This is a genomic window from Pantoea sp. EABMAA-21 (assembly GCF_030053335.1).
Classification (GTDB): Bacteria; Pseudomonadota; Gammaproteobacteria; order Enterobacterales; family Enterobacteriaceae; genus Pantoea; species Pantoea communis.
Window position 1 is genome coordinate 230,685 of sequence record NZ_JASGBX010000001.1, and the last position, 57,370, is coordinate 288,054.

52 protein-coding genes (2 of these 52 only partly in view) are annotated in these 57,370 nt (G+C 54.1%); 25 read left to right on the forward strand and 27 right to left on the reverse strand.

The window, feature by feature from the left end; genetic code table 11:
• From QMZ65_RS01025 to QMZ65_RS01040, 4 genes are all read right to left on the reverse strand, one after another.
• Positions 1-1,303, reverse strand: the 5' portion of a protein-coding gene (locus tag QMZ65_RS01025; protein ID WP_283215225.1) for a nucleobase:cation symporter-2 family protein. The gene continues 68 nt to the left of window position 1, outside the view; the window shows 1,303 of its 1,371 coding nt (coding positions 1-1,303); the start codon lies at positions 1,301-1,303; its stop codon lies beyond the left edge, outside the window.
• Between the two features lie 179 nt (positions 1,304-1,482).
• The gene (gene bioD, locus QMZ65_RS01030) at positions 1,483-2,184 is read right to left on the reverse strand and encodes a dethiobiotin synthase (protein WP_097117092.1); all 702 of its coding nucleotides are present in this window, start codon (positions 2,182-2,184) and stop codon (positions 1,483-1,485) included.
• A gap of 105 nt (positions 2,185-2,289) precedes the next feature.
• The gene (mlc, locus tag QMZ65_RS01035; RefSeq protein WP_160832956.1) at positions 2,290-3,507 is read right to left on the reverse strand and encodes a sugar metabolism global transcriptional regulator Mlc; all 1,218 of its coding nucleotides are present in this window, start codon (positions 3,505-3,507) and stop codon (positions 2,290-2,292) included.
• 135 nt (positions 3,508-3,642) lie between these two features.
• Entirely contained in the window at positions 3,643-4,539 is an 897-nt protein-coding gene (locus tag QMZ65_RS01040; protein ID WP_097117090.1) for a LysR family transcriptional regulator, read from the reverse strand.
• Positions 4,540-4,633: 94 nt separating this feature from the next.
• Here QMZ65_RS01040 and ynfM point away from each other — a divergent pair, with 94 nt between their 5' ends.
• The 3 genes from ynfM (at position 4,634) to QMZ65_RS01055 (ending at position 7,841) form a co-directional block, all read left to right on the forward strand.
• Complete coding sequence (gene ynfM / locus QMZ65_RS01045; RefSeq protein ID WP_283215226.1) at positions 4,634-5,890, forward strand: multidrug efflux MFS transporter YnfM/SxtP(Kp); 1,257 nt, start codon at positions 4,634-4,636, stop codon at positions 5,888-5,890.
• A gap of 167 nt (positions 5,891-6,057) precedes the next feature.
• Complete coding sequence (locus tag QMZ65_RS01050; protein ID WP_034831174.1) at positions 6,058-6,315, forward strand: hypothetical protein; 258 nt, start codon at positions 6,058-6,060, stop codon at positions 6,313-6,315.
• A 341-nt stretch (positions 6,316-6,656) separates the two neighbouring features.
• Positions 6,657-7,841, forward strand: coding sequence for a sugar transporter (locus QMZ65_RS01055; RefSeq protein WP_211727945.1), 1,185 nt, complete (start codon positions 6,657-6,659; stop codon positions 7,839-7,841).
• Positions 7,842-7,902: 61 nt separating this feature from the next.
• Here the strand turns inward: QMZ65_RS01055 and bhsA are convergent, their stop codons facing one another.
• Positions 7,903-8,160 carry a multiple stress resistance protein BhsA gene (gene bhsA / locus QMZ65_RS01060; protein ID WP_283215227.1) on the reverse strand — a complete coding sequence of 86 codons (258 nt, stop codon included), beginning with the start codon at positions 8,158-8,160 and terminating at the stop codon, positions 7,903-7,905.
• Positions 8,161-8,454: 294 nt separating this feature from the next.
• Between bhsA and QMZ65_RS01065 the strand changes: the two genes are divergently transcribed.
• A complete protein-coding gene (locus tag QMZ65_RS01065; protein ID WP_097117087.1) occupies positions 8,455-9,108 on the forward strand; it encodes a TetR/AcrR family transcriptional regulator in 654 nt (217 codons plus the stop codon).
• 86 nt (positions 9,109-9,194) lie between these two features.
• On the opposite strand, the gene rhaM is transcribed toward QMZ65_RS01065, so the two are convergent.
• The 4 genes from rhaM to rhaB are packed head-to-tail and all read right to left on the reverse strand — an operon-like array spanning position 9,195 to position 13,073.
• Positions 9,195-9,509, reverse strand: coding sequence for an L-rhamnose mutarotase (gene rhaM / locus QMZ65_RS01070; protein WP_097117086.1), 315 nt, complete (start codon positions 9,507-9,509; stop codon positions 9,195-9,197).
• Positions 9,499-10,341, reverse strand: a complete 843-nt coding sequence (rhaD, locus tag QMZ65_RS01075; RefSeq protein WP_283215228.1) for a rhamnulose-1-phosphate aldolase — start codon at positions 10,339-10,341, stop codon at positions 9,499-9,501. The genes rhaM and rhaD overlap by 11 nt, the downstream gene beginning before the upstream one ends.
• A 10-nt stretch (positions 10,342-10,351) precedes the next feature.
• Positions 10,352-11,608 (reverse strand): L-rhamnose isomerase, encoded by a 1,257-nt coding sequence (locus QMZ65_RS01080; RefSeq protein WP_283215229.1) that lies wholly within the window; start codon positions 11,606-11,608, stop codon positions 10,352-10,354.
• On the reverse strand, positions 11,592-13,073 hold the full coding sequence (rhaB, locus tag QMZ65_RS01085) for a rhamnulokinase (protein WP_283215230.1): 1,482 nt from the start codon (positions 13,071-13,073) through the stop codon (positions 11,592-11,594). Before rhaB ends, QMZ65_RS01080 begins: the two co-directional genes overlap by 17 nt.
• A 289-nt stretch (positions 13,074-13,362) precedes the next feature.
• Here rhaB and rhaS point away from each other — a divergent pair, with 289 nt between their 5' ends.
• Positions 13,363-14,184: an HTH-type transcriptional activator RhaS gene (rhaS, locus tag QMZ65_RS01090; RefSeq protein WP_097117082.1), complete on the forward strand. Its 822-nt coding sequence runs from the start codon at positions 13,363-13,365 to the stop codon at positions 14,182-14,184.
• A gap of 14 nt (positions 14,185-14,198) precedes the next feature.
• Positions 14,199-15,065 (forward strand): HTH-type transcriptional activator RhaR, encoded by an 867-nt coding sequence (rhaR, locus tag QMZ65_RS01095; protein ID WP_283215231.1) that lies wholly within the window; start codon positions 14,199-14,201, stop codon positions 15,063-15,065.
• Positions 15,066-15,109: 44 nt separating this feature from the next.
• On the opposite strand, the gene rhaT is transcribed toward rhaR, so the two are convergent.
• Positions 15,110-16,147, reverse strand: coding sequence for an L-rhamnose/proton symporter RhaT (gene rhaT, locus QMZ65_RS01100; protein ID WP_283215232.1), 1,038 nt, complete (start codon positions 16,145-16,147; stop codon positions 15,110-15,112).
• Between the two features lie 366 nt (positions 16,148-16,513).
• Between rhaT and QMZ65_RS01105 the strand changes: the two genes are divergently transcribed.
• From QMZ65_RS01105 to aldA, 3 genes are all read left to right on the forward strand, one after another.
• Complete coding sequence (locus QMZ65_RS01105; RefSeq protein WP_097117080.1) at positions 16,514-16,837, forward strand: hypothetical protein; 324 nt, start codon at positions 16,514-16,516, stop codon at positions 16,835-16,837.
• Between the two features lie 14 nt (positions 16,838-16,851).
• Positions 16,852-16,950, forward strand: coding sequence for a YoaK family small membrane protein (locus QMZ65_RS01110; protein ID WP_141399000.1), 99 nt, complete (start codon positions 16,852-16,854; stop codon positions 16,948-16,950).
• Between the two features lie 198 nt (positions 16,951-17,148).
• On the forward strand, positions 17,149-18,585 hold the full coding sequence (gene aldA / locus QMZ65_RS01115) for an aldehyde dehydrogenase (RefSeq protein ID WP_097117079.1): 1,437 nt from the start codon (positions 17,149-17,151) through the stop codon (positions 18,583-18,585).
• Between the two features lie 163 nt (positions 18,586-18,748).
• Here aldA and QMZ65_RS01120 read toward each other — a convergent pair whose 3' ends face one another.
• Both QMZ65_RS01120 and QMZ65_RS01125 read right to left on the reverse strand, forming a co-directional pair.
• Positions 18,749-20,023: an MFS transporter gene (locus QMZ65_RS01120; RefSeq protein ID WP_166935097.1), complete on the reverse strand. Its 1,275-nt coding sequence runs from the start codon at positions 20,021-20,023 to the stop codon at positions 18,749-18,751.
• Positions 20,020-21,441 carry a M20 family metallopeptidase gene (locus QMZ65_RS01125; RefSeq protein ID WP_283215233.1) on the reverse strand — a complete coding sequence of 474 codons (1,422 nt, stop codon included), beginning with the start codon at positions 21,439-21,441 and terminating at the stop codon, positions 20,020-20,022. Before QMZ65_RS01125 ends, QMZ65_RS01120 begins: the two co-directional genes overlap by 4 nt.
• A gap of 147 nt (positions 21,442-21,588) precedes the next feature.
• Here QMZ65_RS01125 and QMZ65_RS01130 point away from each other — a divergent pair, with 147 nt between their 5' ends.
• Positions 21,589-22,515 carry a LysR family transcriptional regulator gene (locus QMZ65_RS01130; RefSeq protein WP_097117076.1) on the forward strand — a complete coding sequence of 309 codons (927 nt, stop codon included), beginning with the start codon at positions 21,589-21,591 and terminating at the stop codon, positions 22,513-22,515.
• A 54-nt stretch (positions 22,516-22,569) separates the two neighbouring features.
• Here QMZ65_RS01130 and QMZ65_RS01135 read toward each other — a convergent pair whose 3' ends face one another.
• Complete coding sequence (locus QMZ65_RS01135; protein ID WP_097117075.1) at positions 22,570-24,165, reverse strand: ABC transporter substrate-binding protein; 1,596 nt, start codon at positions 24,163-24,165, stop codon at positions 22,570-22,572.
• A gap of 113 nt (positions 24,166-24,278) precedes the next feature.
• Between QMZ65_RS01135 and pepT the strand changes: the two genes are divergently transcribed.
• Positions 24,279-25,505, forward strand: a complete 1,227-nt coding sequence (gene pepT / locus QMZ65_RS01140) for a peptidase T (protein ID WP_283215234.1) — start codon at positions 24,279-24,281, stop codon at positions 25,503-25,505.
• Between the two features lie 176 nt (positions 25,506-25,681).
• Here pepT and QMZ65_RS01145 read toward each other — a convergent pair whose 3' ends face one another.
• Together QMZ65_RS01145 and QMZ65_RS01150 are read right to left on the reverse strand one after the other, a co-directional pair.
• Complete coding sequence (locus tag QMZ65_RS01145) at positions 25,682-26,461, reverse strand: transporter substrate-binding domain-containing protein (protein ID WP_058962084.1); 780 nt, start codon at positions 26,459-26,461, stop codon at positions 25,682-25,684.
• 14 nt (positions 26,462-26,475) lie between these two features.
• Positions 26,476-27,642: a methionine aminotransferase gene (locus tag QMZ65_RS01150; RefSeq protein WP_283215235.1), complete on the reverse strand. Its 1,167-nt coding sequence runs from the start codon at positions 27,640-27,642 to the stop codon at positions 26,476-26,478.
• Positions 27,643-27,768: 126 nt separating this feature from the next.
• Between QMZ65_RS01150 and QMZ65_RS01155 the strand changes: the two genes are divergently transcribed.
• Positions 27,769-28,650: a LysR substrate-binding domain-containing protein gene (locus QMZ65_RS01155; protein WP_097117073.1), complete on the forward strand. Its 882-nt coding sequence runs from the start codon at positions 27,769-27,771 to the stop codon at positions 28,648-28,650.
• Here QMZ65_RS01155 and QMZ65_RS01160 read toward each other — a convergent pair.
• Together QMZ65_RS01160 and QMZ65_RS01165 are read right to left on the reverse strand one after the other, a co-directional pair.
• Positions 28,608-30,284, reverse strand: a complete 1,677-nt coding sequence (locus tag QMZ65_RS01160; RefSeq protein ID WP_283215236.1) for a methyl-accepting chemotaxis protein — start codon at positions 30,282-30,284, stop codon at positions 28,608-28,610. The genes QMZ65_RS01155 and QMZ65_RS01160 overlap by 43 nt on opposite strands.
• 213 nt (positions 30,285-30,497) lie before the next feature.
• A complete protein-coding gene (locus tag QMZ65_RS01165) occupies positions 30,498-32,015 on the reverse strand; it encodes a carboxylesterase/lipase family protein (protein ID WP_283215237.1) in 1,518 nt (505 codons plus the stop codon).
• 192 nt (positions 32,016-32,207) lie between these two features.
• Here QMZ65_RS01165 and QMZ65_RS01170 point away from each other — a divergent pair, with 192 nt between their 5' ends.
• Complete coding sequence (locus tag QMZ65_RS01170) at positions 32,208-32,642, forward strand: DoxX family protein (protein ID WP_034830906.1); 435 nt, start codon at positions 32,208-32,210, stop codon at positions 32,640-32,642.
• Between the two features lie 69 nt (positions 32,643-32,711).
• Here QMZ65_RS01170 and hglS read toward each other — a convergent pair whose 3' ends face one another.
• Positions 32,712-34,049, reverse strand: a complete 1,338-nt coding sequence (gene hglS / locus QMZ65_RS01175; protein WP_160832972.1) for a 2-oxoadipate dioxygenase/decarboxylase HglS — start codon at positions 34,047-34,049, stop codon at positions 32,712-32,714.
• Positions 34,050-34,137: 88 nt separating this feature from the next.
• Positions 34,138-35,472: an MFS transporter gene (locus QMZ65_RS01180; protein WP_097117070.1), complete on the reverse strand. Its 1,335-nt coding sequence runs from the start codon at positions 35,470-35,472 to the stop codon at positions 34,138-34,140.
• A gap of 310 nt (positions 35,473-35,782) precedes the next feature.
• On the opposite strand from QMZ65_RS01180, the gene QMZ65_RS01185 reads away from it, so the two are divergent.
• Positions 35,783-36,703, forward strand: a complete 921-nt coding sequence (locus QMZ65_RS01185) for a LysR substrate-binding domain-containing protein (RefSeq protein WP_034830936.1) — start codon at positions 35,783-35,785, stop codon at positions 36,701-36,703.
• Here QMZ65_RS01185 and smrA read toward each other — a convergent pair whose 3' ends face one another.
• Positions 36,704-37,270: a DNA endonuclease SmrA gene (smrA, locus tag QMZ65_RS01190; protein WP_034830911.1), complete on the reverse strand. Its 567-nt coding sequence runs from the start codon at positions 37,268-37,270 to the stop codon at positions 36,704-36,706. It lies immediately after the preceding gene.
• 296 nt (positions 37,271-37,566) lie between these two features.
• Between smrA and fnr the strand changes: the two genes are divergently transcribed.
• Both fnr and uspE read left to right on the forward strand, forming a co-directional pair.
• Positions 37,567-38,319 (forward strand): fumarate/nitrate reduction transcriptional regulator Fnr, encoded by a 753-nt coding sequence (gene fnr / locus QMZ65_RS01195; protein WP_034830913.1) that lies wholly within the window; start codon positions 37,567-37,569, stop codon positions 38,317-38,319.
• A 118-nt stretch (positions 38,320-38,437) separates the two neighbouring features.
• Positions 38,438-39,394, forward strand: a complete 957-nt coding sequence (gene uspE / locus QMZ65_RS01200; RefSeq protein ID WP_034830915.1) for a universal stress protein UspE — start codon at positions 38,438-38,440, stop codon at positions 39,392-39,394.
• Positions 39,395-39,440: 46 nt separating this feature from the next.
• Here uspE and pntB read toward each other — a convergent pair whose 3' ends face one another.
• Positions 39,441-40,829: a Re/Si-specific NAD(P)(+) transhydrogenase subunit beta gene (pntB, locus tag QMZ65_RS01205; protein ID WP_034830917.1), complete on the reverse strand. Its 1,389-nt coding sequence runs from the start codon at positions 40,827-40,829 to the stop codon at positions 39,441-39,443.
• An 11-nt stretch (positions 40,830-40,840) separates the two neighbouring features.
• On the reverse strand, positions 40,841-42,373 hold the full coding sequence (pntA, locus tag QMZ65_RS01210; protein WP_034830919.1) for a Re/Si-specific NAD(P)(+) transhydrogenase subunit alpha: 1,533 nt from the start codon (positions 42,371-42,373) through the stop codon (positions 40,841-40,843).
• Positions 42,374-42,912: 539 nt separating this feature from the next.
• Between pntA and ydgH the strand changes: the two genes are divergently transcribed.
• Both ydgH and QMZ65_RS01220 read left to right on the forward strand, forming a co-directional pair.
• A complete protein-coding gene (gene ydgH / locus QMZ65_RS01215; RefSeq protein WP_097117067.1) occupies positions 42,913-43,869 on the forward strand; it encodes a DUF1471 family protein YdgH in 957 nt (318 codons plus the stop codon).
• A 211-nt stretch (positions 43,870-44,080) separates the two neighbouring features.
• Positions 44,081-45,472: a basic amino acid/polyamine antiporter gene (locus tag QMZ65_RS01220; RefSeq protein ID WP_283215238.1), complete on the forward strand. Its 1,392-nt coding sequence runs from the start codon at positions 44,081-44,083 to the stop codon at positions 45,470-45,472.
• Here QMZ65_RS01220 and QMZ65_RS01225 read toward each other — a convergent pair whose 3' ends face one another.
• Positions 45,473-45,886, reverse strand: coding sequence for a hypothetical protein (locus tag QMZ65_RS01225; protein ID WP_038646835.1), 414 nt, complete (start codon positions 45,884-45,886; stop codon positions 45,473-45,475). It lies immediately after the preceding gene.
• Between the two features lie 176 nt (positions 45,887-46,062).
• On the opposite strand from QMZ65_RS01225, the gene rstA reads away from it, so the two are divergent.
• The 6 genes from rstA (at position 46,063) to QMZ65_RS01250 (ending at position 51,331) form a co-directional block, all read left to right on the forward strand.
• Positions 46,063-46,788, forward strand: coding sequence for a two-component system response regulator RstA (gene rstA / locus QMZ65_RS01230; RefSeq protein ID WP_097117065.1), 726 nt, complete (start codon positions 46,063-46,065; stop codon positions 46,786-46,788).
• On the forward strand, positions 46,785-48,095 hold the full coding sequence (gene rstB, locus QMZ65_RS01235) for a two-component system sensor histidine kinase RstB (RefSeq protein WP_283215239.1): 1,311 nt from the start codon (positions 46,785-46,787) through the stop codon (positions 48,093-48,095). The genes rstA and rstB overlap by 4 nt, the downstream gene beginning before the upstream one ends.
• Before the next feature lie 12 nt (positions 48,096-48,107).
• Complete coding sequence (locus tag QMZ65_RS01240) at positions 48,108-49,595, forward strand: carboxypeptidase M32 (RefSeq protein WP_283215240.1); 1,488 nt, start codon at positions 48,108-48,110, stop codon at positions 49,593-49,595.
• A gap of 170 nt (positions 49,596-49,765) precedes the next feature.
• Positions 49,766-50,245 (forward strand): acid resistance repetitive basic protein Asr, encoded by a 480-nt coding sequence (gene asr, locus QMZ65_RS01245; RefSeq protein ID WP_283215241.1) that lies wholly within the window; start codon positions 49,766-49,768, stop codon positions 50,243-50,245.
• 82 nt (positions 50,246-50,327) lie between these two features.
• Complete coding sequence (gene ydgU, locus QMZ65_RS25310; RefSeq protein WP_455843913.1) at positions 50,328-50,408, forward strand: small membrane protein YdgU; 81 nt, start codon at positions 50,328-50,330, stop codon at positions 50,406-50,408.
• A 116-nt stretch (positions 50,409-50,524) separates the two neighbouring features.
• A complete protein-coding gene (locus tag QMZ65_RS01250; protein WP_034821307.1) occupies positions 50,525-51,331 on the forward strand; it encodes a trypsin-like serine peptidase in 807 nt (268 codons plus the stop codon).
• 110 nt (positions 51,332-51,441) lie between these two features.
• On the opposite strand, the gene hrpA is transcribed toward QMZ65_RS01250, so the two are convergent.
• A complete protein-coding gene (hrpA, locus tag QMZ65_RS01255; RefSeq protein ID WP_283215242.1) occupies positions 51,442-55,338 on the reverse strand; it encodes an ATP-dependent RNA helicase HrpA in 3,897 nt (1,298 codons plus the stop codon).
• A gap of 255 nt (positions 55,339-55,593) precedes the next feature.
• Here hrpA and azoR point away from each other — a divergent pair, with 255 nt between their 5' ends.
• Positions 55,594-56,193: an FMN-dependent NADH-azoreductase gene (azoR, locus tag QMZ65_RS01260; protein WP_034821315.1), complete on the forward strand. Its 600-nt coding sequence runs from the start codon at positions 55,594-55,596 to the stop codon at positions 56,191-56,193.
• 104 nt (positions 56,194-56,297) lie between these two features.
• On the opposite strand, the gene QMZ65_RS01265 is transcribed toward azoR, so the two are convergent.
• The 3 genes in view from QMZ65_RS01265 to QMZ65_RS01275 are tightly spaced (at most 11 nt apart) and all read right to left on the reverse strand, a layout consistent with a single transcriptional unit that may run on beyond the window.
• Entirely contained in the window at positions 56,298-56,618 is a 321-nt protein-coding gene (locus QMZ65_RS01265) for a YdbL family probable chaperone protein (RefSeq protein ID WP_283215420.1), read from the reverse strand.
• An 11-nt stretch (positions 56,619-56,629) separates the two neighbouring features.
• Positions 56,630-56,818 (reverse strand): YnbE family lipoprotein, encoded by a 189-nt coding sequence (locus QMZ65_RS01270; RefSeq protein WP_013509194.1) that lies wholly within the window; start codon positions 56,816-56,818, stop codon positions 56,630-56,632.
• Positions 56,815-57,370, reverse strand: the 3' end of a protein-coding gene (locus tag QMZ65_RS01275) for a YdbH family protein (protein ID WP_283215243.1). It continues 2,063 nt past the right edge of the window; only the last 556 of its 2,619 coding nucleotides appear in the window; the start codon falls outside the window, past its right edge; the stop codon is at positions 56,815-56,817. The genes QMZ65_RS01270 and QMZ65_RS01275 overlap by 4 nt, the downstream gene beginning before the upstream one ends.

The window sequence follows — 57,370 nt, forward strand, 5'->3', positions numbered from 1 at the left end:
ACAGCATCGCCAGAATGCCCCCCGTGGTCACCGCATGACCAAACAAATTACTCACCAACGGTGGCAACTGCTTCAACACCTCGGGTACCGCTTCCACACCCAAGCCAATACCAAAGGACACCGCGACGATCAACATCTCACGGCGTCCCAACGGGGATTGCGTCATCACCCGAATGCCTGCCGCCACCACACTGCCAAACATCACCAGTGTGGCGCCGCCAAGTACCGGCGCAGGGATTTGCTGCAGCACATTGCCGATCACCGGAAACACCCCTAACAGCATCAGCATCACACCAATCACCATGCCAACATAACGGCTGGCCACGCCGGTCATCTGAATCACACCGTTATTCTGCGCAAAGGTAGTATTAGGGAATGCCGAAAACATCGCGGCGAACAGACAGCTAATCCCATCAGCCAAAATGCCACCCTGCAAACGATGTTGAAAACCGTCGCCCTCAATGGGTTGCTGCGAAATCAGGCAATTCGCCGTCAAATCCCCTACCGCCTCAATCACGCAAATCACCGATACCAGCGCAATCGGCACGAAAATGCTCCAGCTAAAATCGAAACCAAAGCGGAAAAATGAAGGCAAAACCAGCAAGTGGCTGGACATCATCGGTTTGATGGGCAGATGGCCGGTCAGTGCCGCCGCCAGACAGCCCACGGCGATACCTGCTACCACCGCAACAAGGCGCATCCAGCGATTCTGGGAACGGTTAAGCACAATAATCACCAGCAGCGTCAGCGCGCCCAGCGCCAGATTTCCTGGCGCACCAAAGTCAGTGGCGTTATGGCCGCCAGCCCAATCGGTGATGCTCACTTTAATCAGGCTGATGCCGATCAAGGTAATCACCGTGCCGGTCACCACCGGCGTCAGCACTTTCCGCAACGGCGCTACGCAACGGCTGATCAACATGGGGATAAACGCGGCCACAAAGTTACAGCCCATGATCATCGCCATGATTGCTTCCGGTGAACCGCCCTGCGCTTTCACCATCAAACCGCCAGATAAGATGACGCCGAGAAAAGCAAAGCTGGTGCCTTGCAGGCAAATCATGCCCGCCCCAATCCCCATAAAGCGACGCGCCTGCAGAAATGTCCCTAAACCGGAAACCAGCAAAGACATGCTGATCAGATACGGAATGTAAGTCTGCAATCCGAGGATTGAGCCAATAATCAGTGGCGGCGTAATGATCCCCACCACGCTGGCAAGGACGTGCTGCAACGCAGCGAAAAAGGCGGGAACAGGACCAATACGGGCATCAAGCCCATACAATAAACCTTTAGGGGAGTGCGACATGTGTGTGCTCCGGCAGAATATTCATCAGCATGGCTGATGCATGATTCACGCCACTGGCACTCACATTGATTAAAAAATTTATAACCGCATGATTATAAGCTGATTTAAGCAGAGCGATCTCGGATGCTGAACCCGAAACCTTAGATTCAGCCACCGATCATTTGCATCACTTCGTTTCATCAGGCCGCAGGCTGTGCACTATCAACGTGCATTAATGCCTCATCCAGCAGGGAAATGTTCAGATAACCACTCAGCTCACGCTGCTCGGCACGCGGCAGATAAGGCAACTCACCCAGCAGCGGTGCGCCTAGCTTTTCACGCAGAACATCAATGATTTCAGCGTAATGAGCCAATCCTGGATTAATCCGGTTGGCGACCCAGCCCACCAAAGACAGCCCATCACGAGCAACGGCATCAGCGGTCAGTAAAGCATGACTAATGCAACCTTCCTTAATGCCCACCACCATGACGACCGGCAGTTGTTCCTGTTGAACCCAACTGGACAACGGCTGCAGATCATTCATCAGACTGCGCCAGCCGCCAGTTCCCTCCACCACCACCCGCGCGGCGCGGCTTTGTAACTGCTCAAGGCTGCGGCTCAGCAACGGATAATCCATTCGCACGGATGCGCTGGTGCTGATTTCATCTTCTTCCAGGGTGATGGGATTCACCGCCTGGTAAGGCAGTTCAAGCCCCGATGCCTGCTGCAGCAGCAAAGCATCTTTATTACGCAATCCGTCTGGCGTGTGCTGTGCACTTTTAGCAACAGGTTTGTAGCCTGCTGCACAGAGACCCGCTTTGGCGAAACACTGCAGAAGCGCGCGTGACACGACGGTTTTACCCACCGCAGTGTCGGTACCGGTGACAAAGATTGTTTTCACCTTATTCCTCCTTCGTTGAAGCGATGTGTAACCTGCGAAGAAGGCAGTTTAAGGAAATGTCTCGGATGGCAGATTGCGTTAGCGCAAACTTAAGGCGAGCAGTGATTAGCCTTGCAACAGTTTTACCAGCAAATGGCCGCTATAAAGTGAGTCTTTGATCAGCGCGGCGGCACCAAAAGTGCCCGGATCGCTAAAGCTGGTAGGGGCGAGTTGGATCTCATGACTGTATGCGGGTAACGCCTGCTGACGAATGGTGCTGCTAACGGCAGGAAACAGCACCTCAGCGGCTTGATTAAGCGGAGAACCAATCAGGATTTGTTGGGGATTGAAGATATTCACCATCATTGCCAACATGCGACCAATGTGGTGGCCGACACCGGCAATCACATCACGCGCCAGTCGATCGCCCTGCTGCGCGGCTGCGCATAAACTGGCGATGGTTAGCGGTTCCCGATGCAGCAAACTGTCGGGTTGCGAAGATAAACGCTGGGCCGCCAGCTGCAATAAACTGCCTGTGCTGGCCACGGTTTCCAGACAGCCATGATTACCGCAGTAACACTGCTGGCCGTAAGGATCGATCTGCGTATGCCCAATTTCTACCAGCGCACGACCTCGTTTGTGCAAAAGCTGGCCCCCGCTGATCACACCCGCACCAACCGTTTCATCAATCACTATTTGAATAACATCCTGCGCACCGCGCGAAGCACCGAACAGCGCTTCGGCCAGCGTCCAGGCGGAGATGTCATGTTGCACAAATACCGGTAAACCCGTGAGCGAGGAAAGTGTTTCACCTAACGGCATTTCCTGCACGTCATAGCCCGGCATGCGATGCACCACACCCGATGCCGCGTTAATTAAACCGGGTAAGGTGATGGCAATCGCGGTAAGACGCTCAAGTTTGTTCTGATGGCGGACGAAGAAGTCATTAACCATTTGCTGCAGCGTTTGCAGCAGCGGCTGGTCAGCGCTGGCAGGCAGTGGCAGTCGATCTTCCTGCAAAGCACGGCTGCTCAGATCGCGCAGCGTTAACGTGATATGTCCCGGTTGAATACGGATGGCAAGATAGTGCCAGGCGAGGGTATCAAGAATCAAACCAATGGCCGGACGGCCACGGCTGCCTGGATCCTGGAACTCGGTTTCCTGCACCAGATGCGCATCGAGCATTTCACGCACAATTTTGGTGATGCTGGCGGGTGCCAGCTGGGCACGTTTAGAAAGCTCAATACGCGAAATCGGGCCGTAAAGGTCAATCAGTCGGTAAACCACACCTGCGTTGGTCTGTTTTATTTGGTCAATGTGGCCAGGCTGACTGTCCAGATTCACGCCCTGCTCCCGGATATTTTCGCGCTTCTAAATAAACAGCAGCTATGGTGATGCAGATTGGCAGGCAGCGTCAAATATTTGATTAGAAATGTGATTTATCGCACATAAAGATCGGGCCATTGATCATCAGACGATTTAAATTTCGGCATTCTGCATCATCAATTGCATCATATTGTGCATTTGCGCAGTGGGTTGCCGCGTGGCTGACCAGACCAGCCAGACTTCAGAAATGGCATCGTGCTCCTGCAGGGGAATCCACACCACATCAGCCAGTCGCGCACGCCGGAAAGAAGCCGGTAATATGGACACTCCTAATCCGGTAGCAACGAGACCGAGAATCGTCATCGCTTCGCCCACTTCCTGTGTAATAAACGGTTTGATTTGATAACGGTGCAACAGCGCCAGTGTTTCCCCGTACAGCGCGGTCCCCCCCTGTGGATCAAAAAACACGAAGGGCTCGTTGGCCAGTGCCTGAATAGAGATCGTTTCGGCATCCGCTAGCGGATGTGCCCAGTGCACCAGCGCGCACAACGGCTCGCGCAACAGCACCCGATGCTGTAAATCGCTTGGCAACGGTGTGTTGCGCATCACCCCCAAATCCAGCCGACCTTCGTGCAGCGGTGCTAACTGCTGACGCGTGTTATTTTCCTGCATCGAAATATGCACTTCCGGCCAACGCTGACGAAATTGATACAGCGCGTCCGAAACCAGGCCGGTGAAGGGTGCGGAAGAGGTGAAACCAATACGCAGCTCGCCTTCCTGTCCACTGTGCACACGCGCTGCCCTACTGGCGGCTTGTTCAACCTGCAGCAAAATGACGCGCGCATCCTGTAAAAACAACTGACCGGCAGGTGTGATCTGCACGCTGCGATTAGTGCGGGTAAACAGCTGTGCGCCAATCTCCTGCTCCAGCTGCTGAATCTGTTGACTGAGCGGCGGTTGGGAGATATTCAGCCGCTGCGCCGCGCGGCCAAAGTGCAGCTCTTCCGCAACGGCGATGAAATACCGCAGATGGCGCAACTCAATATTCATACTTTAAACGTCTCATTTGAGATTATTAATATATTGTACAACCTATTCCCATTTTCCTACAGTAATCAGACCGTTCCTCATCTAAGGATATTCCGTGAGTCGCTCTTCCCAGGCAGTGACAATTCGTGAAGACGAGTTGTCCGCTAAGCCTGATTCAACCGTAGCCTCCTCCGAATGGATTGAACGTGGATCGCCGCAGTTTATGCGCGTCACGCTGGCATTATTTTCCGCTGGATTGGCCACCTTCGCGCTGCTGTATTGTGTGCAGCCAATTCTGCCCGTGCTGTCACAGCAGTTTGGCGTCTCTCCCGCTGAGAGCAGTATTTCATTGTCACTCTCAACGGGTTTGATGGCGCTGGGCTTACTGGTAACCGGCCCGCTATCCGATGCCATCGGGCGTAAGTCGGTGATGGTCACTGCCTTAATGCTCGCCGCCATTTGCACGTTGATTTCGGCCACCATGACCAGTTGGCAAGGCATTTTGATGATGCGTGCACTGATTGGGTTGTCTCTCAGCGGTGTGGCAGCGGTCGGGATGACTTATTTAAGTGAAGAGATTCATCCCCGCGTTATTGCCTTCTCGATGGGGCTGTACATCAGCGGCAATTCTATTGGCGGCATGAGCGGACGCTTGCTCACCGGGGTGCTGACCGATTTCTTCTCATGGCGTGTAGCCATTGGGGTGATCGGTTGCTTCTCGCTAGCAGGCGCACTGATGTTCTGGAAGATTCTGCCGGCATCACGTCATTTCCGTCCCGCTTCGTTGCGACCGCGCAGTTTACTTATCAATTTCCGCCTGCACTGGCGCGACAAGGGTTTGCCGTTCCTGTTTGCAGAAGGTTTCCTGCTGATGGGCGCGTTTGTGACGCTGTTTAATTACATTGGCTACCGTTTGTTGAGCGCACCCTGGTCGCTAAGCCAGGCGGTGGTGGGTCTGCTGTCGGTGGTTTATCTGACCGGCTCGTGGAGTTCTCCTAAAGCAGGCGCGATGACCAGCCGCTTTGGCCGTGGTCCGGTAATGATTGGCGCCACCGCCATTATGCTGGCTGGGTTGTTGCTCACCGCATTTGATTCACTCTGGCTGATACTGCCCGGCATGATGCTGTTTACAGCGGGCTTTTTTGCCGCGCACTCCGTTGCCAGCGGTTGGATTGGTCCACGCGCACGCCGCGCCAAAGGCCAGGCATCGTCACTTTATTTATTCAGCTACTACGTGGGTTCCAGCGTGGCGGGCACGTTAGGCGGTGTGTTCTGGCACAGCTATGGCTGGACGGGCGTGACGCTGTTCATCAGTGTGTTGCTGTTGCTGGCCTTATTCGTCGGCTGGCGTTTACAGTGCCGAAAACTGTAATACCTTTCATCTAAACGACGGGGCCGCTGCGCCCCGCTTCTCGCTTAAGCCGTCAGAATCGCGCTTTCAAATAGTCCCACTTAAAACAAAACGACAATTCGTCGCTATAATCCATTTTATTCCAACAATAGTTAGATTTTCTTTTTTCACAGCAATGAGGACGTTAGATGCAACTCTATTATTACGTCGATAAGCATGCAGGCTATAACGACAACCATGTGGTACATGCAACAGGCTGCCCGTTCCTCCCTTCCGATGGTGCACGGCGCTTTCTCGGGACTTTCTACACCGCCACGGCCGCCATTCAACAAGCCCGTAAATTCTATTCCAATGCGATGGGATGCGAGCATTGTTGCCCGGTGGCGGTAAAAAAAAGCCTGACCACTCAGCATAGCGTGGCGCTAAAACACATGGTGCAACTCTGATAATGCTGGTCTGACAATCGCGTAGCGCTTAAGGCGTGTTGTTAAGTACGGCTGTCACATCGTTCTCATACAGAAACAGCCGACTTCCTCATCACGGAATCATAAAGCGCTACGCTTTGATTGTTCTTGCCTGCGTTCACCCCTTAGCCAAAAAGCAAGAATTGATAATAACCTCAGGCTATTAACCAGGTCTTCAGCGATAAAAAATATTCAGGAATAAAAACGGTCTATATGGTTTTCATCCGCTCATTAATGCTCCACAATAGCCCCAATTTGTGATGCAGGTCACTTAACCGGGCTCGTTTCGCCCCCTCACTCGCTGTCAGATCGATTTGAACCCCATGCAACCAACTACCGTCTCACGTAAAACAGCCTGGCTACGCGTTGTGCTGCTGGCGATTGCCGCCTTTGTCTTTAATACCACTGAATTTGTACCTGTTGGCCTGTTGTCGGATATAGCGGCGAGCTACGCCATGAAGACCGCTGATGTCGGTATTATGCTGACCATTTATGCATGGGTCGTTGCGCTGTTATCCCTGCCGTTAATGCTACTGACGCGGAATATAGAACGCCGTCTGCTGCTGTCGGTGTTGTTCATTCTGTTTATCGCCAGCCATGTGCTTTCGTCCGTGGCATGGGATTTCACCTCGCTGGTGATTTCGCGCATCGGCATCGCACTGGCGCACGCGGTATTCTGGTCGATTACTGCTTCACTCGCGATTCGTGTTGCTCCGGCTGGCAAAAAAACCCAGGCGTTGAGTATGCTGGCAACCGGTACGGCATTGGCGATGGTGTTGGGCGTGCCCATTGGCCGAATCGTTGGGCAATACCTCGGCTGGCGCACCACTTTCGGCATGATCGGCTTGTCAGCGTTGGTGCTGCTAATTTTGCTGGTGCGGATACTGCCACGTCTGCCGAGCGAGCACACAGGCTCACTGAGTAGCGTACCGATGCTGTTCCGCCGTCCGGCGTTAGTAGCAATGTATATTCTGGTGACGCTGGTGGTCACCGCGCACTACACCGCTTACAGCTACATCGAACCCTTTATGCAGGTGGTCGCGAATGCGGATGAGAACTTCACGACCTTACTGCTGTTGCTGTTCGGTTCAGCCGGGATTATCGGCAGCGTGCTGTTCAGTTCGCTGGGCAACAAATTCCCCTCAGCGATGTTACTCGCCGCGATTGGCATCATCACGTTGAGTATGGGGCTGTTGCTGTTTGCCGCCGTGCGCCCTGCAGCCATTTCGCTGCTGTGCATTTTCTGGGGCATGGCAATGATGATGATCGGCCTGGCGATGCAGGTTCGTGTGCTGTCACTGGCACCGGATGCCACCGATGTGGCGATGTCCTTGTTCTCAGGTATTTATAACATCGGGATTGGTGCGGGTGCCCTGTTGGGGAACCAGGTCAGCCTGCATATGAAAATGTCGGATGTGGGTAACGTGGGGGGGTTAATTGGACTGGTTGCGTTGTTCTGGTGTATCGCCATCTTCCGTCGGTATCCGCAACTCCGTTCAAACGGATAATCCGCTCATAACCAAGGGCCCACATCGGTGCGCCCCTGCGCCATTCTTCGCGCTTTGGTAATTAGTTATAAATTACCGCTGTGCCATTTAGCTTGTTGTTGCCAGAGGTCGAAGTGATGCGGAACGACTTTGCTCCGGCAGCACTCGCCTTCTCCGATAGCTGATTCTCCAGTGAAGCCAGGTTAGTGCTACCTGATGCACTGACCACACCAATTTGCTGCTGGTTCAATGGTGCCTGATTCACTAGTTCAGCAGCCATGCTACCAAACGCGATGGATGACAGTGCGACTGCGGCTAATACCATTTTGATGCTTTTCATGATCGTCTCTCTTATGCAGATGGAAGGGGTCGGCTGAATTAAGTTAACAACCGTTAATTAAATGCTAGCGCCGAACTGGGCATCTCGTCAATCATTTTATTAACGGTCATTATTTTATTAAGAAGAGGCGTGATTATGGGCTTTAGCGCCCTTTTTCACTTATCGATTTGAGTGTTGTGCCGCAGGTAAAGCACAAACGGGCAAAGTGAATGAGAGGGAATGTCGGCTGCGCTTGCATATTTAGTTAGCGATCGGTAATTTAATCACATGTTCTTCATGCAGTGAGGTGTCCCTATGACGCAAATGACCGACACGCTTAATCGCAAAACGCGTGGTCGCCCCAAAGTGTTTGATCGCAACGATGCGCTGGATAAAGCGTTAATGTTGTTTTGGGCACACGGTTATGAAGGCACCTCGCTGTCAGATTTGGTGAACGCGACGGGGGCGAAAGCGCCGACGCTTTACGCGGAGTTTGAGAATAAGGAAGGCTTGTTCCGCGCAGCAATGCAGCGCTACATCGATACCTTCAGCGCGCAGCGTAATCAGGTGCTTAAGGATGAAACACTCGATGTCAAAGCCGCGATTGAGGCCTATTTTCGTGCCACTGCAGCCTGTTTTACCGAGTGTGATAAGCCCGCTGGCTGTTTCTTTATCTGCACCTCCAGTGCGCTCTCTTCAGGCTCAGACGAGATTGCACAGATGCTGGCTAAGCAGCACCATGCACAGGAACGGGCTTTGCAGCAATTTCTGGATGTCCGGCAACAGCGTGGCGAATTGCCGCAGTGTGCCAACAGCGGTACGTTGGCCAGCTATCTGGCCTGCGTGTTGCAGGGCATGTCAGTGCGCGCCCGTGAAGGCGCAAGCCGTGACGATCTCGATGGAATAGTCGATACGCAGATGGCCATCTGGCCCGCTCTGGCAGGCTACTGCGCGTTGAACGCGTCATAGCCTGCTGACGATGTTTTATCACTTTGCAGTCAGGTGCGACCTCCAGGCCGCCCCTGACTTGCACCAAAGTGTAATGTTTGAAATCCTTAAGGCATAAAAAACATCGGTTTTAACACCTGGCTGATCGGGCTATTGTTCGCATTCGATGGCATCAAATCTTTCATCGATGCCCACCAACGCTGGCACACTTCCGTGTTCGCGACCGCCTCCCAACGTGCTTCCGACTCTATCTCCACGCTGGCGAATAACAAATTACGCTCCGCATCCAGCCAAATCGCATAGTTGTGCGCACCGTGAGTTTTCAACGTCTGTTCCAGCTCAGGCCAGATCGGTGAATGGCGACGCAGATATTCATCATGACAGTGCGCATGCACCTGCATCACAAAGGCTTTACGCAACATCACTGCGCTCCACATCCAATGCCGCTTGCCACGGTTGCACACTGAAGCGTTCTCCAAGTGCCACCAGCTGTTCGGTGGTGATGCTCTGGCGAATCCCACCCATCGACAAGGCTTTGACCACCACTTCTGAAGACTTCTCGGCCGTGTCGATCAGTCCAAAAGTTTCATCCAGATTCGGACCGGCACCGAAAATGCCGTGGAACGGCCACATCACCAGGCTGTGTGATGCCATGGCATCGGCAGTGGCTTGACCAATCTGATCGGTTCCCGGCACCATCCACGGCAGAATGCCGACGCCATCCGGGAACACCACCAGACATTCGGTGCTGCCTTCCCACAATAAACGCGTGAAACGGGCGGAATCCAGATTCACCACGTAGCTCAACGCCATAAAGTTGGTGGCATGGCAGTGCATAATCACCCGGTCAGCCCCATTGGAAACCTGCTTACGCACGCTGTGCGACTGGAAATGCGCCGCCAGTTCCGAGGTTGGCAACCCGCCGTTGCTGAGTCCCCAATGGATTTTGTACGACAACCCTTTATCGTCCACCTGTAGCAGCGCCAGACAGTCGGCGGGATCAAGCTGAACATTACGGAAAAACTTGCCTGAACCGGTCACCAGGAACCAGTCGTTAGCCAGCGCGGGCGCCGGTTTGGTTAACTCAATACAGCGCGGTTCGGCATAAAAATCGGCTGACCAGGCCTGAGCTTCCTCCGGCAATAAACGCAGGCTGACGTTGCCGCCGTTACGCTCATCCCAGCCTTTTAACCACATATCGCTGGTGGCTTTCACCATGTCCTGAACAAAGGACGAAGAGAGAATATTTTGCATAGTTGATCCCTTAACGTAGAGGCAATGTTTGTTGTTCATAGTGGCGCACTTCGCTCAGCCAGCTGGCATCGGCGGGCACATCATGGCGCAGGCACCAGGCTTCCCAGACCGCCTGCCATGGCAGAGATTTCTGCTCTTCCAGCAGTGCCAGACGCGCGGTGTAATCCCCTTCCTGCTCACATTTTCGCAGCTGATCGCAGGGTTCCAGCAGTGCGCGCAGCAGCGCTTTTTTGGCGTTGCGGGTGCCAATCACCCAGGCTGCGATGCGGTTAATCGAGGCGTCAAAGAAGTCCAGGCCGATATGCACTTTGTCGAACAGTTTGTGGCGGGCGATCTCAGTGGCGATGGCCTGCGTTTCATCATCGAGCAGCACCACGTGATCGCTATCCCAGCGTACAGGGCGGCTGACATGTAACAGCAGGCGCGGCACGTACAGCATGGCGGTGGAAATCTTGTCGGAGATCACTTCGGTAGGATGGAAATGTCCGGCGTCTAACGTCAGCGCCGTTTGACGGCTGGCGGCGTAGCCGAGGCAAAACTCGTTGGAGCCCACGGTGTAACTCTCCGCGCCGATACCAAACAGTTTGCTTTCCACCGCATCGATATGATGACGCGGGTCGAGCTTCTCGCTGATGACTTCATCCAGCGCGCTGGCCAGACGCTCGCGCGGTGCCAGACGATCGATGGTGAGATCTTTCATGCCATCAGGCACCCAGATGTTCATCACCGATGGGGTTCCCAGCTGTTCACCAAAGTGCGCTGAAATACGGCGGCTGGCTTTGCAGTGGTCGATCCAGAACTGGCGAATCCCTTTATCAGCATGGGAAAGCGTAAAGCCGTCGGCGCTCAGCGGGTGTGAGAAGCAGCTGGGGTTAAAATCCAGTCCTAATTTGTTGGATTTCGCCCACTCTACCCAGCCGCTAAAGTGCTTCGGCTCAATGGCATCGCGTTCAACTGGCGAATCGCTTTCCAGATAAATGGCGTGGAGGTTGAGGCGTTTAGTGCCGGGGATCAGCGACATGGCTTTTTCTATGTCCGCACGCAGCTCATCCGCGTTGCGAGCGCGTCCCGGATAATTGCCGGTGGCCTGAATACCGCCCGTCAGTTCGCCATTCGGGTTTTCAAAGCCACGAACATCATCCCCCTGCCAGCAGTGCATCGACACCGGGATGCCATCCAGTTGGGTCATTACCTGGTCCACATCAATACCCAACGCCGCGTAGCGTTGTTTCGCCAGTTCAAAGGCTTGTTCAATCAGCTTTGTCATATGCAAGTTCCTTAGCAGGTTGGCTCAGTGCCGCAAAGCGTGCCTGGTGGGCAGCAAAGATGCTGGCGTTCTGAGGTGCAAACGTTTCTAACGGGAAATTTTTATCGATGCAGCGACGCAATTCGGCCACATCACGCAGTTCACCCAACGCCATCAGCTGGCAGCCGACATTACCCAGCGTTGAGGCTTCAATGGGGCCGGCCAGTACGGGCATTTCGCAGGCATCGGCACAGAGTTGGTTCAGTAATGGGTTCTGACTGCCGCCGCCGACCACATGTAACTGGCGAATCGCGGTTCCGCGCAGGTTGCCCAGTTCGCCTATCACCTGGCGATACAGCAGCGCCAGGCTGTCGAAAATGGTGCGTGCCAGCTCTGCAGGGCTTTGTGGAATCGGCATATGCTGCTCAGCGCAGGCATCCTGAATCTCCTGCACCATGCTGGCGGGATTAATAAAACGCGTATGATTAGGATTGATCAGGGCACGACAGGCGGATTCATTTTTTGCTTCGTCAATCAATGCGCAGAGATCTGAGATGTGCAATTCGCTGCATACGCGCTGTAATAGCCACAGTCCCATGATGTTCTTCAACACCCGATAGCCTTCCGCGCCACCTTCGTTGGTGATATTGGCGTCGAGCGACGTGCGGTTGACGCAGGGTTGCAGACTTTCTATGCCCATTAACGACCAGGTGCCAGAACTGAGATAAGCGGCATCATCCTGCATCAGCGGCGTGGCCAATACCGCGCTGGCGGTATCGTGGGTGGCGACGGCCACCACCGGGATCTTTTTACCACTGGCGTTAACCCAGTTGCCCACGGTGTTGCCCGGCGCAGTCGGTTTGCCAAACCAGTCGGCATCAATCCCCGCCCACGCCAGCAACTCGCGATCCCACTCGCCGGTGTCAATGTTGAGCAGCTGCGTGGTGGTGGCGTTGGTGTACTCCCAGTTCATATTGCCGGTCAGACGGTAATGCAGATAATCCGGGATCATCAGCGCATGTTTGACCTGTGCCTGCCAGCCCGGTTGTTGCTGGTGCAACGCACGCAGCTGATAAAGGGTATTGAAGGGCAGAAACTGGATGCCCGTGCGCTGGTAAATCGCGGCTTTACCCAGCTCATTGATCGCTTGTGCCATCACGCCATCGGTGCGCGAATCACGATAACTGACCGTTTCGCCCACCCGATCGCCGTTGGCATCCAGCAGCACCAGATCCACGCCCCAGGTATCAATGCCGATGCTGTCCGGCACGATGCCCTCATCATCTAACTGCGCCAGCCCTGCGCGAATCGCCTGCTCCAGACTGTCGAGATCCCAGCAGTCATAACCGGTGCGACGAACACGCTGGTTGGCAAAACGGCACACTTCACGCAGGGTGATGCGCTGGTTAGCAGAGGTCCATTGTGCGAGCATCACGCGCCCGCTGGATGCGCCTAAATCAATGGCAACAATGTTACGCATACTCATGGCGTTTCTTCCTGTGATGAGATGGCTTTAGCGTATGAATACTGGCGCTTGGCCACCTTCCCCTTACTGCCAGCGCGTGATAGTCGATGGCAGGCTGGCAAAGATGATCGTGAGAAAGCTCACAGAACCGGGGAACAACAGAGTTGTGAGCTTTACCGCAATTCCATCAATCACTTGGCCGATCTTGAATAATTGGCCATTTTCCTGCGCTGTGCGGTTTAAATTTCAAGGTAAGGTGCGCAGCGCCTGCGTAGACTCGGTTACAAAATTGTTAATCGAGAGGCGCATCATGACCGTTCTGCACAGTGCTGATTTCTTTCCGGAAGGAAACTACGCGATTGCTATTGAGCCGCGCGTACCGCAGCAGGCCTTTCCCGAACATCATCATGATTTCCATGAAATCGTGCTGGTTGAGCAAGGTTCCGGTATTCACGTGTTTAACGGCCAGCCGCAGACCCTGTGCGCCGGTTGCGTGTGCTTTGTGCGCGATCACGATCGCCATTTGTATGAGCAGACCGAGAATTTGTGCCTGACTAATGTGCTGTACCGCAGCCCGGCAGCGTTTCGTTTTCTCTCTGGTTTACAGTCATTGCTGCCCGGCGATGAAAACGGTAACTATCTGTCGCACTGGCGTATCAATCACAAGGTGATGGCGCAGGCGCTGCAGATTGTGACGCAGATGAAACAGCAGGAGGTCTGGTCGCTGGAGCGACAGGCGCATCAGGAGCAGCTGTTTTTGCAACTGCTGGTGCTGCTGCGCGAGGCGGGTCACAACGATCAGGCGCAGGATCAGGAAGCGCGTCTGCATCGGTTGCTTGACTGGCTCAATGAGCACTACAGTGAAGATATTGAATGGGATGCGCTGGCCGATCGCTTCTCGCTTTCGCTGCGCACCCTGCATCGCCAGATGAAGCAGCAAACCGGCAATACGCCGCAGCGCTACCTGAATCGTCTGCGCTTATTGCAGGCCCGGCATTTACTGCGCCATAGCGATATGCGCATAACGGACATCGCCTATCAGTGTGGATTTGGTGACAGCAACCACTTCTCCACGCTGTTTCGGCGGGAATTTGGCTGCGCGCCCCGAGCGGAGCGCCAGCAGATGATGTAACTGGAGTGGTTCCCATGTCGCTGATTTTGACGCGCGAAGACTATTTCCCGGCCACCAATCTGCCGATTGCGGTGGCCGAACGCATGCCTCAACCCTCCTTCCCCCCGCATCGTCATGAATTCAGTGAAATTGTGATCGTCTGGCGCGGCAACGGCTTGCACGTGCTCAACGATCGCCCGTGGTTGATCACCTGCGGCGATGTGTTCTATATCCGCGACAATGATTGCCACAGTTATGACAGCGTCAACGATTTGGCGCTGGATAACATTCTTTACTGCCGCGATCGCTTTCGTCTGAGTCTGGACTGGAGCCAGCTGCTGCCCCCACAGGACGATGATGCACCCAGCTGCTGGCGCTTAACCACGCGCGGCATGGCGCTGGCGCGTGGCGTGATCAGCCAGCTCGAGCGGGAGAGCCGTAAAAGTGATTCATTATCGATTCAGCTCTCTGAGGCCCTGTTTCTGCAGCTGGCGCTGATCTTGCGTCGCCATGGTTATGCAGCTGACCGTCCATGGGCGCTGCCGGAAGGTGAACAACTGGATTTGCTGATGTCAGCTTTACAGGGTGCGCTGCACCGCCCGTTCGACTTATCCCATTTTTGCCAGCAAAACCAATTGAATGAACGTGCGCTGAAGCAGCTGTTTCGTCAGCAAACCGGCATGACGGTGGGCCATTATTTACGGCAGCTGCAACTGTGCCAGGCAAAATATTTGTTGCGCACCCAGGATTGTTTAATCAGTGAAGTGGCCGCGCGCTGCGGCTTTGATGACAGCAATTACTTCTCGGTGGTGTTTACGCGGGATACCGGTTTGACACCCAGCGCCTGGCGCCAGCGTTTTCTTCCTCAGCACGCCTCACTGAGCGACAAAATAAAAGCCTGACGCACCTTGCCGCGCGTCAGGATTTTTATAGGAAGCCGAGTTAATTAACCGTTGGCCATGCCCAATCCCACGATGTTGGCCGCGATGATGATCACCACACAACCCAACGACAGCACGCGCACCGGGCGCTGCCCCACCGCTTTCCACTCTTTCAGCACCAGACCCACTAATCCACCGCACAGTACATACAGGCTCATGTGCAGCATCCAGCTGACAAAGTCATATTGCGCAGGAATTTTCGCGTGGCCCCAGGCGTAGAAGAAGAACTGCAGATACCACATGGTGCCACCGAGCACGGCAAAGGCCACGTTGGCCATCAGCATCGGTTTTGCCACTGAGAAATCGCGACGTACTGACAGTTCCGGTTTGATCGCCAGACGCACAAAGCAGTAAGCCAGATTAACCAGCGCACCGCCGCCCATGATCACCACATAGCTGGGTAAGGCCACGTACAGCGGATTGATACCCAGATTGGCTGCCGCTACATGCATCGGTTTCGCCGCATCCATCGCGAAAGACATCCCGGCGGAGAAGATGCCGCACAACACCGCCAGCACCAGTCCTTTCTTGAGATTAAACTCTTCCGCATTGATGCCAAGCGCACGCTCTTTCAACAAACCGGCACGTGAAACGATCGCCACACCCACCAACGCCACCAGTACGCCTAACAACGTCATACGTCCGCCTGGCGAGCTGAACAGCTCAACAAAGCGTCCCTGCAACAGCGGCGTCATCAAGGTGCCCACCACGAGGGTGATACCAATGGCAATACCAATGCCCATCGACATGCCGAGATAACGCATGGTCAGGCCATAGTTAATATTTCCGACGCCCCACATGGCACCAAACAGAAACACCGGCAGCAGTTGCGAGAAGCTAAAACTGCCGTAATAGGCCCAGAAGTTGGGCAGCAGCACGGCACTGACCGCCCATGGCAGAATCAGCCATGACATCACGCCGCCCACTGACCACATTGTTTCCCATGACCACTTTTTTACCTGCTTAAACGGAGCATAAAAACATGCGGCACTGGCGGCACCCACCAGATGCCATAAAATACCGGCAAGAATGGCACTGTTCATTGTTATTCCTTCGTAAGGTTGAGGCCCACAGGAAACCGATAGTTTCCCGATTAGCAGCAGTCTACGGTGCGCAGCTTTTCTTCAGCCTTTGGATGGCTGCCGGAAAGCGCGCACTGCTGGCAAAATTCGGCGGGTCTTCAACATAAGGATCACAAAATCGCATTTGCAGGCAACATTCTGACTGATTTTTATAAGTGACTTATTATTGGGGATATTTTTTATTTTTGTTGTGTTGATCGACACAGTTTTTGACTGACTGCCAGCCTGCTGTTTAACATGGCAGTCACGCAAAGCCGCCCGATGAGCTTTCCCCGACGTGGCGAACTCCGTATAACGTTGGAAAAATCATCGCAACGAAGGAATGAGATGAATAGCAAAAGGTTGACGCTGCTGTTGTCGCAGCAGGTGAGCCGCGTGATGCTGGATGATATCCGCGCCATTGTGCCGCCCCAGGCGTTAAACGTGTTCATTAATGGATTGGATGAAGAACGTTACGCCACACTTGACTGCATCCAGAGCGAAGAGAACTGCGCCCTGCTGGCTTCGGCCATCGTGGTGTGGCGTCAACTCGGGCATGTTCACCGCATTCGGTATCAGAAAGGCGAACATCTGCGCGAGGTGGATGACGCCAGCCAATTCCAGCTGTTCAGTATGATGAAAACCCATCGCGCCATTGTTCAACTCGCTTAACGATCAGGATAATTATGAAAATCGGACTGCTCTTCCCTATTGCCATCATCATTGCTGGCGTCAGTTTCCTCGCCTGGTTTATCGCCAGCGGCGCGGCGGTGCCAGGCTCCTGATATTTTTGCTGAAAAGGATGATTAGCTAACACGCTGAATACGCGGCATTTCAACAGGAATGCTGCGTCTGTCGTACCGTTCTTCCCTTCTCTGCCATCTCGTCATCCGCTCTGGCACTGACAAAAAGGTGCTACACCTTGATCTGTTTCACTCTCGATTCACACCCTGATAACGAAACCGATCGCGGAGACCCTACAGATGACAACACACCATCAACATTACATTAATGGCGCGTTTGTAAACGATCAGAACGATAAATGGATTGAGGTCATCAATCCGGCGACTGAAGCGCTGCTGTCACGCGTGCCGCAAGGCACTCAGCAAGATGCAGCACAGGCAATTGCGGCCGCAGAAACTGCACAACCCGGCTGGGAAGCGTTGCCCGCAGTAGAACGCGGCAACTGGTTGCATAAAATTGCCGCCGGTATCCGCCAGCGTGAACCCGAATTGACGGCCACGATAGTGGCGGAAGGCGGTAAAACGCAGGGGCTGGCGCAAACTGAAGTGCTTTTCACCGCCGATTATCTGGATTACATGGCCGAATGGGCGCGTCGTTATGAAGGTGAAATCGTCAATAGCGATCGTCCAAATGAAAATATCTTTGTATTTAAGAAAGCCATCGGTGTCACCACCGGTATCCTGCCGTGGAATTTCCCCTTCTTCCTGATTGCGCGTAAAGCCGCTCCGGCGCTGATTACCGGCAACACTATTGCCATCAAACCCAGTGAGCTCACCCCTAACAACGCGGCGATTTTCGCGCAGATTGTGCATGAGATTGGCCTGCCGAAGGGCGTGATCAACTTTGTGTTTGGCTATGGTCCTGAAGTCGGTCAGGAGCTGGCGGCGAACCCGAAAGTCGGTTTGGTGAGCCTGACCGGCAGCGTCGGCGCGGGCATTGCCACCATGCAATCCGCAGCGAAAAATGTCACCAAGGTGTCGCTGGAACTCGGCGGCAAAGCCCCCGCGATTGTCATGGATGATGCAGACCTGGATCTCGCTGTGAAGGCGATTGTCAGCTCACGCGTGATCAACACCGGACAGGTGTGCAACTGTGCGGAACGCGTGTATGTCCAGGAAGGCATTTATGATCGCTTTATCACCGCTCTGACTGCCGCAATGAAGCAGGTGAAGTTTGGCAATCCGGCCGAACAAACCGATATCGACATGGGCCCGCTGATCACCGCCGCCGCGCTGGAACGCGTGGAGCAGAAAGTCGCCAAAGCAGTGTCTGAAGGCGGAAAAGTAGTGCTGGGCGGCAAACGCGCCGGTGATAAAGGGTTCTACTTCGAACCGACGATTATTACCGGTGTGCGTCAGGAGATGGAGATCATGCGTGAAGAGATCTTTGGTCCGGTATTACCAGTGATGACCTTTAAAACCCTTGATGAAGCCGTCGCGCTGGCTAACGATTGTGAATATGGCCTGACCTCTTCGATTTACACGCAAAATCTGAACACGGCGATGATTGCGCTGCGTCAGTTGAAGTTTGGTGAGACCTACATCAACCGCGAGAACTTCGAGGCGATGCAAGGGTTCCATGCAGGCTGGCGCAAATCGGGTATTGGTGGTGCGGATGGACGTCACGGACTGGAAGAGTATCTGCAGACCCACGTGGCGTATTTGCAGTTCTCCTGAGTGAAATACCTGGCTGAATAGGTTACCAGCCAGGTATCGTCATGAGGTGAAGTCGCGCCATAACTGGCGCATTTCTTCAGGCTGCGCAATGGAATGCGCAGCTCCGGTATGCCTAAGCTCTTCGCCTTTAGATAGGGGGCAAAGCTAATCCGCTCAACCGCCTTTAAGCGATGCGCTTCTGGCTGCGTAGCAAGGCTAATCCACTCAGTACCGACATCGCCATCAGGTAATAACCGGGTGCCAGGCTGGTGCCGGTGGCAGTGATCAGCAGCGTACAAATCAGCGGTGCAAAACCACCAAACACCGTCACCGCGACGTTATAGCTGATCGCCATCCCACTGGCGCGAGTACCAATTGGGAACAAGTCGGCCATCACCGACGGTACCGTCGAGAAATAGATCGATTTCAGCAACGCCATCCAGCACACCAAAATAATCAAGGTGGTCGGCGTGGTGTGATTCACCACCAGCTTAAACGCCGGATAGATAGTGATGATCAACAGGATCAGCGAGCCCCACATCAACGGCACGCGACCAACACGCTCCGCCAGTAAGCCCATCAGCGGCGTCACCACTGTCAGGATCACTCCTGCCAGCAAGGTCGCAGTGAACGCGGCGGAACCTGGCAGATGCAGGTTTTTGGTGGCGTAAGTTGGCACGTAGTTGAGCATGTAGTTTACTGCGGTGGAGATCACCATCAGGCCAATCGCCAGCAGCATCAGCTCCTTCTGACGCCCGAACAGACGTTTCAGCGGTGCGGCCTCCGGCGCTTGCGCTTCAAAACTGGCAGGCTCATGCACATGGCGGCGGATGTAGATCCCCAACGGACCAATCAGCAGACCGAAGGCAAACGGGATACGCCATCCCCAATCCTGAATCTGGCTCTCCGTGAGGATCTGCGTCAACCCCAATCCAAACGCCGAGGCCAGCAGCGTACTCGCGCCTTGCGTGGCAAACTGCCAGCTGGCGATAAACGCCCTGCGCTCCGGGAAATGCTCGACCAGAAACGCCGTTGAGCTACCGAATTCGCCACCCGCTGAGAAGCCCTGTACCAAACGCGCCAGCAGAATCAGCAACGGCGCAATCAAACCAATAGTGCCGTAGCTCGGCATAAAGGTGATCACCGCGCCGCCCAGCATCATCAGGTTAATGGATAGCAGCAGCGCCTTTTTACGCCCGTGGCGGTCGGCATAGTTACCCAGCACAATCGCGCCTAACGGACGAATCAGGAAGGAGACGCCGAAGCTACCAAAGGTCAGCAGCAAAGAGACCGAGGGATCGCTGGTGGGGAAGAACGCATGGGCAATGTAGCTGGCAAAGAAGCCGTACACCGCAATATCAAACCACTCCAGTGCATTACCGATACAGGTGGCAAACAGCGTTTTGTGCAGATTTGGTTTGGTGCTGCTCAATGGGGCAGCCGTGTTAATCGTACTCATGCAGCACCTCCTGCGTGCAGACGGTGTTTAGCCACCAGTTCGCTGCCCTGCTCGCCCAAATCCCACAGCAGTCGGGTCATAATTTGCAGACCTTCACGCGCAATCGACTTCAGCATATGTTCGTTGACGCCATGCTGACCGCAGGCCGGGTAGGAGTGCGGCACCCACAAGGTTGGCAGGCCGAGAATGTCTGAGAACACTTCGTTGGGCAGTGAACCGCCCAGATTCGGCAGCAGCGCCGGTTTTTTGCCGCTGGTCTCTGCCATGCTCGCCAGCACCCAATCCACCAGCGGATCGGTAGGATCGAGTCGCGTCGCCGGTGAGCCGCGCATAAACTCCACTTTTACGTAGCCAAAACCGTGCTGCGCCAGGTGCTCGCTAACATGCTGAGCCAGGTTTTCCCAATCGGTACCGACCACAAAGCGCAACTGGCACACCGCCGTGGCTTCACCGGGAATGGCATTCATCGGACGCGCAGGATTGCCGGTCAGGAACGCGAGGACTTCCAGTGTATTCCAGCCGTAGAGTCTTTCTGTCGGAGAAAGCGTCGGCTCGCCCCAGGTGGGATCAATCTCTGGATCGCCTGGCATCCCGCCCACTTCGATGTCGCTGAGGATGTCGCGCACTTGCTGAGTGAGAGAGTCAGGTTTCAGCGCATCAACCTGCAGCACGCCCCTTTCGTTCACCAGACAAGCAATGGCGTTGGCGAGTTGAGTACCCGGATTGGTCAATAAGCCGCCCCAGTTACCTGAGTGATAGGCGTTGTCACGCGCGGTGACGGTGAGACGGAAGTTGACCGCACCCCGGGAGCCAAGGAACAGGGTTGGGCGCACCGCATTGAGACGCGGGCCGTCAGAAGCGATAAACAGATCGGCTTTAAGCAGTTCAGCATGATGCTGGCACAGCTGAGCCAGACCCGGAGAGCTGATCTCCTCACCCATCTCAAACAGCATTTTGCAGTTGAATCCGAGTCGTCCACCACGTGCTTTAAATACCTGCTCCAGCGCAGCAAGGTTAACGCAGTGCTGGCCTTTGTTATCCGCGCTGCCGCGTGCGTACCAACGATCGCCTTCTTCCACCAACTGCCACGGCGATAGGCCTTCGCGCCAGTTTTCGTCATCGCCGAACACCACATCGCCATGGCCGTAGCTCAGCAAGGTCGGCAGTGACGGATCTTCGATGCGCACCGCCACCAGGAAGGGGCGATGAGCGGCTTCAGGGTTATCGATAAAGTGCAGCGTAAACCCCAGTGCGATCAGCTGAGGGCCAATTTCATCCTGCAGGTAACGCTGTAATTCATTGTCACGATCCTGGCGCTGGCTTTCAGTACGTTGCGCCACGCGTCGGGCCAATGTTTCCTGAAATTCCCCGCTGTCGAACCAGGCGGTGGCTTGTTGTACCGCTTCTTTAGCTGTCATGTTTGCATGTCTTTATTGGTATTTTGGTTTTGTCATCTTTGCGGAAACCTTGCTTTGCCACAATTATCAATTTATCGAGTATGATTTGCTTTTTTGGCAAAGCTCCGCTGCCCGATTTCGAGGCATGCACCAGCATGAGGCATTCGCATGATAAGCAACGAGATCCGCTATTTTCTGGCTGTCGCCAATACCGGTTCGCTCAGCGCGGCCAGTGAACAGCTGTTTGTGGCGGTGTCGGCCATCAGCAGGCAGATCCAGCGACTGGAAAATCAGGTCGGCGTACCGCTGTTCGATCGCCATGCGCGCGGTATGGTGCTGAATGAAGCCGGTGAAATTTACGCTCATCACGTGCGCAAAAATATGCTGGAGATGGAATACGCGCTGGCAGAAATCAAAGGATTAAAGGCCGTACGACGCACGCTGATTCGCGTGGCCTGTACCGATGGGTTGGCCTTTACGCTGCTGCCGCGCATGATTGCCGCCTTCCGTAAGGATAATCCCGGCGTGCTGTTTGATATCAAAGTGGCGAGTACGCAAGGTGTCGCCGAGTTATTGCGCAGTGGTGAATGCGATCTGGCACTGCAATTTAGCCTGCACGCTGAACGCGGTGTGGAGGTGATCGGTTCCTGGCCAGCGCCGGTGCTGCTGGTGATGCATCAGAGCCATCCGCTGGCTAGCGCAACACACGTGACCCTGAACGATGTCAGCCACTATCCGCTGGCGTTGCCGCAACAAAACACCACGGTGCGCCAGCTGTTTGAGCTGGCGAGCCATATGAGCGGCAATTTGATTGAACCGGTGATCACCTGCGATACCTTCTCAACGCTGTTCCACTTCCTGCTGCGTACACCGCTGGCCCTGACCATTTGCAGCGCCTTTACCGTGCTGCAAGAGGCGGAAACGCACGGCTTGATATTACGTTCTGTGGGAATTGATCAGTTGAGTCAGCGCAACCTGCAGCTACAGGCGCAATCAGGGCGACCTCGCAGTGCCGCCCTGAATGTGTTTATGACGTTTTTACTGCAGCAAATGAACGCGCTGGAAGAGCCGTTGCGTCAACGCTGGAAGCCATAATCGCCAGGATTTTGGCAATCTAGCGGGCCGCCTTTGGATTGCCCGCTGCCATCATCAATCCTTAATATCGACCGGAAAGAAAATGTGTTTGCCAAACGGATCGACGGTATATCCGCTCACCGTTTTGCGCACAGGCTCGAAAATTGTCGAATGGGCGATCATCACGGCAGGCACCTGGTCATGCATCATCTGCTGCGCTTCGCGATACAGGGTGACGCGCTTGTCATGGTTTTGCTCAGCACGTGCTTCGGTGATGATCTTCTCGAACGGCTGATAGCACCATTTGGAGGAGTTGGAGCCGCCATTGGCCGAGGTGCAGCTGTAGAGCGGGCCGAAGAAGTTATCCGGATCGCCAGTCGCCGTGGTCCAGCCCATCAGCGCCGCCTGATGCTCGCCGCCCTTCACGCGCTTCAGGTATTCACCCCACTCATAACTGACGATGTTGGCTTTAATGCCCACCTGCGCCCAATCTGCCTGAATCATCTCTGCCATTCGTCGCGCATTCGGGTTGTAAGGACGCTGTACCGGCATCGCCCACAGTGAGATTTCGGTGCCGGGTTTTATGCCCGCTTCCTGCAGCAACGCTTTGGCTTTCTGCGGATCATAATCGTAATCTTTCAGATCCTTGTCGGCGCTCCAGACATCCGGCGGCAGAATATTTTTCGCCACCGTGCCGGTGCCTTTGAAGATCGCGTCAATTATCGCCTGCTTGTTAATCGCCATCGCCAGCGCCTGGCGGACTTTAACGTTATCCAGCGGCGCTTTAGTGGTGTTGAACGACAGGAAACCGGTGTTGAGTCCCGATTTCTGTTCCAGCGTCAGGTCAGGATTGGTGCGCATTTTTTCCAGATCGGCCGGATTAGGGAACGGCATAATCTGGCACTCGTTTTTTTCCAGCTTGGCATAGCGCACTGAGGCATCTGGGGTGATGGAAAAGACAATGCGATCCAGTTTCGCTTTGCCCTGCCAGTAATCCGGGAAGGCTTTGTAGAGAATGCGGGAGTCTTTTTGATATTGCACCAGCTCAAATGGCCCGGTGCCGATAGGCTCCATGTCCACTTTTTCTGGCGTACCGGCCTTCAGCATCTGATCGGCATACTCCGCAGAGTGAATGGAGGCGAAGTACCAGGCCAAATCCGCGAGGAACGGCGCTTCCGCATGCGCCAGCGTGATGCGCACCGTATTGTCATCCACTTTCTCTATATTCTTGATCAGCTTCGCCAGTTCCAGGCTATCGAAATTGCTGTAGTTGCCACCGGAGACGTTGTGGTAGGGGTTTTTGGGATCCATCTGACGCATAAACGAGAAGATCACATCATCGGCATTCAGGTCGCGCGAGGGTCTAAACAGTTTGTTGCTTTGGAATTTAACCCCTTCGCGTAAGTGAAACGTGTATACCGTGCCGTCCGGGCTGATATCCCAGCTTTCAGCCAGGCTTGGCACCAGTTCTGTGGTGCCGGGCTTGAAGTCTACCAGGCGATTGAAAATCGGCACTGCGCTGGCATCCACACTGGTTCCCGAGGTGTACAGCTGTGGGTTGAAATTCTCAGGAGAACCTTCAGAACAGTAAACCAGCGTTTTTGCCGATACCCCGCCTGCTACCGCTAAACACAACGCGCTGAGTGTGAACTTTGCCATCATCTTTTTCATTGTGATCCTCGTTTTTGTTGACTTCCATGAGCCCGCATCGGTATGTATTGATAAATAACACGTTTTATCCGAGGTGTGTAATGCACATCGCGCAAAGCTAATAAGGAAATGTGATGACAGAACAACTCGCGCGCCAACTGACCCAACGTTTTTACCGTTATCTGGCGGTTTCCAGCCAGAGCGATGCCAAATCCACCACGCTGCCCAGCACCCCTTCACAACATGCGATGGCGGAGCTGCTGGCGCAGGAACTGCGTGAGCTTGGGCTGCAGGATATCGTCATCGATCAGCATGCCACGGTGACCGCAGTAAAACCGGGCAATCGGCCTGATGCACCGCGCATTGGCTTTATTACCCATATCGACACGGTTGACGTGGGTTTATCACCGGATATCCATCCGCAAACCCTGACGTTTAACGGCGATGATTTGTGTCTGAACGCGCAGCAGGATATCTGGCTGCGCGTGGCGGAACATCCGGAGATCGCTCCCTATCACGGCCAGGAGATTATTTTTAGCGATGGCACCAGCGTGCTCGGCGCCGACAACAAAGCGGCGGTGACGGTGGTCATGACGCTGATGGATAACCTCAAAGGCGATCATGGCGACATTGTGGTGGCATTTGTGCCGGATGAAGAGATTGGATTGCGCGGCGCCAAAGCGCTGGATTTGGAGACACGCTTTAACGTTGATTTTGCCTGGACTATCGACTGCTGTGAGCTGGGCGAAGTGGTGTATGAGAACTTCAATGCGGCGGCGGCGGAACTGGTGTTTACCGGCGTGCCGGCGCATCCGATGTCCGGTAAAGGCGTGCTGGTGAATCCGCTCCTGATGGCGCACGACTTTATTTCACGTTTCGATCGCCTGGCCACGCCAGAACATACCGAAGGACGCGAAGGCTATATCTGGTTTAACGATATCAATGCCAACGCCAGCCGTGCGGTGTTGAAAGCCTCGATTCGCGACTTTGATTTACAGGGATTCGATGAGAAAAAACAGCAGTTGGTGGAAGTCGCGGATGAGATCGCCGCGCTTTATCCTACCGGGCATGTTTCACTCACCATTAACGATACCTACAGCAACATTAGTAATGCTATTGGGGAAGATCGTCGTGCGATTGACTTGATATTTGCGGCGCTCGAACAGGTGAGTGTGGAGCCGAAAGTCATACCGATGCGCGGCGGCACAGACGGTGCGGCTTTATCGGCAAAAGGATTGCTGACACCGAACTTCTTTACCGGTGCACACAATTTCCATTCACGCTTTGAGTTTTTACCGATGCCGTCGTTTGTGAAGTCTTATCAGGTGGCGGAAGCGCTGTGTTATCTGGCGGCGAAATAAGCAAGAACTTTACCGGCAGATCTTAATGCTGTCAGAGGCACAGTGAGGGTCCGGCGACCGTTGGGAGGCAATGCCACCCACTTCGACGTAGACGAAAAAGGCTGCCATAGATGAACAATGGCAGCCTTAATTTAATCCGGTTTTAACGGCGCAGCGCGCCAGAGTGGCGCTTGCTGTTATTTCGCTGCGGTCACATCAATGCCAGGGAAGAATTTCGCCGCCAGCTTGGTGATGGTGCCGTCAGCCTGCACTTTCGTGATAGCCGCATCCAGTTCACCTTTCAGCTTGGCATCACCCTTACGCAGGCCGAAACCGATACCGGAACCGAGGATGGTGTCATCTTCAACCGGCTTGCCAACAAAGGCGAAACCTTTGCCCTGTGGCTTATCGAGGAAACCAGACTGACCCGCAGCTGACATCACCAGCGTGCCGTCAAGGCGGCCCGCCACCATGTCGTTATAAACCTGGTTCTGGTCCTGATAAGAGGTCACGGTCACACCCTGCGGCTCCCAGTGCTTCTTAGCGTAAGTTTCCTGGATTGAACCCTGCAGCACGCCGATGTTTTTGCCTTTCAGCGACTCGGCGGTTGGCAGGACTTTCTCGCCCTCTTTCACGATCAGCATGGTCGGAATACGGTAGATGGGCTTGGTGAAATCGATGCTTTTGGCACGCGCTTCAGTGATGTTCATCGCCGAGTTGATCGCATCAAACTTTTTCGCCTGCAGTGCCGGGATCAGCGCATCAAAGCTGCTTTCCACCCACTTACAGTCGAATTTGCCAACTTCGCAAATTGCTTTACCCAGTTCGATATCAAAACCTTCCAGCTCGCCCTGTGCGTTGCGGCTTTCAAACGGTGGATATTGTGATTCCAGACCGTAGCGTAAGGTTTCCTGTGCCAGTGCGTGTGCAGAAGTCAGCATACCCAGCGCCACAAACAGTGCGTTTAACTTTTTCATTATTCTTCCCCTAATTACCCTTTAACCCGGCACAGCGCTTCCGCGCCAGCCTGCAGTGTTGCGTCGTCTTTCGCGAATGACAGGCGAATTAATTTATTGTCAGTGCCGTCCATATAAAACGCCGACAACGGAATGGTGGCCACACCGTGATCGGCGATGAGACGTTTTACCATTTCACTGTCGCTTTCGTCACTGAAATGTCCGTAACTGGCCAACATAAAGAAGGAACCTGCGCTTGGCAGCAGCTTAAACGGCGAATCTTGCATCAATGACAGCAGGCGATCGCGCTTTTCCTGATAGAACGGTGACAGCTGCAGATAGTTTTGCGGATTCTGCAGATAATGCGCAAAACCCACCTGCATTGGCGTATCGGCGGCGTACATCATGAACTGATGCACCTTCACAATTTCTTCCATCAACGCGGCCGGTGCCAGCGCATAACCGACGCGCCAGCCGGTAACGTGGAAGGTTTTGCCGAATGAAGACACGATCACGCTGCGCTGTGCCAGTTCCGGATGGGTTGCCATGCCGCAGTGGGCACGGCCATCAAACAGGATGTGTTCGTACACTTCGTCGGACAGTACCACGATATCCGTGTTGCGGGTTAAGGCCGCCAGCTGCTCCAAATCGGCTGGCGTCAGCACCTGCGCACTGGGGTTGTGCGGCGTGTTGATGATGATCATGCGGGTGCGCGGCGTGATGGTGGCGCGCAGTTCATCCCAGTTGATCGCAAAATCCGGCACCTGCAACTTCAGGCCAATCGGGGTTGCGCCCTGTAAACGCACCACCGGCGCATAGCTGTCGAACGCCGGTTCAAAGAAGATCACCTCGTCACCAGGATGCACCAGCGCCGAAATCGCCATGTAAATACCCTGGCTGGCGCTGCCGGTGATCAGCACTTCGCTGCCCGCATCATAGCGCTGGCCATAAAGCGTCTCGACTTTTTCAGCCAGCGCTTCACGCAGCGCCGGTAAACCGGTCAGAGAGGCATATTGGTTATGACCTTCGCGCATGGCTTTACTAACCAGCTCCACCAGATGCGGATCGCACGGGAAGTTCGGCGCACCTTGCGACAGGTTGATGGCTTTATGTTGTGCTGACAGCTGGCCGATGACGCTGAAAATCGTCGTGCCGACATCGGGCTGTTTGGAAGAGATGTTAACACTGCTATTCAAGGTCATCGTTGCTCCACAAGGTTGCATAACCACGTAAGGAAAGTAGATTTCTATTCAACGGTGAGACGCTTGAGTCGACAAGCGAATTGTTGTCATAATAGCCATGATTAAAAATCATAGCTTGAGGTCGTAATGTCCCGCTCCGCCCTGCCGTTGAATGCCATCCATGCTTTTCTGGTCACCGCACGCCATCTTAACCTGACGCGCGCCGCCAGCGAATTATGCATTACGCAGGGTGCGGTGAGCCGTAAAATCGCCACGCTGGAAAGCTGGCTGGGATTTCCCTTGTTTGCACGCCATGCGCGTGGTCTGCATCTTACCGAGCAAGGCGCGGTGCTGTTGCCCGAACTGCAACAAGGTTATGCCATGCTGGTGAATGCCACCGAGAAAGCCAGCCGCAGCAATGCCTCAATTCGCCTGAAAGCGCCCACCTGTGCCATGCGCTGGCTGGTGCCACGTTTGGTGGCGCTGGAGCAACAGCGGCCGGAAATCCATGTGGCACTGACCACCACGCTGGACCACGCTTCACAGCTGGAAAATTATGATGCGGCGATTGTGTTTGGCACGCCGCCTGCCGGTTCCATTCGTTTATTTGATGAGCGACTGACACCGGTCCTGGGCAGCAACATCACGCCACCCGTGGGCATCAGCGATTTGGCGAGGTTTACTTTTTTGCATCCCACCAATGATTCCCGCGACTGGCAAATGTGGCTGGCGGATCAAGCGGCCACTGTGCCGATGGCACGCAATCAGCACTTTGCTACTATGGATCTGGCCATCAGCGCGGCGATTCAGGGCTTTGGTGCAACGGTGGCGGATGTGACACTGGTGCAAAATGATTTGGCGAATGGTCGCTTGATTGCCCCGTTTGCCAACAGCGTGGCCACCGGGGCAGCGTACAGCCTTTTACAGTGCGCAGAACAGGATGCGCCACCGTTCCTGCCGGATCTGGTGGCGTGGTTGTGTCAGCCTCAGAATGAAACCCACTCATCGGCTCTGGCCGACTTCGATTGAGCAACAGGCGTACTGGTTAACAGCGGACGGCGCAAAACGGTGCTGGCTGGCGCGGCCTGAGCTTTACCTAACGGCGCACTGTCCGACAGACGGAATTTCGCGACAGAAGCCTGCAACTCTTCCGTTTGACGCTCCAGCGCACTGGCCGCCGCAGAAACCTGCTCTACCAGCGAGGCGTTCTGCTGAGTCACGCTGTCCATTTCCGTGACGGCGGTGCCAACTTGCGAAATGCCCTTGCTCTGCTCTTCGGAGGCGGCCGCGATGTGCTTCATGATCTCATTCACATCCTGCACCGACTTCAGAATATCGTTCATGGTGCTGCCTGCGCTGCTGACCAACGCAGAGCCCTTATCCACGCGCTGGACGGAATCTTCAATCAGCGTGGCGATCTCTTTCGCCGCCCCGGCACTGCGCTGTGCCAGATTACGCACTTCACTGGCCACGACCGCAAAACCACGGCCTTGTTCGCCCGCACGCGCGGCTTCAACGGCGGCGTTAAGCGCCAGGATGTTGGTCTGGAAAGCAATGCTGTTGATCACGTTGGTAATCTCAGCAATTTTCTTCGAACTGCCGGAAATGCCCTGCATGGTGGTGACCACTTCCCCTACCAGACGGCCGCCCTGCTGCGCGGTGCCGGTAGCCGTTTCTGCCAGTGAACTGGCCTGACGGGCGTTGTCGGCGTTGAATTTCACCGTTGCCGTGAGCTGCTCCATACTGGCCGCAGTTTGCTCCAGCGCGGCCGCTTGCTCTTCGGTACGGGAGGAGAGATCGTTGTTACCGGATGAGATTTCTGCCGCGCCGCGATAGATATTCTCGGTTCCGCTGCGAATGGCGCTCACGGCTTCACGCAGGCTGTCCTGCATCGCACGCAGCAGCGGCACCAGTTTGCCAACACAGTTGCGGCCGGAATCTTCCACGGGCTGACTAAGATCGCCTTGGGCAATCACTGCAAAATGGTTACGTACGCGCTCCAGTGGTTTCACCAGCATCGCTACCAGATAACGGTCGGTGAACAGCAAAATCACCAGACCGAACACCACAGCAACCAAAATAATCACCTTAGTAATGTTGGTGAGTTTATCGACGGTGACACGGGTTTCATCCAGCTTAATGCCTGCGGCTTTATTAAACGCCTCCGCGCTGGTGCCAAAGGCGCGGCTGAGGGCGGGCGTCACGTTATTAGCCTGTGTGCGGTAAGCTTCAACAGTGCCCTGCTGTGCCAGCGACACCTGCGGCGCAATCCCCTCATCCAGCAATTTCTGCCAGCTGGCGATAACGCTGTTAACCGTTTCACTGTCCATCGGGCCAGGTGCCATCGCTTTGAATTGCACCAGCTGCGCTTTCATACTCTCCAGCGCCTGTTGCACCGGTGCGAAGGCATCCGCGCTTACTGCCGCGCCCGATGCACGCCCTTCCATCACGCGGGATAGACGCGTCACCACACGAAAATATTGATCGTTGCCTTTACTCAGTACCGTCATCTGATTAACCAGCTCACGGTCTATCTCATTCCCTTCGCCGAGGGCATTGAGCGAGTGCACGCTAAATAATCCGACACCGCACCACAGCAGGCAGAACAGCCCGAGAATAGTCAGCATGACGGCGCGAATAGTGAAGTTTTTTAAGATTCCCATACATAATCCCTTGGTGTGAAACGCGTAGGAGGCCCGATAAAATCGGGCATATTGCGTTTATCGGCAGTGGATTGGGAAAATGTAACGGTTTAATAAGCTAATTAATTGCTGTCTGCTTAAGCCGGATAGGAAATGTTATTACTGAAAATCAATGGATTAGCCGAAAATTTGCCTTATAAATTCATTTGCGCAATTTCACTATTAGCCTGCTCATCAAAGCTTAACGTGGCTGCGCATCATCAGACGGAACAAACACAGCCGCCCACGCATAAAACGCGCCTTCAACACCGCTTGCGGTTTACCCTGATCACCGAGGGCTAATGTCAGGTCTTCACGGGGACGCCACACCGGCCAGTCGATTTTGCCCTGCAGCCGATAACTAAACTCACTGGCATCCCGGGCGAAGGTCACCCAATAGGTACTGACCATGTCGGCGAAGCGCTTATCTGCGGCAGTGTAATCCCGCTCAGGCAGCGGTTTCAGTGAGGTCAGCGTGTTGAACACATAGGGGATTTCGTTGCCGTGCCAGGTGCCATGTGGATAGAGGTCGCGGGCGTTCTCTGACACATAGTCGAACCAGTATCGCCAGGCAGGCATGCCAATACTGTGTTGAGACTGCGCCACCAGTAACGGGATCACGGTAAACGCCATGTCTCGCGCCACTGCCCGGCCCAGTAAGGTATCGTCGTGAATATCGTATAGCCATTTCATCAGGCCATAACTCAGGCGATTTTTGCGACGAATTTGTTGTAACACCGTTGCAGGATCAACACCAAAATAATCCAGTACGCTGGCTTCATCACTGTTACTTCCCACCATCAACGGCACCCGATGCTGTTTACCGGCCATAAAGGTTTCGAGCATCGGTTTGGGGAGCACCGCATCACCGCTGATTGCCACCGGACCTAATCCCAGTGGACGTTGCAGCGGCCAGAATTGATCGGCAGGTAACTGACGAAGCTGTTCGGCAGAGGCGTGATCCGGCAGGCCAAAATGCGCTGCAACCTGTTTACCGATCTGTTGCGCCCTCCTGCGCGGCACATCCGGCAAGCTGTATGCACTCTGGACAATACCTTTGTGGAACAGCCCTTCAGCCAGCGGAGAACAGCACAAAGACAACACGCTGCGCGCCCCCGATGATTCGCCAAACAGTGTGATATTTTGGCGATCGCCGCCAAAGGCAGGAATATTGCGTTGAACCCATTGCAGCGCAGCGATTTGATCCAGCAAGGCAAAGTTATTTACCACCGCTTCTTGCGGGTATTCAGCATCCAGCGCCGGATGGGCGAAAAAGCCAAAATGGCCAAGACGATAATTGAGCGTGACCACTACGACGCCCTGCGCGGCTAAGGCTTTGCCGCGATAGGGATCAAGACTACCCGCGCCGATGGTAAAGCCTCCGCCGTGCAGCCACACCATCACCGGCAAGGGACGGGAGGGCTCAACGTCTGGGGTCCAGATATTCAGGTACAGACAATCCTCATTGAACCGGCCCGGATCGCCGCCACCCACTGCCACGCAATAATCCCGGTTTTGCCAGCTGGCATCACCCCATTGCGTGGCTTCACGTACTTCTTGCCAGTGTGCAACCGGCTGTGGCGGACGCCAGCGCAGTGCGCCCACAGGTGGCGCGGCGTAAGGTATTCCCTTGAAGACAAAAAGATCATCGTCAATCAGGCCTCTGAGTTCACCCTCTGCGGTCATGATCCTCAGACGTCGTTCGTTTTTCATCTCGGGTTCCCAGATCAAGCTTGGTTCCATTATTTGCAGGCCTTGAGCGAATGTCCATGTTCTGAAAGCATTTGCAGATTAAGCCGAATATGCTTTCGATCCATTGAACATCTCCATCAAATTATTTGGCTAACCCTGGCATGGCGAATTGCATTAAGGTTACAAGTTAACCTGGCGAGACGGAGAAGCGCGATGTTTGGTGGTATCAACCAGATGTTCAATCGGATGAGCGATCACCCGGACTTCGGTAAACTGCTGTTACGTCTGACGTTTGGCGGCCTGCTGTTATTTCATGGCGAATTCAAGGTGATGCATGGCGTCGACTGGATCGCTCATATGTTGGCCGTTAAAGGCATGCCAGGTTTCATCGCTTACGGTGCTTACATCGGGGAAATAGTGGCACCTGTCATGGTGATCATCGGTTTAATGACGCGCCCTGCGGCTTTCATTATTGCGGTGAACATGGTTGTTGCGACCTTGCTGGTAAAAATGGGCGCGGTCTGGCATCGCACAGATGTTGGCGCCTGGTCTCTGGAAACAGAGGCGCTTTATCTGCTGGGCGCACTCGCCATCATGTTCTTGGGTGCCGGGAAGTACACGCTGGTGCGTGATTCGCGCTTGCAATAAAAATCAAAAGAAATGAAGCCGGTCTGCTGAAGTGCTGATGCCACTTCACAGACCGGTTTTCTTATGCCCTCAACGTATACCGCAACGAGCCAGACTGCGCTGCTGCATCTGTTGATACAACGCCATCTCATCCTGCACCGCTGCACCTAACGCGGCTTCAAAATCCGCCCGGCTGGCATTGCCCGCGCTACGTGCGTGCGTTTCGTCGCCTAAATTAGACTGAAATATCCCCGCTGCGCTCACTGGCAGAAAATCTTCATACACTATCGGTTCTGCCTGCACGCGCCCTTCAGCAAGCAGTTGAACCAGAGTTTCTCCCGTTTGCGGAGGATGCTGGGTGCCCTTAGCGGTCAAACGATAGCGGAACCACGCCAGTTCCTGTTCGCGCAAGGTATCTTCATCATCTGGGAAATCGCGAAACACCGCGCTCAGATGCTGTTGATGATGCTGGTTATCACTGCCGGTGCCCGCTTCCGCCAACAGACGGTCGTAGAGTGTGCGGCCTTTGGGGGTTAGCGCCGCGCCGCGCTGTTCGATCTCACCAAAGCGCGCAGTATGTGTGCCGGGGGTGCCGTCATTAAAATGCACTGCCTCTTCCAGCGCTTTAAAGCTGGTTTGACGTAACAGAATCGGCACCTGACGTTGGGGGGGGCCCTCGATGAGGGTTTTAGGATCGATGCCGCGCGTGGGCATTAAGGTTTGCACGCGATCTATATCCAACGTGCGTGGGGTCAGATGGTTGATGTGGCACCCCTGGAAGCACACTACGTCGGCAATCAAACGATGTTGCTGGCTCAGTGCGCGGTAGGTTTCACTGTCCACGAGGGTATGGGCATGCCAGCGGAAGGTTTCCAGCGCCTCTTTGACAAAGCGAGCGGCATCAGCGGCGTTTAAACCGCCCTGCTGTTGGTGTTGCGCGATCAATGCGCGGCAACCCGGCGTGAAAATATCGCGCGCGGCTAAAATCGCGGCGGCTTTCTCTCTCAACGCGGCATCATCAATCAGTTCAAGACGTAACAGAGAGGTAAACACGCGGAACGGATTGCGGCGCAATGCGCTGTCCGTAACCGGACGAAAAGCGGTGGAGTGAACCGGCACGCCCGCCTGGGAGAGATCGTAATATCCTACCGGTTCCATCCCCATCACCGCAAACATCTGGCGCAGCGTGCTGAGTTCTTCGGCAGTCCCCACACGAATCGCACCGTGACGTTCCACGCTGAGACGGTCCAGTTCATCGGCGGCGGCGAGACGGTTTTTTAAAGCGGGTTGAGCTTCCAGCGTACGTTCATTCACGGCCGTGACCAGTTGCGTCAGGGTGCCATATTGCGGCACTTCCTGCTGATACATACTGGACATCGCTTGCGAGAACAGCGTGCGAATCGCATCGCTGGTGAGAAAGTTTTCCATGGTCATCACCTCGGCGTTAAGGGTTGTTGCTAATGTAGATCAACCCTTTATCGCCGTGGAGGAATTTCGTGGAACTGTGATCGCCCTGTCACTCAACCCGGTCTGACGGGTCACCAAAGCGACATTTCAGGGCCAGCATGATCGTGGTGAGCACCGCTGGAATCGCCAGCAACAGGAAGATTTGGCTGAACGACCACCCGAGCGAAAGGAGTTCTGCGCCGACAAAAGCACTCATAATCGCACCGACACGACCCACACCGTGCATCCAGCTGGAACCGGTCGCACGCGCGTGCGTAGGGTAATAGCTGGCGGACAGCGCATTCATGCCGGTATTGGCGCCGTTAAAGCAGAAGCCGCTAAAGAAGGCGATGGCACTCATTAATCCCACTTCCGCCGGGGAGAAGCCGAGCGCGACAATCGCAATGCCGCCACAGAAGTAGATCACCGCCAGCGCGATATTGGCATTAATGCGATCCATCAGCCAGCCCGCAAACAGCGAACCTACCGTGCCGCCCGCCTGGTACATCGCCGTAACGATGGCGGCTTCCGTCACCGACATTCCCAGCGTATTGATCAGCGAGGGCATCCAGCTGCCAATCAGATAGACGAGGAACAGCCCCATAAAGTAGCCGCCCCATAACATCAAGCTGCCGAAGAGATATCGCCGGGAAACCACCGTCGCCACTGCGCCACGCCGCACGACAACCTGTTCAGTGGACTGGTAATGGCTGTTCGGCTCAACGACGCCAGGCAGCATGCGATCCAAAATGGCATGTATACGTGCAGCAGGTGCGCGACGGCTAATCAGGAAGCGCACGGATTCCGGTAAGCCGCGCAGCAGGAAAGGCAAAACAATCAGCGGCAAGACGCCACCCATCAACATCACGGAGTGCCAGTCATAGCGAGGCAACAGCCAGGAAGCTGCAAATCCGCCCGATGCGGCACCAAAGGTGAAACCGCAGAACACCACGGTGATAATGAATGAACGTCGACGCTCTGGTGCATACTCTGCTACCAGCGTTCCAACGTTTGGCATGGCTGCACCGAGGCCAAGGCCGGTGAGAAAACGGAATAACATCATTTGATCGATGTTTTGCGCCATGGCGGTGGCCAGCGTCCACAAGCCAAAAAAACCCACGCTGAGCAGTATCATCACACGCCGCCCGTAGCGATCGGCCAATGGCCCTGCCACCATGGCACCTAAGGCCAGGCCAATCAGCGCAGCGCTGATCACCATGCCAAGCTGATGATTAGTGACGCCCCAACTGGCTTTCAATGTAGGAGCGATAAAGCCCATCAGCGCGATGTCCATGCCATCCAACGCAACAACGATGAAGCACAGCGCAATCAGGCGTTTTTGCCAACGGCTAAGCGCACTCTGATTAATCAGCTGGCGAACATCTACGGCTTCAACGGTGGTCACGGATCAACTCCTGCACATTCATCGTTTAATCATCAGTTTTGGTAAAAAAAACGGCGATAATGATAGCTCATCGTTAACAATAACGGGCAGGATTTTTAGGTGTAAGTGAGAATTATTCAAATTATGCGAGATTAAGCGCTTGATATTGCAATAGGTGATAATTTTGCATTGGCGCTGACTTTCACTAATTCTATTTAAAACATCAGGTTAGCAATATCAGGGTTTTTGTTAATATAATTTTGCAGTGAAGTTAACATAATTCCAGTTTTCCCATTGCCGCCATCAGGTAAAAGTCATTATGTTTGAGGCTATGGACAAAAATTCCCTTTTCAATCAGCGCATTCGCTTGCGCCATTTACACACCTTTGTTGCGGTCGCGCAGCAAGGCACGCTGGGGCGCGCGGCAGAGACACTCAATCTCAGCCAGCCTGCGCTCTCAAAAACCCTGAATGAGCTGGAAGAACTGGCTGGCGCGCGTCTGTTTGAACGTGGTCGTCTCGGTGCCCAGTTAACGACGCTCGGCGAGCAATTTCTTGTCCATGCGGTAAAAGTGCTGGATGCGCTTAACCATGCAGGCCAAAGCTTTAACGCCCCACAACCCGGCCGACCGGTCGTGATTCGCCTCGGCGCGCTCACCACAGCGGCAATGGGTATGCTGCCACAGATTCTCGATCGTTTTCACGAGCAACAACCGAACACCACGGTACAAGTGGCGACATTACATAATAATGTTCTGCTGGCCGGGTTGCGCGCGGGTGAGTTTGATATTGGCATTGGGCGCATGGCCGACAGTGAAATGATGGCGGGTCTGAGTTATGAATTGCTATTCCTTGAGTCGCTTAAACTGGTGGTACGTCCTGAACACCCGCTTCTCAGTGACAACGTCACGTTATCCCGCGCGATGCAGTGGCCGGTGGTGATATCGCCGGAGGGCACCGCCCCGCGTCGTATCGCTCAACATATGCTGGACGAGCAAGGTTGTGCGCTTCCCGCTAATTGTGTTGAAACCTCATCCACTTCGCTGGCGCGTCAGTTGGCCCTGCGTTATGACTATGTGTGGTTTGTCCCCTCAGGCGCCATCAAGGAAGACCTTAGCCACAATGCCGTTATTGCACTGCCGATTAACTCCCCTGGGCCGGGAGAACCGGTGGGGATTATCACCCGCAGCGGCAGTCATCTCAGCCTGAGTGCCGAAGTGTTGCTGGCGACCATTCGCAAATTTCACACCTGATTAGCGACTGCGTTTGGCGTGGCGCTCACGATTATCCAGCCGCGCCTGATCCGTTTTTCTTAAACTGACATACAGTGCCCCGGCACCTCCGTGCTGGGGCTGCGCCACGCAAAAGCTTTGCACCTCGTCAAACTGCGTCAGCCAGCGTGCCAGATAACTGCGTACGATATTGGCATGGGCTTCATCATCACGGCCTTTACCGTGGATAATCAGCAGATTGCGTAGCCCCTGCTTGCGTGCCTGCAGCATGAAACTGAACAATGACTTTCGACAGGTTTCTATCGGCTGACGCAGCAGGTTCAGGCTGGCGTCCAGGGAATATTTCCCCAGCCGCAACTTGTCCAACACACCTTGTTGAATCCCTTCTGTTTTGTATTCCAGCGGTGTCGTCAGCGGGATGATGTCAAGAAAGCCCCGCGTGAGGAAATTTTCCTGTTCGTCATTCGCTTGCGTCGGGCGCGGCGCTTTGGTCGAAGGGGAACGCAACCATTGGGTATTGGCACAATCTTTCAGTGGCGTCACATCGCCCATGGCATCCCGGAAAAGGTCTTCATCGTCTAGGTTCATGGTGTTTTCTCACGCCTGGTGGTTTGCTGAGCGCAAGTTGCCGCTCAAAAACAAAATAGTAGCAAAGGATTTTTGGCATCACATCTGTCACTTTTTGCACTGAGACAAGTTATGACCAGATGTAAATATGGCAACAAAACGTTCCAGGTCAAAAAATAATGTCAGGCAAACCTTGCGCAAACTCAGGTATACCCTACGTTAGTGGGGGTTTAAGGGGAATTACTGCTCGGATGAGTTCCCTTAACGCGTAAAAATGTTAAAATTGACGGCAGTCAATAATCATCGAGCGTACCTATATGATCCCGGAAAAACGCAGCATTCGACGTATTCAGTCTGGCGGTTGTGCCATTCACTGTCAGGATTGCAGTATCAGCCAGTTGTGTATCCCTTTCACACTGAACGAGCATGAGCTGGATCAGCTGGACAATATCATTGAGCGCAAAAAGCCGATTCAGAAAGGTCAGACGTTGTTCAAAGCCGGTGATGAACTGAAATCGCTTTACGCTATCCGCTCCGGCACCATCAAAAGCTATACCATTACTGAACAGGGTGACGAGCAGATTACCGGCTTCCATCTGGCAGGGGATTTAGTGGGCTTTGATGCGATTGTCGGCGCGCACCACCCGAGTTTTGCTCAGGCGCTGGAAACAGCGATGGTGTGTGAAATTCCTTTCGAAACTCTCGACGATCTCTCCGGTAAAATGCCAGCACTGCGCCAGCAGATGATGCGTCTGATGAGCGGTGAGATTAAAGGCGATCAGGATATGATCCTGCTGCTCTCCAAGAAAAACGCGGAAGAACGTCTGGCGGCCTTTGTCTGGAATTTGTCACGCCGCTTTGGTCAACGTGGCTTCTCACAACGTGAATTCCGCCTCACCATGACGCGTGGTGACATTGGTAACTACCTGGGACTAACCGTAGAGACCATTAGCCGTCTGCTGGGCCGCTTCCAGAAAAGTGGCATGCTGGCCGTTAAAGGCAAATATATCACTATCGAGAACCATGCGTTGCTGGCAGAACTGGCGGGTCAGACTGAACAAGCTGCGTGATTCTATGCCGGGTCGATAAATGTTAGTTTATTGATCCGGCAACAACTTTTCCCCTTCTGCCCTGCGCCAACTTAGGCTATCTTTAATCCAACTTGCTTTGGTTTGAGGAGATTGCCTTATGTCCCGGTACCAAAATATTCTGGTGGCGATTGACGCCCAACAGGACGATCAACCCGCGCTGCGTCGTGCGGTGTATCTGAATCAACGTATCGGCGGAAAAATCAAAGCTTTCCTGCCTATCTACGACTTCTCCTATGAAATGACCACCTTGTTGTCGCCTGATGAGCGATCCAACATGCGTAAAGGTGTGATCAGTCAGCGTACTGAATGGATTCGTCAACAGGCCCACGCCTATCTTGAGGCCGGTGTTGATATTGAAATTAAAGTGGTGTGGCATAACCGCCCTTATGAAGCGATCATTCAGGAAGTGATGGCGCACCAGCACGACCTGGTGTTGAAAATGGCCCATCAGCACGATCGCCTGGAAGCAGTGATTTTTACCCCGACAGACTGGCATCTGCTACGCAAATGCCCCTGCCCGGTGTGGATGGTGAAAGATCAGCCGTGGCCGGAAGGTGGCAGAGCCGTTGTGGCGGTCAATCTGGCCAGTGAAGAGCCCCATCACGATGAATTAAACCAAAAGCTGATTCGTGAAACCGTGCTGCTGGCCGATATGGTCAATCACACAGAAGTGCACCTTGTCGGTGCTTATCCCATCACGCCAATCAATATCGCCATTGAACTCCCCGACTTTGACCCCAGCGTGTATAACGATGCGATTCGCGGACAACATCTGGTGGCGATGAAAGCGCTACGCCAGAAATTCTCCATCGGCGAAGAGTTTACGCATGTGGCAAAAGGCTTGCCGGAGGAAGTGATACCGGATATCGCCTCTCATCTGGAGGCGGGAATTGTGGTACTCGGCACCATCGGCCGCACTGGCCTTTCGGCCGCGTTCCTGGGGAATACCGCTGAGCAGGTTATCGATCATCTCCGCTGTGATTTGCTGGCAATCAAACCGGACGATTTCAAATCGCCGATTGATTATGACGATGAAGAAGACGAAGACGATTAAAACAACAAAGGCGACCAGATGGTCGCCTTTTTAATCGCACTACAGATTACAGCGCGCGCAGGATACCTTCTACACTCGCCTTCGCATCACCAAACAACATTTGCGTGTTGTCTTTGAAGAACAGCGGGTTCTGCACCCCAGCGTAACCGGTATTCATTGAACGTTTAAACACGATAACGTTCTGCGCTTTCCACACTTCCAGTACGGGCATACCAGCGATTGGGCTGCGCGGATCTTCCTGCGCCGCCGGGTTAACGGTGTCATTGGCACCGATCACCAGCACGGTATCGGTATCGCTGAAATCATCGTTAATCTCGTCCATTTCCAGCACCACGTCATACGGCACTTTGGCTTCAGCCAGTAACACGTTCATGTGGCCAGGCAAACGGCCAGCAACCGGGTGGATGCCGAAACGCACTTTGATGCCACGCGCACGCAGTTTTTCGGTAATTTCCGCCACCGGGTACTGTGCCTGCGCCACTGCCATGCCGTAGCCTGGGGTGATGATCACTGACGTTGAGCCTTTCAGCAATTCCGCCGTGTCTTCTGCCGTGATTTCGCGATGTTCACCCTCTTCTTCGCTCTCGCCACCGACACTCACATCGGTACCAAAACCACCGGCAATCACGCTAATGAACGAGCGGTTCATCGCCTTACACATAATGTAGGACAGGATGGCACCCGAAGAACCCACCAGCGCACCGGTGACGATCAGCAGGTCGTTGCTGAGCATAAAGCCCGCAGCCGCTGCCGCCCAACCGGAGTAGGAGTTTAGCATCGACACCACAACCGGCATATCCGCACCGCCAATCGACGCCACCAGATGCCAGCCGAACACCAGCGCAATCACCGTCATCAACAACAGCGCGACGACTTGTGAACCGGTGCTATTCGTCTGTACAAACCACAGCATCAGCAAGAAGGAAACCACCAGCGCTGCCAGGTTCATTTTATGACGATGTGGTAACATCAGCGCTTTCGACGAAATCTTGCCGCGCAGTTTACCAAACGCCACGATAGAACCGGTGAAGGTCACCGCGCCGATAAAGATGCCGAGGAACACTTCCGTCAGATGGATATTTTCCATCACCGGCGCCAGGCCTGGTGCGTGGTCGATGTAGCTGTTGAAACCCACCAGCACCGCAGCCAAACCGACAAAGCTGTGCAGAATCGCTACCAGCTCTGGCATTTCAGTCATTTCGACTTTCTTCGCCAGACGCACACCGATTGCACCCCCGATCACCATCGCCAGCAGGATCCACGCCACGTTGCCGCTGTTGGGGCCGAAGATGGTCGCCAGCAGCGCAATCGCCATGCCGCTGACACCAAAGATGTTACCCTGCTTTGACGTCTCGTGTTTTGAGAGGCCAGCCAGGCTGAAAATAAACAGAATTGCGGCAACAATGTATGCTGCAGTCACTAATCCGCCAGACATGTTGTTACCCCTTAATTCTTACGAAACATTTTCAGCATGCGCTGGGTGACGGTGAATCCACCGAAGATATTGATGCTGGCAATCAGTACTGCGACGAAGGCAAGGAAAGTCACCCACCCGCCGTGTCCCATCTGCAGCACCGCACCCACCACAATTATGCCGGAAATGGCGTTAGTGACGGACATCAATGGCGTATGCAAAGCGTGACTGACGTTCCACACCACGTAGTAACCGACGACACAGGAGAGCGCGAAGACAGTAAAGTGGGAGAGGAATTCAGGCGGTGCCACGTTAGCGAGGCAGGCAAAGAGCACCACAGCCAATGCCAGCAGCAGATATTTGCGCCACGGTGAAACCGGTTTGGCTTCCACTTTTGCTTTTGGCTCAATGGCCGCCTGCGCCGCTTTCGGTGCAGCAGATACCTGAATCGGTGGTGCTGGCCAGGTGACTTCGCCGTCACGAATCACGGTGACGCCACGTACCACAACGTCTTCGAAGTCGACGGTGATTTCGCCGTTTTTCTCTTTGCACAGCAGTTTCAGCAGGTTGACCAGATTGGTACCGTAAAGCTGAGAGGACTGTGTTGGCAGACGGCTAGGCAGATCGGTATAACCAATGATCTTCACACCGTTGCTGGTTAAAGTCACCTGATCAGCTACCGTGAGATCACAGTTACCGCCGGTTGCTGCCGCCAGATCGACAATCACGCTACCTGGCTTCATGCTGGCAACCATTTCAGCGGTAATCAGCTTCGGTGCCGGTTTGCCCGGGATTAAAGCGGTAGTGACGATGATATCGACTTCTTTCGCCTGCGCGGCAAACAGCTCCATCTCTGCCTTAATAAAGGCTTCTGACATCACTTTGGCATAGCCATCGCCACTGCCGGCTTCTTCTTCGAAATCCAGCTCAAGGAACTCGGCGCCCATACTCTGCACCTGTTCTTTCACTTCTGGACGGGTATCAAACGCACGAACGATAGCCCCAAGGCTGCCCGCTGCACCGATTGCCGCCAGACCCGCCACGCCCGCGCCGATAATCATCACTTTCGCCGGTGGTACTTTACCCGCGGCGGTGATTTGCCCGGTAAAGAAGCGGCCAAATTCATGCGCCGCTTCAACAATGGCACGGTAACCCGCGATGTTCGCCATGGAACTCAGCGCATCCAGTGCCTGGGCACGAGAAATACGTGGCACAGAATCCATCGCCATGACGGTAACCTGGCGCGCCGCCAGTTTTTCCAGCAGTGCCGGATTTTGTGCGGGCCAGATAAAGCTAACTAAAGTGCTGCCCGCGCGTGTCAGTTCGATCTCCTGATCGTCTGGCGCATTCACTTTTAACACGATGTCAGACTGCCAGACACTTTCGGTGGTGCTGACAGTGGCACCAGCGGCGATAAAGCTCTCATCGTCAAAACTTGCGCGAATACCTGCGCCCTGCTCGACCGTGACGCTGAATCCCAGCTTGATCAGTTGCTCAACGGTCTTTGGCGTTGCAGCAACGCGCGACTCATTGGCTAACCGCTCTTTGGGTATCCCAATTAACATACTGTTTCCTTTCAACAATTAAAGGATGAGGTTCTGTAAGTGGCACAAGCCCATAAGGCTGAAACAGCGTTTCAGCTTTTTATGAGCAAAATGCGCAATGTAACAAAGTCTTTATAACCTACTGAAAATGTGAAAAGTGATCCACAGCGATAACGCACACTTATGACATTCACACTAATATTCAGATGCAAAGATTGAATGCCACCTTTTGCCACTAGTTTTGCGACATAATAAAAAATATTCTGCTGCGCAAAATCGTGTCATGTCGAATTTAGTGTTTTCAAAAACCTTTATTTAACAATACTTTAACTATTATGATGCTATGTGTTACCAGAATAAGTGGTAAAGCGGTCAAAAAAAAGCCATAGCATAGGTAAATGACATGTTGATGAATTATTTGCGGAGATTGTCAATCTTATGCGCATAAATTGGCTGAGACAGGTTGATTATTACATGCAATAATCAGCGGCTAATCTGTTATACATCAAGAGTCCAGCACGTTTTCGTACTCATTTTGCGTAAGGCGAAGGATCATTTTTATGAAGCTGAAGAACACCATTCTGGCGACCACTTTGTTATCCCTGTTGGCAGCAAATGCATTTGCCGCCAAAGAGTTGACGCCAGAACAAGCGGCCGCGTTGAAACCATTCGAACGTATTAATATCAGCGGTCGTTTCAATGCCATCGGTGATGCTACCGATGCCATCTCTAAAGCAGCCGATGAAAAAGGCGCTGACTCCTTCTATGTACAGGGTATCAACGATACCAACGGCAACGGCGGCAACTGGCGCGTCACGGCTGATTTGTACAAAGCTGATGCCCCAAAAGCGGATGACACCACCAAATACCGCATCTTTAGCGGTGTGAAAGAGTTGCCAAAAGCCGAAGCCTATCGTTTAGAGCCATTCGATACTGTTTCTGTTAGCGGTTTCTTCGCCAGCCAGCCAGATGTGAATGATGCCATTGCCAAACAGGCGAAAGACAAAGGCGCGGCATCCTTCTTTATTGTGCGTCAGGTTGATGCCAATAACGGCGGTAACCAGTACGTGACTGCTTATGTCTATAAAGCGGATGCACCAGAACGTAAGGTGCAGAATGTTTCAGATTCGATTCCTGCCGATTCTGAAGCCGGCAAAGCAGCACTGGCTGCTGGCGGCGCTGCAGCCAGCAAAGTGGCCATTCCGGGTGTTGCCTCTTCTGATACCCCTAGCCGTAGCGTAGGCCGTTTCTTTGAAACGCAGAGTTCAACGGGTCAGCGCTATACCGTTAAGCTGGCAGATGGTCGTAGCGTGCAGGAAGTGAATGCGATTACTGCCGCACAGATGCAGCCGTTTGATACTGTGACCTTCTCTGATCACTTCGGAACGCCGACTGAAGTGTCTGAAGCCGTGGCAAAACGCGCAGCAGATAAGGGGGCGAAGTACTATCACATCACCCGTCAATGGTCGAGCCAGAGCGGTGGCAACCTGACCGTGACCGCGGATCTGTTCAAGTAATTCCCCTGCAGGGCGGCTTTTGTCGCCCTGTGCTTCTGTTTGCATAGTCTCTGCGCAGATCTGCATAATCCTGCATTGCCTTCCCTTTTCGCTCTCCGTAAAATCCTTCGCCTGTTTTCAGGGTATTCCGTTTTAAATCCGGCCAATCGCCACGTTACACTCCAGCGGAATCGTCACTACCCAGCATACTCTGCTGCCCAGGAATGGTGTTTTGGATAAAAAATTAGGTTTGAGCGCGCTCACTGCGTTGGTACTCAGCTCGATGCTCGGTGCGGGTGTGTTTAGCCTGCCACAAAATATGGCTGCCGTCGCCGGCCCCGCTGCACTGCTGATTGGCTGGCTGATCACTGGTGTGGGCATCCTGTTTCTTGCGTTTGCCATGCTGCTGCTGACACGCTTAAAACCCGAACTGGACGGCGGGATTTTTACCTATGCGCGCGCCGGATTTGGTGAGTTGGTAGGATTTTGTTCTGCCTGGGGCTACTGGCTCTGTGCGGTCATCGCCAACGTGTCGTATCTGGTGATTGTCTTTTCGGCGCTGAGTTTCTTCACCGATTCGCCTGACCACGTGGTGTTTGGCGACGGCAATACCTGGCAGGCAATGCTCGGTGCGTCAGTCCTGTTATGGCTGGTGCACTGGCTGGTATTGCGTGGCGTGCAAACCGCCGCCAGCATCAACCTGCTCGCTACCCTGGGGAAACTAGTGCCACTGCTGCTGTTTGTGGTGTTGGCTTTACTCGCATTCAACTACGATCGCTTCCACTTTGACTTCAGCGGCGCCACGCTAGGCCAGCCACTCTGGCAGCAAGTCAAGCAGACCATGTTGATTACTTTGTGGGTCTTCATTGGTGTGGAAGGCGCCGTGGTGGTCTCCGCGCGGGCACGCCATAAGAAAGATGTGGGGCGCGCCACCATGCTGGCGGTTATCGCGGCACTGCTGGTTTACTTACTGGTGACCCTGCTTGCACTGGGCGTGGTGCCGCGTGCAGAGCTGGCGCAAATGCGAAATCCCTCCATGGCCGGCTTGATGCAGCATCTGTTGGGACATTGGGGTAATACGGTGATTGCGGTGGGTCTGATTATTTCCGTGTGTGGCGCGTATTTAAGCTGGACAATTATGGCGGCAGAAGTCCCTTTCCTTGCCGCACAGCAAGGGGCTTTTCCCCGCAGCATTGCACGCCAGAATCGTCATAATTCGCCGGCTGCTTCACTTTGGCTCACCAACGGCAGTGTACAGGTCTGTCTGATCCTGATTGCTGTGACTGGCGCAGATTACAATACTCTCCTGACCATTGCGTCAGAGATGATTCTGGTGCCGTATCTTCTGGTGGGTCTGTATTTAATCAAAGTGGTTCGCGGTCAAAAAAATCCGCTGGCGATGACGGTAGGATTGGGCGCCAGTGCGTACGGATTCTGGCTGCTTTACGCTTCGGGTCCGTTGCACCTGCTGCTGTCCGTTGTGCTCTACGCACCGGGGTTACTGCTGTTCCTCTATGCGCGACGCGGCGGCCGTGGCAACAAGGTGTTGTCGCAACTGGAGCGCATCGCTATAGGATTACTGATTGCTGCAGCACTGCCAGCGATGTGGCAGCTCACGCAGTAACTAGTGAGGCTGAACCGGGATGGAAACGCACAGCAGGTCATCCTGCTGTGTCAGATTGAGCGCTTTACGGTATTCCTGATGAATTGCGTCCAGCTGATCTTCTGACAGAGGATAAGGCAGTTGAATATCGAATCGGCTGATGTGCTGCTGCTCAGCTAAGGTGATCAGTCGCGCGATGTTGATCTCATCACTGACCTGCGTAGAAATGATTTGTAATGCTAATTCTTTCAGATGATCGTCGCTTGCCGCTAAGCCATGCGCAGATTTTCGCGTCACCATGCCAAATATCGGCATGACACCGTAAATGGCGTCAACGAAACTCCAGCGTTTTTTGCAGGAAGCAGAAAGAAAATCGCTGTAATTGAAGCAGATGCGGTCACTGTATCCGGCTGAAGCCAGCTCTTTATCAGACACCCTCGCACTCCTCCTGGTTTTCGTTACGGTTCCGAACCTTGCGCTACAACGCGCCGCTAATAATGGCACATTTCAGCGTAAATATACCAGTCAGGCAGGGATATTTCGTGCGATAGCGTAGAGCTCAGGACCAGGAAAAGTTATGCTGCTGTCATTCTCATCACTTGCCGTGAAATATGAACAAAATTGTCTATGTGGAAGATGAGCCAGAAGTCGGTGAATTGATCGCCGCTTATCTTGGCCGCCACGATATTGAAGTGACTGTTGAAACGCGCGGTGACCGTGCTGAAGCGACTATTTTAGAAGCCGATCCCGATCTGGTGCTACTGGATATTATGTTGCCGGGCAAAGATGGCATGACCGTTTGCCGCGACTTGCGCGCGCACTGGTCAGGGCCGATTGTGCTGCTGACCTCGCTCGACAGTGACATGAACCACATTCTGGCGCTGGAAATGGGCGCCAACGATTACATTTTGAAAACCACGCCGCCCGCTGTTTTGCTTGCGCGCTTGCGTCTGCATCTGCGCCAGGCGCAGGGTTCTCAGCCTGAAGTTACGCCCGCTATTCAGAGTTCCCAGCGAGTGTTGCGTTTTGGTTCACTGACCATCGATTCACTCAATCGTCAGGTGACGCTGTTCGATGAAAACATCACCCTCTCCACCGCCGATTTCGATCTGCTGTGGGAGCTGGCTACGCATGCAGGACAAATCCTGAACCGCGATGCATTGCTGAAAACGCTGCGTGGTGTGAGCTACGACGGCATGGACCGCAGTATTGATGTGGCGATTTCTCGTCTGCGCAAAAAACTGTATGACAGCGCCACCGAACCGTTCCGCATCAAAACCATCCGCAATAAAGGTTACCTGTTCGCGCCTCAGGCCTGGGATACCCGCTCCGCATGAGAAAGCTCTTTATCCAGTTCTATTTGCTGTTGTTCGTTTGCTTTCTGGTGATGACTTTGCTGGTGGGCCTGGTGTACAAGTTCACTGCTGAGCGTGCGGGCCGCCAGTCAATGAATGATTTGATGGCCAGTTCGCTGTTTCTCATGCGCAGCGAACTGCGTGAGATCCCCCCGCGCGACTGGAACAAAACCATCCGCAACCTCGACCTCGATCTGTCGTTTGAGCTGCATATCGAACCGATGAGTAAGTATCAGCTGGATGAACCGGATATGCGCCGCCTGCGCGCCGGGGAGATTGTCGCGCTCGACGATCAATACACCTTCCTGCAGCACATTCCACGCAGCCATTATGTGCTGTCGGTCGGCCCGATTCCTTATCTGTTTTATCTGCATCAAATGCGCATTTTGGATATCGCGCTGCTGGCCTTCATCGGTATGTCTTTGGCGCTGCCGGTGTTTATCTGGCTACGACCGCACTGGCAGGAGATGCAGCGGCTGGAGAAAGCCGCGCAGCGTTTTGGTCGCGGCGAGCTGGATGTACGTACCCATTTCGAAAGCACATCAAGTCTGCACAGTCTTGGCGTGGCGTTTAACCAGATGGCCGATAACATCAACACGCTGGTCGCCAGTAAGAAACAGTTGATTGATGGCATTGCTCATGAGTTAAGAACCCCGCTGGTTCGCCTGCGTTATCGCTTAGAGATGAGTGACAATCTTAGCGAAGCCGAGTCGGCGGCACTCAATCGCGATGTCGGCCAGTTAGAAAGCCTGATTGAAGAGCTGTTAACCTATGCCCGCCTCGACCGCCCGCGTGTCGATCTTAACCTTCAGTCGTTTGATTTGGCGCAGTGGTTGCGTGTGCATATCGAAGATGTGCAAACCATGAATCCTCAAGCGCATATCGCGCTGGATATTCCGCAACTTGAGAATGTGGGCTCCGCCGATACCCGTTTGATGGAACGCGTGCTGGATAATCTGGTGAATAATGCGCTGCGTTATGCCCAACAGCGTCTGCGCGTCAGTCTGTGGTTTGACGGCGCCATCGGTAATTTACAGGTAGAAGATGATGGTCCAGGTATTCCACCTGAAGAGCGCGCACGCGTTTTTGAACCTTTTGTGCGTCTCGATCCTAGTCGCGATCGCGCGACCGGCGGCTGTGGGCTCGGGCTGGCGATTGTCCACTCTATTGCACAGGCACTGCAGGGACACGTCACCATTGAGAGCAGCCCGCTCGGTGGCGCCAGCGTTCGCTTCTGCTGGCCGGTTGATCTACCCTTGCGAGATATTTCGCCCCGTTTACCGTCATAAGGAGCTTTAATTGTGACTTCTGCTTATCAGGAACTTAGCAAAACTTTCCAGCGCCTGGCACGCTTTGGCCATCTTGGGGCTATTGCCGGTGTCGATATGCAAACCACTATGCCACCCGGCGGCAGCCAGGCGCGCGGTGAAGCCATGGCGGAACTTAGTGTGTTTATGCATGAAGTGTTGACCGATAAACGACTTGGCGGCTTATTCGATGCCGCCCAGCAGGAATCGTTGAACGATGTAGAGCACGCTAACCTGAGCGAGATGCAGCGTGCGTGGCAGCAAGCAACGATTCTGCCTGCTTCGTTGGTTGAAGCCAAATCGCTGGCCGGTTCGCGTTGTGAGCATGCCTGGCGCCAACAGCGCCCTGCCAACGACTGGCAAGGCTTCTCGGCTAACCTAAAAGAAGTGGTGAAACTCAGCCGTGAGGAAGCCCAGTTACGCGCCGAAGCGCTGGGTGTGTCTCGTTATGACGCGTTACTGGATGTGTTCGAACCGGGCATGACCAGTGCACAACTCGACAATACCTTTGGCGAATTAAAAAGCTGGCTGCCCGCGCTGCTGCAGAAAGCCGTCGAGAAGCAGCAGAAAACCGCCATCGCGGCGCCGGTGGGTCCCTTTGCTGTTGAAGCACAGAAGCAGCTCGGCTTGAGTGTAATGAAAACGCTGGGCTTTGATTTCAATCATGGTCGCCTGGATGTCAGCGCCCACCCCTTCTGTGGCGGCGTGCCGGAAGATGTGCGCATTACCACCCGTTACAATGAGAGCGACTTCCTCAGTGCCATGATGGGCGTGATCCACGAAACCGGTCACGCACGTTACGAGCAGAACCTACCAAAGCAATGGCGTGGACAACCGGTGGCCCACGCTCGCTCGACTGCCATGCATGAATCCCAAAGCCTGTTTATGGAGATGCAATTAGGGCGCAGCAAGGCATTCCTGCAGCATATCCATCCGCAGGTTGTCGCCTTAATGGGTGACCAGCCGGCATTAGCGTTGGATAACTTTGTTCGCCAGACACAACGCGTGAAGCCAGGCTTTATTCGCGTGGACGCGGATGAACTGAGCTATCCAGCTCACGTGATTCTGCGTTACGAAATCGAACGTGCGTTGATTGAAGGTGAGATTGAAGTTGATGACATCCCCGCGCTGTGGGATGAAAAAATGCAGCAATCGCTGGGAATAGATACCCGTGGCAATTATCGTGATGGCTGCATGCAGGATATTCACTGGACCGATGGCGCTTTCGGTTACTTCCCGACGTACACCTTAGGTGCCATGTACGCTGCCCAGCTGTTCCAGGCGGTGAAGCGCGCGATTCCTCAAGTGGAAGATCTGATCCGTAACGGAGAGTTGCAGCCGGTGTTTGACTGGTTACAACAGAACATCTGGCAGCACGGCAGCCGCTTCCCGACGCAACAACTGTTAGTGAATGCCACGGGCGAAACGCTCAATCCGCACTATTTCCGTCAGCACCTTGAACAACGCTACCTCTCTGCGTAAACTGCGCGGCGGCCCAATCGGCCGCCCTTTTCACTTCCTTTACCCGCCTTTGTACATTCCGTTACACGCCGATACCAATGCCTCACGGAAAGACTGAATTGTTTTTCATATAGTTCTTTCACCGGCCCCGCAGTGGGCTACACATGAAAAAATAGTTCGAGGATTTTGCGATGAAAAAATTAGTTGCACTGGTGATCGCCGCTGCTATGGGTATGTCTTCTGTTGCTTTCGCTGCTGAGACCACTACAGCTGCTCCGGCTGCTGCCGCTACCACTACCGCAGCACCTGTTAAACATAAAGCGGTTCATCATAAGAAAGTTGCCCAGAAAGCGCAGGCAGCTAAGAAACACAAAAAAGTAGAGAAGAAAGCGCCAGCTGCACAGAAAGCTCAGGCTGCTAAAAAGCACCACAAAAAAGCAACCAAACCAGCTGCACAGAAAGCCCAGGCTGCTAAAAAGCACCACAAAAAAGCAACCAAGCCAGCTGCACAGAAAGCCCAGGCTGCTAAAAAGCACCACAAAAAAGCAACCAAGCCAGCTGCACAGAAAGCTCAGGCTGCTAAAAAGCACCACAAAAAAGTAACTAAACCAGCTGCACAGAAAGCTCAGGCTGCTAAAAAGCACCACAAAGTGAAAAAAGCGGCTAAATAAGTCGGCCTCTTAGCGCCAACACCGCATTAACGATTGAAAACACCCGGTTATGCCGGGTGTTTATTTACTGGAGTAGCGAAAAATGGTGCGTCGCTATCGCTTCGAAATTATCCTGATTGTGATGATCCTGTGCGGCATTGTTGCAGCCAGCTTTTTTATCTAGTCGTTGTAGCGTGCTGATTACTCCAATATTTCTCCCTTTTTTCCCGCTCTCCGACTATAGTTATCGCTCAAGCGTGATGACAATAACCTCTTCTTATTCTCGCCATTGAGAGAACTATGCGCCTGGCTATCCTGTTACTTGTTGGAATTTTCAGTTTTAACCTCGCAGCACATGCCGATGATGAAGATGGGCCAAGCCCGGAAGACATCAAGACGCTATTTTTTGGCAAAGACCACCGCAAAGCCATTACGGATGTGAGTGCCGCTCCCTGGGATGCCATTGGCCAACTGGAGACCGAAAGTGGCAACCTCTGCACGGCCACCCTGATATCCGCCCATCTGGCATTAACCGCTGGACACTGCCTGCTCGCCCCTCCGGGTAAATTTGATAAACCGGTGGCGCTGCGTTTTATGTCAGGTGCTAAAGGCTGGCGTTACGAAATACATGATATTGATGCGCGTGTAGAACCTTCACTGGCGCGCAGGCTACAGGCCGATGGTGAGGGCTGGATCGTGCCACCGGGCGCGGCACCTTACGATTACGGGCTGGTTATTTTGCATAATCCGCCGTCGGGTATTGTACCCATCCCCTTATTTGACGGCTCACGTAGCGATTTAACCGATGCGTTGAAAACCACCGAACGCAAAGTGACACAAGCCGGTTACCCTGCTGATCACCTCGACACGCTCTATTCTCACAGCGACTGCCTGATTACCGGCTGGGCGCAACGCGCGGTGCTGTCTCATCAATGTGATACGTTGCCAGGCGACAGCGGATCGCCGCTGCTACTGAAAAGTGGTGATGGCTGGAAACTGATTGCGGTGCAAAGCTCTGCACCCGCACCGGCGGACCGTTATCGCGCGGATAACCGTGCCATCGCGGTGACGTCGTTTAAAGACAGTCTGGAAGAGCTGGCGAAATAAGATTTTCGCCACAGAATCGCTCACCTTCTTCGCGCCAGGGAGTTTCATGCGCAGTCAGCGATATTTCACTCACAGAGGCGCAGAAATAGCGCCTCTGTGCTTTTGTTGACTCAGCTAATCTGTTCCATCGCCTGCAGAATACGCTTATCAGAGATAGGATAAGGTGTGCCCAGCTGCTGAGCAAAATAGCTAATCCGTAACTCCTCAAGCATCCAGCGGATCGCCTGAACTTCAGCATCATCCTGACGCTGCGGGGGCAGTTTATTGCGCCATGCTTGCCACGCCTGCTCTGTGGCCTGCACTTTCAGCATGCGCGCACGATCGCTGTAAGGGTCAGTCGGCAGTTTTTCAAGGCGGCGCTCGATGCCCTGTAAATAGCGCAACGTATCGCCCAGATGCTGATAGCCATTACCGGTGACAAAGCCGCGGTATACCAAGCCACTCATTTGCGCTTTAATATCAGACAGTGCCAGCGCCAGCGTCATGTCGACACGACCCTTCAGGAACTTGTTGATATTGAATACGCTGGTCAGAATCTGCTCGACCTGTTTGGCAATCGTCACCACAGTTTCGTTCAATTCAGCTCGCACTTTGTCGCGCAGTTGCTCGAAATTCTCCTGTTGCCATGCCGGACCGCCCGCTTCCGCCATCAGTTTGTCGACTCCACAAGCGATGCAGTCATCAATCAAATCCAGCACTTTGCCGTAGGGATTGAAGTACAAGCCGAGCTTGGCTTTGTTGGGCAGTTTCTCGTGCAGATACTTGATCGGCGACGGGATGTTCAACAGTAACAAGCGACGCTGACCGCGCCACATCATTTTCTGCTGCTCCAGTTCATTATCGAACAGCCGAATGGCGACACTGTCTTTCTCGTCGACCAGTGCGGGCCAGGCTTTAACCTGATAGCTGCCGCGTTTCTGCTCGTAACTTTGCGGCAAATCACCAAAGCTCCAGATGTGCAGTCCGCTCTGCTCCAGCCCATCGTCTGCGACTTTCGACAGCGTTTCCTGCACTTTACCTTTCAATACCTGCTTTAATTGATGCAGGTCTTTGCCTTCCTGCAGTTTGCGGTTGTGTTCATCCACAATGCGGAAGGTCATTTTCAGGTGATCGGGCACCTGATCCCACTGCCAGGCTTCACGGTCAATGGTGACGCCGGTCATGCGGCGGAACTCGCGCTCCAGCGCATCCAGCAGCGGTAACTCCATCGCTTTAACACGACCGAGGAAAGCTTCTGCATAGTTCGGTGCAGGCACCAGATTGCGGCGCGTTGGTTTTGGCAGCGATTTAATCAGTGCAATCACCAACTCACGGCGCACGCCGGGGATTTGCCACTCAAACCCCCCCTCTTCAACCTGATTCAGCAACGGCAACGGAATGTGAACGGTCACACCATCGGCATCCGCGCCGGGCTCAAACTGATAGCTCAGTTTTAGCTTCAGATTGCCCTGATGCCAGAAATTCGGGTAATCGAGCTGGCTGACTTTATCCGCGCCATCTTTGATCAGCATCTGCTTATCAAAACTCAGCAGGTCAGGATTGTCCTTGCTCGCCTGTTTCCACCAGCTATCAAAGTGGCGTGCGGAGACCACGTCAGCGCCAATGCGGCGGTCGTAGAAAGCAAACAACGTTTCATCATCGACCAGAATGTCACGACGACGTGATTTGTGTTCCAGATCTTCCACTTCACTGCGCAATTTGAGGTTGTTGCGCAGAAACGCATGGCGCGTCTGCCAGTCGCCTTCCACCAGCGCGTGGCGGATAAACAGCTCACGACTGAGTGGCGCATCAATGCGGCTGTAGTTGACCTTACGCGCCTGCACAATTGCCAGGCCATACAGCGTGACTTTTTCTGTCGCCATTACCGCGCCCTGGGCTTTCTCCCAGTGCGGTTCGCTGTAGCTGCGTTTAATCAAATGCTGGGCCAGCGGTTCGATCCATTCGGGATCGATACGTGCGGCCACGCGGCCCCACAACCGGCTGGTCTCCACCAGTTCCGCGACCATGGTCCACTTCGGCGGCTTCTTAAACAGGCCGGAGCCAGGGAAAATGGAGAAGCGGGCATTACGCGCGCCAGTGAATTCATGCTTCTCATTGTCTTTCTGACCAATATGCGACAGTAATCCGGTCAGTAAAGCGCAGTGCACTTCACGATAGGGCGCGGGTTCGCTGTTAACCGGCATACCCTGTTCGCGTACCACCTGACGCAATTGCGTGTAAATATCCTGCCATTCACGCACGCGCAAATAGTTGAGAAAGTCGGTTTTACACTGACGCCGGAAGTGATTGCCCGACAGCGCTTTTTGCTGCTCCTGCAGATAATTCCACAGATTCACAAATGAGAGGAAATCCGACTCTTTGTCAGCAAAACGCCGATGTTTTTCATCGGATGCCTGCTGTTTATCACTTGGGCGCTCGCGCGGATCCTGAATCGATAAGGCCGCAGTGATGATCATCGCTTCACGCACACAGCCAAATTTTTGCGCTTCCAGTACCATGCGTGCCAGACGCGGATCGACTGGCAATTGCGCCAGCTGGCGGCCAGACGTCGTCAGCTTGTAGGTTTCATCCTCACTTAGCGTGATAGCGCCCAACTCTTCCAGCAAGCGCACGCCATCCTGAATATTGCGCTTGTCGGGTGCTTCGACAAACGGAAATGCGCCGATATCGCCCAGGCCGAGCGCCGTCATTTGCAAGATAACCGACGCCAGGTTGGTACGCAGAATTTCCGGATCGGTAAACGCCGGACGACTGAGGAAATCGTCTTCAGAGTAGAGACGGATACAGATCCCTTCCGACACACGTCCGCAACGCCCTTTACGTTGATTGGCGGATGCCTGAGAAATCGGCTCGATCGGCAGGCGCTGCACCTTAGTACGATAGCTGTAGCGGCTAATGCGCGCCGTACCGGGATCGATAACGTATTTAATGCCCGGTACGGTGAGTGAAGTCTCGGCCACGTTGGTGGCCAGCACGATGCGGCGTCCACTGTGTGACTGGAACACCCGGTTCTGTTCGGCATTCGACAGCCGCGCATACAGCGGTAAGATTTCGGTGTGCGGGATATCGCGCTTCATCAGCGCATCGGCGGTATCGCGAATTTCACGCTCGCCACTCATAAAGATCAGGATATCGCCACGGCTCTCGTGACCTAACTCATCGACCGCGTCAAAAATCGCCTGCAGCTGATCGCGGTCGGTATCGTCAGCGTCTTCCACCATTGGGCGGTAGCGCACTTCGACTGGATAGGTTCGGCCTGAGACTTCTATCACCGGCGCATTATGGAAGTGGCGAGAGAAACGCTGCGGATCGATGGTCGCCGAGGTGATGATCACTTTCAAATCGGGACGGCGCGGCAGCAGCTCACGCAGATATCCCAGCAGAAAATCGATGTTCAAACTGCGTTCGTGCGCTTCATCGATGATGATGGTGTCATATTGCAACAACTGACGATCCTGCTGGATTTCCGCCAGCAGAATACCGTCGGTCATCAGCTTCACTTGCGTCGTGTCGCTGACCTGGTCGTTAAAGCGCACCTTATAGCCGATAGTGCCGCCGAGCGAGGTTTCCAGCTCATCGGCAATACGATTGGCAACGGTACGTGCCGCCAGACGGCGCGGCTGCGTATGACCAATCAACCCTTTGACACCACGCCCGAGCGCCAGACAAATCTTCGGTAGCTGGGTGGTTTTCCCTGAACCGGTTTCCCCGGCCACAATCACCACCTGATGATCGCGAATCGCCTCGGCTATTTCTTGCTGCTTTTGACTGACCGGCAGATTTTCCGGGAAGGTGATGCGTGGCGTGGCCGCCGTGCGCTGTGCAATGCGCAGTTCAGCGGCAGCAAATTCGGCTTCTAGTTCTGTTGCAATGCCCTGCTGCGCGGCTGGATTTTTCACCTTCGCTGCGCCATGCAAACGGCGCTGCAAACGCTGGCGGTCGCGCAGCATCAGATTATCGAGCCGCGTCCAGAGTGGGGCCAAAGGGGAAGTGACGGATGATGACATAGTGGTGTGTTACCTGTGGTCGCGGCGAGCCTGGCAAAGTGCGCTCGATGCCGGCTGAAATTTCCCGGCGGATTCAATCAATTATTGCCCGGCATAATAGCACACTCTGGACAACCTCACCTGACCGGACGTGCGACCTTATTCAATAATTTCGAACATAGGTCTCGAAATATTGCGCTTTTACCTCGCGGAGGATCTCCGTAGAGTGTAACGCATTGAGCGGTAAGCCAACCGCGTAACGCACAGGAAAACACCATGAGCAAAGTTTTAGTTCTGAAATCAAGCATTCTGGCCGGTTACTCTCAGTCAAACCAACTGGCTGACTTCTACGCTGAAGAAGCGCGCGCCAAAGGTAATGAAGTGACTGTTCGCGATCTGGCTGCTCAGCCAATTCCCGTTCTGGATGGCGAGTTGGTTGGTGCACTGCGTCCTTCTGATGCTCCGCTGTCTCCACGTCAGCAGGAAGCCCTGGCGCTGTCTGATGAGCTGATTGCAGAACTGCAAGCGCATGACACTGTGGTTATTGCTGCGCCAATGTACAACTTCAACATCCCTACTCAGCTGAAAAACTACTTCGACCTGATTGCGCGTGCTGGCGTGACTTTCCGTTACACCGAAGCAGGCCCGGAAGGTCTGGTCACCGGTAAACGTGCCGTGATCCTGTCAAGCCGTGGCGGTATTCACAAAGATACCCCAACGGATCTGCTGACCCCATACGTGAAATTGTTCCTGGGCTTCATCGGCATCACCGATGTGAACTTCGTGTTCGCTGAAGGTATTGCTTATGGTCCAGAAGTGGCGACCAAAGCGGCTAACGACGCTAAAGACGCCATCAAGCAAATTGTTGCTGCGTAATCTTAAGAACGTGATGAATACCCGAGAATAATGGGTATGATGCCATCTTTGCCGGGCCTGAGTGCCCGGCTTTTTTATGGCTGTGACTCAGATAATGATGGGTTTTACTTACGTAACCACTGCCCGTTGATACCGCGCACATACTCTCCACTGCCTGCGCGACTCACCAGCTTTTCGCCCGCGATACGTGCCACTTCACTGGTGCTCAGATTGTTCTGCTGCGCGACGCGCTGATATTGTTGCATACGGCCATCATTAATCCGTTTCACCAACGCCAGGGTTTCATCATCCTGTTGTCGCGCCGCCACATAGCCACTGAGTGTTTCCCCCACGCGCCCCTGCTGCCGCGCTTCGTCCAGCGTCAGCGCCCACGCTGAAGGCATCAGCAGCAGCACCAGCAACAATGCCATCGCTTTCGATTTCATCATGCCGCTCCTCAAAACAGGCCGCTTTGGTTTTTCAGCAACGCTTCCACATCTTTATCGACCTTGATGTGGATTTCATGTTCGATCTTCACGTTCATATTGATGGTGATCGGCTCTTTCGGTGCCGCCACTTCAATGCGCGGCACGCAACCGATCAGCGGCAGCCCAGCTGCCAACACCAGCAATGCCCTGAGGCTCATGGTTGGGGATCCTTCTTTGATGGCAGGGTGGCATTTTGTTCCACCCAGGATTGCAAATTATCGCCAAAGCGCAGGCTGCGCCACAGCTGGAACAGATTTTCCTGATGCCGATAGTTGAGGTTAATCGACTGTCGGCGATTACTAAACTGACTGGTGCCTTTCACTTCGGACTGCATCGTGAGATTGCCGAAGTTATCGAGGTCCAAAGTGGCCCACGAACGGGAAATCTCCATGTAGCGCAGCCAGTCCATGGCGGCACCCGCGGCAAAGTTATTACTGACGATGGCATCCGCCATATCTTTATCCATGCGGAAGGTCAGCGGGCCGCTGTTGGCAATCCAGCCCTTCTCAATCAGCCATTGCGGATTATTCACCCATAGCGGTAGCTCGCCATTCACTTTGCCCGACATGGCGAACTGCTTCGGTTTGATCGCCGTGATCAGCTTGCTGAGGTTGATTTCACGCAGCGAAACGCGCGCGGGTTCATGCTGCGGCATGCGCAGTTCAGGCATGCTGACATGGCCGCCTAACAGATCGAGATTCACGTTACTG

What these genes read in the sequence shown, in the direction of transcription:
- aldA (WP_097117079.1), top strand. Translation starts at nt 17,149, where the DNA reads ATGACAACACACCATCAACATTACATTAATGGCGCGTTTGTAAACGAT.
- rhaS (WP_097117082.1), top strand. Translation starts at nt 13,363, where the DNA reads ATGACCGTTCTGCACAGTGCTGATTTCTTTCCGGAAGGAAACTACGCG.
- smrA (WP_034830911.1), bottom strand. Translation starts at nt 37,270, where the DNA reads ATGAACCTAGACGATGAAGACCTTTTCCGGGATGCCATGGGCGATGTG.
- azoR (WP_034821315.1), top strand. Translation starts at nt 55,594, where the DNA reads ATGAGCAAAGTTTTAGTTCTGAAATCAAGCATTCTGGCCGGTTACTCT.
- pepT (WP_283215234.1), top strand. Translation starts at nt 24,279, where the DNA reads ATGACAGAACAACTCGCGCGCCAACTGACCCAACGTTTTTACCGTTAT.
- rstA (WP_097117065.1), top strand. Translation starts at nt 46,063, where the DNA reads ATGAACAAAATTGTCTATGTGGAAGATGAGCCAGAAGTCGGTGAATTG.
- hrpA (WP_283215242.1), bottom strand. Translation starts at nt 55,338, where the DNA reads ATGTCATCATCCGTCACTTCCCCTTTGGCCCCACTCTGGACGCGGCTC.
- QMZ65_RS01160 (WP_283215236.1), bottom strand. Translation starts at nt 30,284, where the DNA reads ATGGGAATCTTAAAAAACTTCACTATTCGCGCCGTCATGCTGACTATT.
- bhsA (WP_283215227.1), bottom strand. Translation starts at nt 8,160, where the DNA reads ATGAAAAGCATCAAAATGGTATTAGCCGCAGTCGCACTGTCATCCATC.
- QMZ65_RS01155 (WP_097117073.1), top strand. Translation starts at nt 27,769, where the DNA reads ATGTCCCGCTCCGCCCTGCCGTTGAATGCCATCCATGCTTTTCTGGTC.
- QMZ65_RS01265 (WP_283215420.1), bottom strand. Translation starts at nt 56,618, where the DNA reads ATGAAATCGAAAGCGATGGCATTGTTGCTGGTGCTGCTGCTGATGCCT.
- QMZ65_RS01120 (WP_166935097.1), bottom strand. Translation starts at nt 20,023, where the DNA reads ATGAGTACGATTAACACGGCTGCCCCATTGAGCAGCACCAAACCAAAT.
- hglS (WP_160832972.1), bottom strand. Translation starts at nt 34,049, where the DNA reads ATGGAAAACTTTCTCACCAGCGATGCGATTCGCACGCTGTTCTCGCAA.
- pntA (WP_034830919.1), bottom strand. Translation starts at nt 42,373, where the DNA reads ATGTTAATTGGGATACCCAAAGAGCGGTTAGCCAATGAGTCGCGCGTT.
- QMZ65_RS01130 (WP_097117076.1), top strand. Translation starts at nt 21,589, where the DNA reads ATGATAAGCAACGAGATCCGCTATTTTCTGGCTGTCGCCAATACCGGT.
- rhaR (WP_283215231.1), top strand. Translation starts at nt 14,199, where the DNA reads ATGTCGCTGATTTTGACGCGCGAAGACTATTTCCCGGCCACCAATCTG.
- QMZ65_RS01110 (WP_141399000.1), top strand. Translation starts at nt 16,852, where the DNA reads ATGAAAATCGGACTGCTCTTCCCTATTGCCATCATCATTGCTGGCGTC.
- ydgH (WP_097117067.1), top strand. Translation starts at nt 42,913, where the DNA reads ATGAAGCTGAAGAACACCATTCTGGCGACCACTTTGTTATCCCTGTTG.
- QMZ65_RS01150 (WP_283215235.1), bottom strand. Translation starts at nt 27,642, where the DNA reads ATGACCTTGAATAGCAGTGTTAACATCTCTTCCAAACAGCCCGATGTC.
- rhaB (WP_283215230.1), bottom strand. Translation starts at nt 13,073, where the DNA reads ATGAGTATGCGTAACATTGTTGCCATTGATTTAGGCGCATCCAGCGGG.
- QMZ65_RS01080 (WP_283215229.1), bottom strand. Translation starts at nt 11,608, where the DNA reads ATGACAAAGCTGATTGAACAAGCCTTTGAACTGGCGAAACAACGCTAC.
- QMZ65_RS01185 (WP_034830936.1), top strand. Translation starts at nt 35,783, where the DNA reads ATGGACAAAAATTCCCTTTTCAATCAGCGCATTCGCTTGCGCCATTTA.
- QMZ65_RS01170 (WP_034830906.1), top strand. Translation starts at nt 32,208, where the DNA reads ATGTTTGGTGGTATCAACCAGATGTTCAATCGGATGAGCGATCACCCG.
- uspE (WP_034830915.1), top strand. Translation starts at nt 38,438, where the DNA reads ATGTCCCGGTACCAAAATATTCTGGTGGCGATTGACGCCCAACAGGAC.
- fnr (WP_034830913.1), top strand. Translation starts at nt 37,567, where the DNA reads ATGATCCCGGAAAAACGCAGCATTCGACGTATTCAGTCTGGCGGTTGT.
- ydgU (WP_455843913.1), top strand. Translation starts at nt 50,328, where the DNA reads ATGGTGCGTCGCTATCGCTTCGAAATTATCCTGATTGTGATGATCCTG.
- rhaT (WP_283215232.1), bottom strand. Translation starts at nt 16,147, where the DNA reads ATGAACAGTGCCATTCTTGCCGGTATTTTATGGCATCTGGTGGGTGCC.
- QMZ65_RS01125 (WP_283215233.1), bottom strand. Translation starts at nt 21,441, where the DNA reads ATGACAGCTAAAGAAGCGGTACAACAAGCCACCGCCTGGTTCGACAGC.
- pntB (WP_034830917.1), bottom strand. Translation starts at nt 40,829, where the DNA reads ATGTCTGGCGGATTAGTGACTGCAGCATACATTGTTGCCGCAATTCTG.
- QMZ65_RS01165 (WP_283215237.1), bottom strand. Translation starts at nt 32,015, where the DNA reads ATGAAAAACGAACGACGTCTGAGGATCATGACCGCAGAGGGTGAACTC.
- QMZ65_RS01055 (WP_211727945.1), top strand. Translation starts at nt 6,657, where the DNA reads ATGCAACCAACTACCGTCTCACGTAAAACAGCCTGGCTACGCGTTGTG.
- QMZ65_RS01135 (WP_097117075.1), bottom strand. Translation starts at nt 24,165, where the DNA reads ATGAAAAAGATGATGGCAAAGTTCACACTCAGCGCGTTGTGTTTAGCG.
- QMZ65_RS01105 (WP_097117080.1), top strand. Translation starts at nt 16,514, where the DNA reads ATGAATAGCAAAAGGTTGACGCTGCTGTTGTCGCAGCAGGTGAGCCGC.
- rhaD (WP_283215228.1), bottom strand. Translation starts at nt 10,341, where the DNA reads ATGCAAAATATTCTCTCTTCGTCCTTTGTTCAGGACATGGTGAAAGCC.
- rhaM (WP_097117086.1), bottom strand. Translation starts at nt 9,509, where the DNA reads ATGTTGCGTAAAGCCTTTGTGATGCAGGTGCATGCGCACTGTCATGAT.
- QMZ65_RS01270 (WP_013509194.1), bottom strand. Translation starts at nt 56,818, where the DNA reads ATGAGCCTCAGGGCATTGCTGGTGTTGGCAGCTGGGCTGCCGCTGATC.
- QMZ65_RS01050 (WP_034831174.1), top strand. Translation starts at nt 6,058, where the DNA reads ATGCAACTCTATTATTACGTCGATAAGCATGCAGGCTATAACGACAAC.
- asr (WP_283215241.1), top strand. Translation starts at nt 49,766, where the DNA reads ATGAAAAAATTAGTTGCACTGGTGATCGCCGCTGCTATGGGTATGTCT.
- QMZ65_RS01040 (WP_097117090.1), bottom strand. Translation starts at nt 4,539, where the DNA reads ATGAATATTGAGTTGCGCCATCTGCGGTATTTCATCGCCGTTGCGGAA.
- rstB (WP_283215239.1), top strand. Translation starts at nt 46,785, where the DNA reads ATGAGAAAGCTCTTTATCCAGTTCTATTTGCTGTTGTTCGTTTGCTTT.
- QMZ65_RS01065 (WP_097117087.1), top strand. Translation starts at nt 8,455, where the DNA reads ATGACGCAAATGACCGACACGCTTAATCGCAAAACGCGTGGTCGCCCC.
- QMZ65_RS01145 (WP_058962084.1), bottom strand. Translation starts at nt 26,461, where the DNA reads ATGAAAAAGTTAAACGCACTGTTTGTGGCGCTGGGTATGCTGACTTCT.
- QMZ65_RS01250 (WP_034821307.1), top strand. Translation starts at nt 50,525, where the DNA reads ATGCGCCTGGCTATCCTGTTACTTGTTGGAATTTTCAGTTTTAACCTC.